Origin of the sequence: Capnocytophaga cynodegmi DSM 19736, from assembly GCF_000379185.1 — a bacterium.
Classification (GTDB): Bacteria; Bacteroidota; Bacteroidia; order Flavobacteriales; family Flavobacteriaceae; genus Capnocytophaga; species Capnocytophaga cynodegmi.
This window is the reverse complement of record NZ_KB900737.1, coordinates 57,672-115,342: the sequence shown is the minus strand read 5'-3', so window position 1 is coordinate 115,342 and position 57,671 is coordinate 57,672. Positions and strand designations below refer to the sequence as shown.

The 57,671-nt window shown below is 34.7% G+C and carries 50 protein-coding genes and 2 pseudogenes (2 of these 52 cut by a window edge); 28 read left to right on the top strand and 24 right to left on the bottom strand.

Going from position 1 to position 57,671, the window contains the following annotated elements:
• The 5 genes from YW9_RS0111060 to YW9_RS13740 all read right to left on the bottom strand — a co-directional run.
• On the bottom strand, positions 1-1,005 hold the 5' portion of the coding sequence (locus tag YW9_RS0111060; RefSeq protein ID WP_026194000.1) for a TolC family protein. 282 nt of this gene lie to the left of the window's left edge; the window shows 1,005 of its 1,287 coding nt (coding positions 1-1,005); its start codon is at positions 1,003-1,005; the stop codon falls past the left edge of the window.
• Between the two features lie 51 nt (positions 1,006-1,056).
• Positions 1,057-1,689 (bottom strand): TetR/AcrR family transcriptional regulator, encoded by a 633-nt coding sequence (locus YW9_RS0111055; protein WP_018280235.1) that lies wholly within the window; start codon positions 1,687-1,689, stop codon positions 1,057-1,059.
• A gap of 118 nt (positions 1,690-1,807) precedes the next feature.
• The gene (locus YW9_RS13750; RefSeq protein WP_394356348.1) at positions 1,808-2,212 is read right to left on the bottom strand and encodes a tyrosine-type recombinase/integrase; all 405 of its coding nucleotides are present in this window, start codon (positions 2,210-2,212) and stop codon (positions 1,808-1,810) included.
• 163 nt (positions 2,213-2,375) lie between these two features.
• Complete coding sequence (locus YW9_RS13745) at positions 2,376-2,714, bottom strand: phage integrase SAM-like domain-containing protein (RefSeq protein WP_026193998.1); 339 nt, start codon at positions 2,712-2,714, stop codon at positions 2,376-2,378.
• Between the two features lie 18 nt (positions 2,715-2,732).
• Positions 2,733-2,897 (bottom strand): Arm DNA-binding domain-containing protein, encoded by a 165-nt coding sequence (locus YW9_RS13740; protein ID WP_231555514.1) that lies wholly within the window; start codon positions 2,895-2,897, stop codon positions 2,733-2,735.
• A 298-nt stretch (positions 2,898-3,195) separates the two neighbouring features.
• Between YW9_RS13740 and YW9_RS0111035 the strand changes: the two genes are divergently transcribed.
• A complete protein-coding gene (locus YW9_RS0111035) occupies positions 3,196-3,501 on the top strand; it encodes a hypothetical protein (protein WP_018280234.1) in 306 nt (101 codons plus the stop codon).
• A 150-nt stretch (positions 3,502-3,651) separates the two neighbouring features.
• Here YW9_RS0111035 and YW9_RS12850 read toward each other — a convergent pair whose 3' ends face one another.
• The 3 genes and pseudogenes from YW9_RS12850 to YW9_RS13850 all read right to left on the bottom strand — a co-directional run.
• A complete protein-coding gene (locus tag YW9_RS12850; protein ID WP_018280233.1) occupies positions 3,652-3,948 on the bottom strand; it encodes a hypothetical protein in 297 nt (98 codons plus the stop codon).
• A gap of 29 nt (positions 3,949-3,977) precedes the next feature.
• Positions 3,978-4,034, bottom strand: a pseudogene (locus YW9_RS13900) (hypothetical protein); the annotation flags it as partial.
• Positions 4,035-4,294: 260 nt separating this feature from the next.
• Positions 4,295-4,625 (bottom strand): annotated as a pseudogene (locus YW9_RS13850) (plasmid mobilization protein); the annotation flags it as partial.
• Between the two features lie 364 nt (positions 4,626-4,989).
• On the opposite strand from YW9_RS13850, the gene YW9_RS13915 reads away from it, so the two are divergent.
• From YW9_RS13915 to YW9_RS0110985, 8 genes are all read left to right on the top strand, one after another.
• Positions 4,990-5,739 carry a phage integrase SAM-like domain-containing protein gene (locus YW9_RS13915; RefSeq protein WP_231555494.1) on the top strand — a complete coding sequence of 250 codons (750 nt, stop codon included), beginning with the start codon at positions 4,990-4,992 and terminating at the stop codon, positions 5,737-5,739.
• Positions 5,637-6,248: a site-specific integrase gene (locus tag YW9_RS13910; protein ID WP_316929445.1), complete on the top strand. Its 612-nt coding sequence runs from the start codon at positions 5,637-5,639 to the stop codon at positions 6,246-6,248. Before YW9_RS13915 ends, YW9_RS13910 begins: the two co-directional genes overlap by 103 nt.
• Positions 6,249-6,506: 258 nt before the next feature.
• Positions 6,507-7,907, top strand: coding sequence for an arylsulfatase (locus tag YW9_RS0111015; RefSeq protein ID WP_018280230.1), 1,401 nt, complete (start codon positions 6,507-6,509; stop codon positions 7,905-7,907).
• A gap of 49 nt (positions 7,908-7,956) precedes the next feature.
• Positions 7,957-8,406: a FixH family protein gene (locus YW9_RS0111010; protein ID WP_018280229.1), complete on the top strand. Its 450-nt coding sequence runs from the start codon at positions 7,957-7,959 to the stop codon at positions 8,404-8,406.
• The gene (locus YW9_RS0111005; protein ID WP_018280228.1) at positions 8,406-9,122 is read left to right on the top strand and encodes a sulfite exporter TauE/SafE family protein; all 717 of its coding nucleotides are present in this window, start codon (positions 8,406-8,408) and stop codon (positions 9,120-9,122) included. The genes YW9_RS0111010 and YW9_RS0111005 overlap by 1 nt, the downstream gene beginning before the upstream one ends.
• 150 nt (positions 9,123-9,272) lie before the next feature.
• Positions 9,273-12,002 (top strand): PD-(D/E)XK nuclease family protein, encoded by a 2,730-nt coding sequence (locus YW9_RS0111000; protein ID WP_018280227.1) that lies wholly within the window; start codon positions 9,273-9,275, stop codon positions 12,000-12,002.
• 72 nt (positions 12,003-12,074) lie between these two features.
• Entirely contained in the window at positions 12,075-12,725 is a 651-nt protein-coding gene (locus tag YW9_RS0110995; RefSeq protein ID WP_018280226.1) for a DUF4294 domain-containing protein, read from the top strand.
• Positions 12,726-12,885: 160 nt separating this feature from the next.
• On the top strand, positions 12,886-16,278 hold the full coding sequence (locus tag YW9_RS0110985; RefSeq protein ID WP_018280224.1) for a T9SS type B sorting domain-containing protein: 3,393 nt from the start codon (positions 12,886-12,888) through the stop codon (positions 16,276-16,278).
• Positions 16,279-16,325: 47 nt separating this feature from the next.
• Here YW9_RS0110985 and map read toward each other — a convergent pair whose 3' ends face one another.
• The 13 genes from map to atpB form a co-directional block, all read right to left on the bottom strand.
• The gene (map, locus tag YW9_RS0110980; RefSeq protein ID WP_018280223.1) at positions 16,326-17,126 is read right to left on the bottom strand and encodes a type I methionyl aminopeptidase; all 801 of its coding nucleotides are present in this window, start codon (positions 17,124-17,126) and stop codon (positions 16,326-16,328) included.
• A gap of 15 nt (positions 17,127-17,141) precedes the next feature.
• Positions 17,142-17,828, bottom strand: coding sequence for a DNA alkylation repair protein (locus YW9_RS0110975; RefSeq protein ID WP_231555636.1), 687 nt, complete (start codon positions 17,826-17,828; stop codon positions 17,142-17,144).
• A gap of 33 nt (positions 17,829-17,861) precedes the next feature.
• Entirely contained in the window at positions 17,862-19,484 is a 1,623-nt protein-coding gene (gene pgi, locus YW9_RS0110970; protein ID WP_018280221.1) for a glucose-6-phosphate isomerase, read from the bottom strand.
• A 132-nt stretch (positions 19,485-19,616) separates the two neighbouring features.
• Positions 19,617-20,951: a M23 family metallopeptidase gene (locus YW9_RS0110965; RefSeq protein ID WP_018280220.1), complete on the bottom strand. Its 1,335-nt coding sequence runs from the start codon at positions 20,949-20,951 to the stop codon at positions 19,617-19,619.
• A gap of 167 nt (positions 20,952-21,118) precedes the next feature.
• Positions 21,119-21,889, bottom strand: coding sequence for a DUF3108 domain-containing protein (locus tag YW9_RS0110960; protein WP_026193997.1), 771 nt, complete (start codon positions 21,887-21,889; stop codon positions 21,119-21,121).
• 405 nt (positions 21,890-22,294) lie between these two features.
• Entirely contained in the window at positions 22,295-25,960 is a 3,666-nt protein-coding gene (purL, locus tag YW9_RS0110955; RefSeq protein WP_018280218.1) for a phosphoribosylformylglycinamidine synthase, read from the bottom strand.
• A 198-nt stretch (positions 25,961-26,158) separates the two neighbouring features.
• Positions 26,159-27,016 (bottom strand): ATP synthase F1 subunit gamma, encoded by an 858-nt coding sequence (gene atpG, locus YW9_RS0110945; protein WP_018280216.1) that lies wholly within the window; start codon positions 27,014-27,016, stop codon positions 26,159-26,161.
• Positions 27,017-27,055: 39 nt separating this feature from the next.
• Positions 27,056-27,460 (bottom strand): hypothetical protein, encoded by a 405-nt coding sequence (locus YW9_RS12835; protein WP_018280215.1) that lies wholly within the window; start codon positions 27,458-27,460, stop codon positions 27,056-27,058.
• 88 nt (positions 27,461-27,548) lie between these two features.
• Complete coding sequence (atpA, locus tag YW9_RS0110935; protein WP_018280214.1) at positions 27,549-29,129, bottom strand: F0F1 ATP synthase subunit alpha; 1,581 nt, start codon at positions 29,127-29,129, stop codon at positions 27,549-27,551.
• A gap of 63 nt (positions 29,130-29,192) precedes the next feature.
• Entirely contained in the window at positions 29,193-29,741 is a 549-nt protein-coding gene (gene atpH, locus YW9_RS0110930) for an ATP synthase F1 subunit delta (protein WP_018280213.1), read from the bottom strand.
• Between the two features lie 6 nt (positions 29,742-29,747).
• Positions 29,748-30,239: a F0F1 ATP synthase subunit B gene (locus YW9_RS0110925; RefSeq protein WP_018280212.1), complete on the bottom strand. Its 492-nt coding sequence runs from the start codon at positions 30,237-30,239 to the stop codon at positions 29,748-29,750.
• Between the two features lie 90 nt (positions 30,240-30,329).
• Complete coding sequence (gene atpE / locus YW9_RS0110920; RefSeq protein ID WP_018280211.1) at positions 30,330-30,536, bottom strand: ATP synthase F0 subunit C; 207 nt, start codon at positions 30,534-30,536, stop codon at positions 30,330-30,332.
• 54 nt (positions 30,537-30,590) lie between these two features.
• A complete protein-coding gene (atpB, locus tag YW9_RS0110915; RefSeq protein WP_018280210.1) occupies positions 30,591-31,661 on the bottom strand; it encodes a F0F1 ATP synthase subunit A in 1,071 nt (356 codons plus the stop codon).
• A gap of 371 nt (positions 31,662-32,032) precedes the next feature.
• Here atpB and YW9_RS0110910 point away from each other — a divergent pair, with 371 nt between their 5' ends.
• From YW9_RS0110910 to YW9_RS0110890, 6 genes are all read left to right on the top strand, one after another.
• Positions 32,033-33,700, top strand: a complete 1,668-nt coding sequence (locus tag YW9_RS0110910) for a C10 family peptidase (protein WP_018280209.1) — start codon at positions 32,033-32,035, stop codon at positions 33,698-33,700.
• A gap of 9 nt (positions 33,701-33,709) precedes the next feature.
• Positions 33,710-34,183 carry a hypothetical protein gene (locus tag YW9_RS0110905; RefSeq protein ID WP_026193996.1) on the top strand — a complete coding sequence of 158 codons (474 nt, stop codon included), beginning with the start codon at positions 33,710-33,712 and terminating at the stop codon, positions 34,181-34,183.
• A 74-nt stretch (positions 34,184-34,257) separates the two neighbouring features.
• Entirely contained in the window at positions 34,258-34,599 is a 342-nt protein-coding gene (locus YW9_RS12830) for a hypothetical protein (RefSeq protein ID WP_018280207.1), read from the top strand.
• 143 nt (positions 34,600-34,742) lie between these two features.
• Positions 34,743-35,549, top strand: coding sequence for a clostripain-related cysteine peptidase (locus YW9_RS12825; protein ID WP_018280206.1), 807 nt, complete (start codon positions 34,743-34,745; stop codon positions 35,547-35,549).
• Positions 35,503-35,904, top strand: coding sequence for a hypothetical protein (locus tag YW9_RS13720; protein WP_231555495.1), 402 nt, complete (start codon positions 35,503-35,505; stop codon positions 35,902-35,904). Before YW9_RS12825 ends, YW9_RS13720 begins: the two co-directional genes overlap by 47 nt.
• Positions 35,894-36,205: a hypothetical protein gene (locus YW9_RS0110890; RefSeq protein WP_018280204.1), complete on the top strand. Its 312-nt coding sequence runs from the start codon at positions 35,894-35,896 to the stop codon at positions 36,203-36,205. Before YW9_RS13720 ends, YW9_RS0110890 begins: the two co-directional genes overlap by 11 nt.
• Before the next feature lie 19 nt (positions 36,206-36,224).
• Here YW9_RS0110890 and pdxA read toward each other — a convergent pair whose 3' ends face one another.
• Positions 36,225-37,274, bottom strand: a complete 1,050-nt coding sequence (gene pdxA, locus YW9_RS0110885; protein ID WP_018280203.1) for a 4-hydroxythreonine-4-phosphate dehydrogenase PdxA — start codon at positions 37,272-37,274, stop codon at positions 36,225-36,227.
• A gap of 193 nt (positions 37,275-37,467) precedes the next feature.
• On the opposite strand from pdxA, the gene YW9_RS0110880 reads away from it, so the two are divergent.
• A complete protein-coding gene (locus YW9_RS0110880) occupies positions 37,468-38,367 on the top strand; it encodes a GYDIA family GHMP kinase (RefSeq protein WP_018280202.1) in 900 nt (299 codons plus the stop codon).
• A 63-nt stretch (positions 38,368-38,430) separates the two neighbouring features.
• Here YW9_RS0110880 and YW9_RS0110875 read toward each other — a convergent pair whose 3' ends face one another.
• Positions 38,431-39,000, bottom strand: coding sequence for a hypothetical protein (locus YW9_RS0110875; protein WP_018280201.1), 570 nt, complete (start codon positions 38,998-39,000; stop codon positions 38,431-38,433).
• Positions 39,001-39,204: 204 nt separating this feature from the next.
• Here YW9_RS0110875 and YW9_RS0110870 point away from each other — a divergent pair, with 204 nt between their 5' ends.
• The 12 genes from YW9_RS0110870 to YW9_RS0110815 all read left to right on the top strand — a co-directional run bounded on the left by YW9_RS0110870 (position 39,205) and on the right by YW9_RS0110815 (position 56,856).
• Positions 39,205-42,051 (top strand): helix-turn-helix and ligand-binding sensor domain-containing protein, encoded by a 2,847-nt coding sequence (locus YW9_RS0110870; protein ID WP_231555647.1) that lies wholly within the window; start codon positions 39,205-39,207, stop codon positions 42,049-42,051.
• A 196-nt stretch (positions 42,052-42,247) separates the two neighbouring features.
• Positions 42,248-45,265, top strand: a complete 3,018-nt coding sequence (locus tag YW9_RS0110865; protein ID WP_018280199.1) for a SusC/RagA family TonB-linked outer membrane protein — start codon at positions 42,248-42,250, stop codon at positions 45,263-45,265.
• A 10-nt stretch (positions 45,266-45,275) separates the two neighbouring features.
• Positions 45,276-46,802: a RagB/SusD family nutrient uptake outer membrane protein gene (locus tag YW9_RS0110860; protein ID WP_026193995.1), complete on the top strand. Its 1,527-nt coding sequence runs from the start codon at positions 45,276-45,278 to the stop codon at positions 46,800-46,802.
• 19 nt (positions 46,803-46,821) lie between these two features.
• Positions 46,822-47,652 (top strand): LamG domain-containing protein, encoded by an 831-nt coding sequence (locus YW9_RS0110855; RefSeq protein ID WP_026193994.1) that lies wholly within the window; start codon positions 46,822-46,824, stop codon positions 47,650-47,652.
• 8 nt (positions 47,653-47,660) lie between these two features.
• The gene (locus YW9_RS0110850; protein WP_026193993.1) at positions 47,661-48,440 is read left to right on the top strand and encodes a carboxylesterase family protein; all 780 of its coding nucleotides are present in this window, start codon (positions 47,661-47,663) and stop codon (positions 48,438-48,440) included.
• A 4-nt stretch (positions 48,441-48,444) separates the two neighbouring features.
• Positions 48,445-49,827 (top strand): glucoamylase family protein, encoded by a 1,383-nt coding sequence (locus YW9_RS0110845; RefSeq protein ID WP_018280195.1) that lies wholly within the window; start codon positions 48,445-48,447, stop codon positions 49,825-49,827.
• A 48-nt stretch (positions 49,828-49,875) separates the two neighbouring features.
• The gene (locus YW9_RS0110840) at positions 49,876-52,155 is read left to right on the top strand and encodes a glycoside hydrolase family 3 N-terminal domain-containing protein (RefSeq protein WP_018280194.1); all 2,280 of its coding nucleotides are present in this window, start codon (positions 49,876-49,878) and stop codon (positions 52,153-52,155) included.
• A gap of 53 nt (positions 52,156-52,208) precedes the next feature.
• Complete coding sequence (locus YW9_RS0110835) at positions 52,209-53,015, top strand: SDR family oxidoreductase (RefSeq protein ID WP_040354165.1); 807 nt, start codon at positions 52,209-52,211, stop codon at positions 53,013-53,015.
• A 390-nt stretch (positions 53,016-53,405) separates the two neighbouring features.
• Positions 53,406-54,059, top strand: a complete 654-nt coding sequence (fsa, locus tag YW9_RS0110830) for a fructose-6-phosphate aldolase (protein WP_018280192.1) — start codon at positions 53,406-53,408, stop codon at positions 54,057-54,059.
• 77 nt (positions 54,060-54,136) lie between these two features.
• On the top strand, positions 54,137-54,970 hold the full coding sequence (locus YW9_RS0110825) for a 1,4-dihydroxy-2-naphthoyl-CoA synthase (protein ID WP_018280191.1): 834 nt from the start codon (positions 54,137-54,139) through the stop codon (positions 54,968-54,970).
• Positions 54,971-55,002: 32 nt separating this feature from the next.
• On the top strand, positions 55,003-55,860 hold the full coding sequence (locus YW9_RS0110820) for a hypothetical protein (protein ID WP_026193991.1): 858 nt from the start codon (positions 55,003-55,005) through the stop codon (positions 55,858-55,860).
• Positions 55,861-56,856: a DNA adenine methylase gene (locus YW9_RS0110815; RefSeq protein ID WP_018280189.1), complete on the top strand. Its 996-nt coding sequence runs from the start codon at positions 55,861-55,863 to the stop codon at positions 56,854-56,856.
• Between the two features lie 338 nt (positions 56,857-57,194).
• Here the strand turns inward: YW9_RS0110815 and YW9_RS0110810 are convergent, their stop codons facing one another.
• Positions 57,195-57,671, bottom strand: the end of a protein-coding gene (locus YW9_RS0110810) for an AI-2E family transporter (protein WP_018280188.1). It continues 711 nt past the right edge of the window; the window shows 477 of its 1,188 coding nt (coding positions 712-1,188); its start codon lies beyond the right edge, outside the window; it ends in the stop codon at positions 57,195-57,197.

Below are 57,671 nucleotides of genomic sequence, written 5' to 3'. Positions count from 1 at the left end.
GTCTATGAAACTCTGATTGAGTGCAAGCGTTTTCTTTTCGTTTTTATAGGTGTAGAAACCTGTAATGTTCCAAATCAAACGCAAGCCACCGATATAATAACCTTTAAGGTCATTGTCTAACATATTCAATGCAGGTCTGCCCAAACCGCCCTGAAAAAACACACTGACACGAGGCATATTTTTATTGGTAATTAACTTTTTCTGTACGTCAAAGGATTTTTTCTGCAAGTCAAATAATCTTAGCTCTGGTCGGTTGATTGTGTTGGTAAGCATTTGTCGATGTGGTTTTTCAAGTACCGTATTTTCATCAATAGGATTTCCTATGAACAATGCCAACATATCTGCATAGCCTTTGCGTGTGACTTTCAGTTCAATGGTGCGTTGGTCGACTTTCAGTAATTCCGCTTTCAGATTATCGGCTGTGCTTTTCAACGCCACTCCGTTGGCAATGGCTACGTTGGTTTTTTCGATACCGTTTTGAATATCTTTTTTAAGTAGTTCGGTTTGCTTAATCTGTGCATCAATCAACAATATTCCAAAGTAGAGGTTGTTAATGCGTTCCCTTAGCTTGTACAGTTCTATCTCTGTTTTTTGCGTTTCTATTTCCGATTTGTTATTGATAAATTCCTTTTGGTCTTTTATTACGGTAAACAGGTCTGTAATAGACTGCGATACCTCGCCATATAACCTGTACTGGTCTTTGCTCATTGTCGGAATATCCATGTTGGGCAATGATATTGGCACTCGTGTTACGTCCGATTGGTAAGTTGCCTGTCCTGCTACATTGAACTGCGGTAGATACCCTTTTTGAGCTTTGGCAATAGAAAATTCCTTTGTTTTTTCTATCAGTGTGTACTGCTTTATCAAAGGGTAATTCTGTTTTGCCTTTTCAAGGCAATTGTCAAGGGTCAATGAGTTGTTTTGCTGTGCTATTGCCCAATGGCTGCACATTAGCAATACGCCAATGAGCCATTTTGATTTTTGTTTATTTATTACTTTAATCATTTTATTTATTTTTTTGTTTTAATCATTTGATTAAGTTTATTGTAAAAAAATTTACTTCGCTTTCATCATTGCTTTTATCCAAACAGGTATCAGCTTTTTACGCTCCTGCATCAGCTTGTTAAACTGTGTTTCATTCAGTCCACTAATCCCTTGTAACAAGGGTTGCCCGATAAAAGGAAAAACAACCAAACTCAATAAGTTCATCAAAAAATGTAATGGGTTGGGTTCTGTAATTTTTCCTTTTGCAACAGCTTCCTGATGTTGCCTGAAAAATACAGAGTTCATTACTAATTGTTTGATTGGCAATTTTTCTAACAGCCCGCCCGAATTGTTGCGGATTTCGCTCAACATAAAAATCGGGATATTCGGCTCTTTGGTAATAAAGTCTATGTAGTGGGAAGCAACCAACTCAACTTTCTTTTCCAAATTGCTGTTCTCGTTGTTCAGTATCGTTGCCATTGTGTGCATAAAACCTGTTACGATTTCAAGCATTATCATATCAAACAACTTTTCTTTACTTCGGAAATAATAATTGAGCAAAGCAAGGTTAATACCTGCTTCCTCTGCAATGTCTCTTGTCCGTGTAGCTGCATAGCCTTTTTTATAAAACACCACTCTGGCAGCTTCCTTTATCTTTTCTTCCGTTGTGGTGTCTAATGTTTTTACTTCTTTATTTTTCGCCATTTTGCATTAAAATTCGTTTTGGGGACAAATGTAGAAATAAATTTTTATTTAACCAAACATTTTAATCGTTTGATTAAATAAAAGTACAAAAAAGTTCAACCGATTGAAAGAGTAGGTTTTAGTTTATATACTGCTCTACTGCTTTATCCAATTCTTCACTGATTACTTTTGCGTAAATCTGTGTAATATCAATGTCTGAATGGTCTAACAGCTTTAAAACATATTCTATCCACATACCATTATTAAGGGCATTTGTAGCGAATGTATAACGGCTTAAATGGAATGATAACGTAAACGGTAACTCCATATCCTTACGCAATCTAAGCAACTTCTGACCGCATAGAATATTTTTTACATTGATGATATACGCCTGATAATCGGTATCGGCATCAAACCTTTCTACATCTTCCAATATCGGGAAAACAAAATCACTTGGTTGGGATATGCCTGTTTTGTATTGGCTCAGAATATCTATTGCTGTCTGCCCGTTTTTAAAATTGTGGGGTCTTCCTGTTTTGCGAATGGTCTTTATAATGCGTTGTTCTTTCTCATTATTAGTTTTTCCATTTCAAGCTCACAACATCACTAAAACGCAAGCCACCTGCATACACTGAAAAAATAAACATATCCCTAAATACTTCGTCCTTTCCTGTGTATTTGATTTTAAAATTGCATGGCTTTTCTACTTACTCTTTGTTCAGAAATAAACGTTTGTCTTTATCCCTTTTTACTCTCACTTTTGAGAATGGGTAAATATACTCGCCTATAATTGCATCACGAAACATTACGGACAAAATCAGCAAAGAATAATGTACGGTAGTTGCTCCGTTCTTCAAATTGTTGGACATATGATTGATGTAATCTTTCAGCATCGTAACGGTAATATCATCAAAATATACTTCCCTGTGCCCGATAAATTTTTCAAACTTCTGAACGTACTGTTTGTAGCTCCTGTAAGTGGCGACCGATACTGTTCCTTTGATACGCTCGCAACGGTTGTAAGCATATTCAAAGAAGTTTGCCATATTCTTACCTTTTATTGCTTATTTGAGTTTTCGGGCTGATACGGATTTTCTTTTGTGTTCGTGGTCTGCAACTGCCCCCTCTGCATCGGCAATTTTTTGAGCAAGAAAGGCGTTCATTCTCGCACTATTGGCGTGATTCTTCTTTATTTTCTGCTTATCATCGTCCCATTCATAGCGTTTCAACTTTACTCCTATTGCTACAAATTTGGCTTTTCTATCCTTATGTATAAAGGGCTATGACCTGTTTTGTCTTCCTGATTTATCCGAAGTACTAATTTTATTGAAGCCATAAAATAAAGTATTATATTTGTTGCACTAAAAAAACAATCGAGTGTAAACCAATGAAACCCTTTATAAATCAGCTATTTCAAAGCGGTGCAACCTGGTACAAAGATACAACATTTGGTACAACAAACCTAACTTTTCATTGCTTTTTTCTGCATTGTTTTGTTCTCACATAGCTTGTAACTTATTGATAATTATGCATTTGAATACAAAATACAACATACGATTTAATACTTTTAATAACAAGGTATTGGCAGAGTGTTTGGTCAGTAATGGATTAGGAAATGTTGTTTATGAATGTATACAACGGATCGTTCCCATACCAAAATCAAGTAGTCAATATACCGCAGAAACGAGAAATTCGGTACAAACCCATTTACAAAGTTTAAAGGTTGAATCAATGATGATTGCAGAACCTACTCTTATCATCATTGACGATGTATTGACCTTGGGACGTACGACAATGGCTTGTGCTATCACTCAAAGAAATCTACCCAAATAAAGAAATTAAAATATTTTGTCCTTTTAGAACAAGAAGTTTTGAAGACAAAAATATTTTAGTCGACGTTCGTTGTGGTTCTACCATAACTTTATCTTCAAACGACAGGGTGATTCTACCTGATTAAGTAACCTATAAACAACAGAATTCATCTCACACAAACTCCTCAATATCAAAATCACTTTCTTTTTGGAGAGTTTGTGGTAAAAATTCGTCTAAAAGTCGGGCTGCTTTTAATGAGGCCTCAGGTAGCGCTTTTTCGATTGCTTCCAATAGATTGGTACCCACAACTTTTTGTGCTAGTTCTCTGTTTTCAGTGGTGGAAGATGCATTTTGGCTTAGAAAATCAGCTACTTTTTTCAAATCCTCAAAAGAAAGTCCTGTGGCAAAATCATTGTCTTGCTCAGGAGTTCGCATCGCTCGTTGTCCACGATGTCTTTTTCCGCCCATTCGGTATCTTTTACCAATCCCACAAGGTTGTCTACATAGGTAGCGTGATGCTTTCCGTAGTGATAATCAAAAGTTTCCTCTGTAATAATCTAATTTAAAGCATTTTTGTCACACGGAAGCTCTGGAAGTGTGTGATTAATTTTCATTTTACTTACAATTAAATTAGTTAGTTTATTGGTTTTTAGTTATTTAATATTATTATCTTTTTATTGGGTTTAGATTAGCAAAAATAATAATTTGGACTTGTCTAAAAAAATAAATCAATAATTTTTTTGTTTATTTTTATAATGTACTTTTTAATAAATTGTAAATCAAATGTATAAAATGAAGTTTGATGTTTTACACGTTATTTATTTTTTGTTTTTTCAGTGATATGCTGTTCTATTTTTTGCGAAAGAGTCATAATTTCTTTACAGATAGCCACCATTTGAGCAGTTTGTTTTTCAAGTTTGAATAGATATGTGGCAACTTTCTTTTTCAGAAAAATTGCGATACAAAATCTTTACAATCAGATTGTAATTCACTCCCACTACCCGAAATTACCCATAGAGTTCGGTGAGTTTGATATAAAAATCCTTTACCGATTTATCGATTTTTACACTTTTGATTTCTTTGGAAAATAATACCGAAGTAATAAAATAGATTTTGATTTTCATTCCCGATGGTTCAAATAGAGATTCTCATTGATGGACAAGATTATACATCAATATGCCTTACCTCTTACAATCTTAAATTTGGATGCAATTAGACAATAAATTTCCTTACTAGCCAACAGTAAATATTATCAACTTAATATTTTCTTTATAACTGGTTCTCTAACTTCAATTTTTTTCATATATTTGCGACATTGTTGTATTTTTAAATCTTAAAGTACACTGAAAATAAGATTAAGCTCTCAAAATGCAGACGCACAATCGCTTTCTTATAACAGGTCTATTTTATTCAGTTACATACACAAAAAAATACATAACTGGTTCTCTATGAGTTTTAGAAAAGTACTAACTGAAAAATAAATCTCTATAAATAAAACTGCCTTTTAAAATGATAAAGTACCATTCTCAGTTTCTCTTAGACAAAGAAAAAGATAAACCAGATGCTCGTCTTCGTTATCGAATAAAGTGGAGCGGAAATATTGTTGCCTTTAACCTTGGATTTCGTATAGAGATTGAAAAATGGAGTATAGAAACACAGCGATGCAAAGCAAACACAACTCACGGAAAGAAAAAAACTCCTGCAAGTATCATTAACAGAAATATTCAGAAATTTGAACAAGCCTGTGAAGAAACTTTCAAATTTTTTGAAGTTCAAAAACAAATACCAACAAGAGAAGAATTTCAGTATTCCTTTAATAAACAAATAGATAGAGTTGAGAAAATAGTACTCGAAAAAAGCTTTTTTGAATACTATAATGATTTTATTAAAGAAGAGGCTTCTGTTAATCAGTGGACAATAGGCACAAAACAAAAACTTAATACTGTTAAAAATCATCTCCAGAACTTTGATTCAGAACTTTCTTTTGAAAGCTTCACAGAAGAGAAATTTGTTGAATATGTAAGTTATCTACAAAAAGAGTTGAAATTTAAAAACACCACAGTTATGAAGAATATCTCCTTCGTAAAATGGTTTTTAAAATGGAGTGTCAGAAAAAATTATAATAAACATACTTTTTTTGAAAATTTCAGACCCAAATTCAAAAACACTCAAAAAAAAGTAATATTCTTACGCCCTCCGAGTTTAAGCAGTTTAGAGAATACAACATACCTCCAGCTAAAAAGTATCTTGAACGGGTAAGAGATGTTTTCTTATTTCAATGCTTTACGGGACTACGATTTTCCGATGTTGAAAACCTTAAAAAAAGTGATATAAAAGACAATTTTATAGAAATCACTACGTTAAAAACAAATGATAGTCTTAAGATAGAACTTAACGAACATAGTAAAAAAATTTTAAAAAAATATGAGAACTATATTGGCTTAAAAAACAAAGCCTTACCAGTAGTTAGCAATCAGCGTATGAACGATTATTTAAAAGAACTAGGAGAATTAGCAGGAATTAATGAACCTATCAGAGAGACCTACTACATAGGAAACGAACGGTTTGATGAAGTAACACCAAAATATGCACTTTTAGGAACTCACACAGGAAGAAGAACTTTTATTTGTAACGCTCTTTCTTTAGGTATTCCTCCACAAGTGGTTATGAAATGGACTGGACATAGTGATTACAAAGCGATGAAACCCTACATAGATATTGCCGATGAAACCAAAGCAAACGCTATGGAAAAATTCAATCTTTTGTAATCTAAAATTAGTCCCTACTAATAAAATCAGGGACTAAATCAAGTAAACTTTACTACACTTCGTTAGACTTTATTAAACTTTAAATTTATTCAAAATGCTCAATATTAATATTTTTAAACTTTATTGGACTTTGTTGGACTATAAGTTACACTCCCATCTTCTCCACAAAAGGGATTTTTTGGAATACGTATTCGGTTTCAGCTGGATACGTATTTATGTTAAAAACATATTTCTTTCTAACGATTAAACTACCTTAAAATGAAGCGTATTTTCACCTGTTTTCTATTTTTATTAAGTGGATTCTTACTTGCTCAAGACACACAAAAGCCCAACATTATTTTTATTTTGGCAGATGATATGGGTTATGGCGATACTGAGCCTTATGGGCAAAAAATAATTAAAACTCCCAATATCAGTAAGCTTGCTAATGAGGGTATGACTTTTACCGATTTTTATGCCGGAAGCACAGTTTGTGCTCCATCAAGAGCTTCTCTTTTAACAGGGCAACATACTGGACAAACAAAAGTTAGAGGAAATGGTGAATTTCCGTTGGAAAAGAACAAAAAGATTTTTCCTGAACTCCTAAAAGAAGCTGGCTATCAAAACGCCATTTTTGGGAAATGGGGAATGGGCTTAGAAAAAGGAAAAACAACACCTGAAAAGCGTGGTTTTGACGCATTTGCAGGTTTTTTACACCATATGTCAGCACACTTTCAAACACCTGATTCACTTGATTTCATTGAAAATGGTAAAATCGTTCAAAAACCCATAACAAAAGGAACCTATGTTAATGATATTTTTGTAGATAAAACTCTGAATTTCATCAAAGATAATGCGAATAGAAATCCGTTTTTCATTTATCTGTCGTTAACCGTTCCACACGCTGAATTATCTGTACCTGAACGTTATATGGTAAAGCAATTAGATGAAAACCAAAATAGCATTCACCCAAATGAAAAAGATTTTAAAGGAGGTTATTACGGGGCTCAAAAGTTTCCAAAAGCGGCATACGCGGCAATGGTAAACGGAATTGATGATTATGTGGGACAAATCTCTTCCTTAGTAGAAAAATTAGGTATCGAAAAAAATACAATAATCATTTTTGCCAGTGATAATGGCACTCACATTGAAGGAGGACGAACGATGGATGATGTTGTTTATTTCCAAAGCAGTGGGATTTACAGAGGTGTAAAACGTGATTTGTACGAAGGAGGAATACGTGAACCTTTCATCGTACAATGGAAAGGAACGGTACCAGCCAATACTAAAAGTAATTTTCAAGGTGGTTTTTGGGATATTTATCCTACTTTTGCTGAGGTTGCAGGAATTGATATTCCAAAAAATGACCCTATCAACGGAATTTCATTCGTAAATACATTAAAGGGAAATAAAAAACAGAAAAAACATAAGTTTTTGTACTGGGAATTTTATGAGTTTGGCGGGAAACAAGCTCTTCGATATAAGAACTGGAAAGCTGTTAAAGTAAATGTTGACAAAGATAAAAATGCACCCATTGAACTTTATGATTTAAGTAAAGACCCTTCTGAGAAAAACAACATAGCTAACAAATTTCCTAAAATAGTGAAACGAGTAGAGAAATTTATGAAACAAGCTCGTAGCCAATCTGATATTTTTAAATATTCTTGGGAAAAAGAATAATTTTCTCAATTTTATAAACATTTTATTTCACTAAAAAACTAAACACACTATGAAAATAAGTTGGGGAACGGGAATTGTGATTGCTTTTGTGGCTTTCATTGCATTTATAATGTACTTTGTTGTTAATATGACAATTAACAAGAAATATGATCACGATTTTGTCACTGATGATTACTACAAAAAAGAATTCTCGTATCAAAATATGATGGTTAAAGCACAAAAAACAGAAAAAGAACAAATGACGGTTCAGATACAATCATCTTTAGAGGGAGTTACATTAATTTTCCCAAGTAAGATAACTGATGAAAATGTTGTAGGAAGTGTTTCTTTTTATCGCCCTTCCGACCGAAAAAGAGACTTCAAAATTCCTTTACAATTGAAAAATAAAAAAATGTTAGTTCCAATAAATGTTTTATCTGAAGGACGTTGGAACGTAGAAGTGAATTATACTTTTAACAACAACGATTATATTTCTATCAAAAATATTACCATAAAATAATGTTTTACACTGCCTTCATATTAGGGCTGTTAGGAAGCTTTCATTGCGTAGGAATGTGTGGTCCTCTGACTTTAATACTTCCGCTTGAACATCGAAAACCTATCAAAAAAGCCTTTCAAATTACTTCTTATCACGTAGGGAAAGCTATGGCTTATGTGTCTTTAGGCTTAGTGTTCGGACTACTTGGGAAAGGGCTTTTCATCAGAGAATATCAGCAAATCTTTTCAATAATTGTAGGTTCATTAATGATTTTAGTCGTACTACTTTCTTTTATAAATGTAAAAATGAACCTTTTAACCAAACCAATTTATTTTTTGATAGGAAAAGTAAAATACGCTCTTTCACAACAACTTAAACGTAAGAATTCTTTATCAATTTTTTTTATTGGTTTTTTTAACGGATTTCTCCCCTGCGGATTGGTATATATGGCTTTGTTCGGAGCTTTAGCTCAGACCGAATTGAGCCATTCAGCGATTTATATGTTTGCTTTTGCGTTAGGAACTGTTCCATTGATGACTGCTACCATTTATTTGGGAAATTTTTTAAGCCAAAAAACAAAAAAATATATCCAAAAAGCAATCCCTTTTGTCATCATTATCATTGGTGGATTATTTATACTTCGCGGACTTGCTTTAGGAATTCCGTACATTTCTCCATCAAATATGAATTTGATAATTAAAGCAGATGCAGATTGCATTGTACCCACTCCTAAATAAAATTCTGAGAACTTTTTTCCCTTCTCTGAAGATAAATTTGTTTCCATATTTTTCTCTCATTTTTTAAAATAATTATATTTTTGTAAAAATCAATCTGCTTCCTTCTTTTGAAACTTTTATTTCTGACAAACAAATTAGTAGCCTTTACGAATGAATTATTTAAAAAATGTAGTCGTTGATGTGTTGGAGAATTTTTCCGACGAAATTGAAAATCTAATTTTTGTAACCTCAGGAAAACGCCCTGCCCTTTTCCTGAAGAAGTATTTTGCAGAACTCAATCGCAAAACAAGCATTGCCCCCGAATTTGTTGGTATTTCTGAGCTTTTTAGCAGAATTTCAGGTGTTGAAAATATTGGAGAATTGCCTCTTTTATTTGAATTTTACGACACTTACAAATCTACTTGCAAAAAAGAACCAGATGATTTTGAAACATTTATTGGCTGGGGGCAAACACTTTTGAAAGATTTTAGTGAAATTGACCAATATTTGGTTCAACCTGAGAAGATTTTTCCTTACATACACGCCCTCAAAGAAGCTGAGCATTGGTCGGGAGCTGATGAATTAACCGAAATGCAGAAAAAGCATCTCGAATTTTGGAATACATTAGGTGATTATTATTTTGCTCTTAACGAGAAACTTACATCATTAAATAAGGGATATTCTGGATTCATTGCCAAAAAAGCAGTTGAAAAGCTGCCTCATTATATTCAAAATAATGGAAACAAAATTCATATTTTCGTGGGATTCAATGCTTTATCAAAAGCAGAGCAAAAGATAATCCATTCTATATTAATGGACTCAAAATCAGAAATTTATTGGGATATTGATGAGTACTTTATAAAAGCGAAAGAACACGATGCAGGTTATTTTATCAGAAAATACATAAAAAACTGGAAATACTACGAAACGAACAAACCCAAATGGCTGGAAAATAATTATTTACAAGAGAAAGAAATTTACATCACAGGAGTTCCAAAAAGCATCAATCAAGCCCACACAGTTGCTGAATTACTCAAAAATACGCCCAATAACGAACTGGAAAAAACAGCTTTAATCATTGCCGATGAAAATTTGTTAATCCCTATGTTACAATCTGTTAAGCCCAATACATCAGCTAACATAACGATGGGATATCCTTTGCAACAAACTCCTCTTAACGACCTTTTTACAAGTTATTTTAGATTACATCTATCAAAAAACTTCTACTATAAAGATATTTTAAACCTCATTTCACAGCCTTTTTTACAAAGTATTTTTACAGAAGAGGCTATAAATGAGATTTCAAACTTCATAAAAGAACGCAACTTAAACTACTTAACTCGAGAAAAAATTCTGGAAGCAACTCCTGACTCTCAAAAAGATTTTATTCAGATTCTATTTCCAGAAAAAGACAAAAATACAATCAATAAACTGATTGACAATGCTTTATTCCTAATTTATTGTATAAAACAGAAAACTGACAACGAAGATGGAAAACATACTCTAACATTGGAGTTCTTATATCGTTTCTACCTGTTATTCAACCAATTAAAACAACTTCAAAATAAATTCGGATACATTGATTCTGTAAAGTCTTTGTACCATTTCTATATAGACGTTTTGCAAAAAAGTTCGCTGAATTTTGTTGGAGAACCACTTGAAGGACTGCAAGTTATGGGAGTTTTGGAAAGCCGAAGTTTGGATTTTGAAAACGTTATTATAACCTCAGTTAATGAAGGCGTTCTTCCTTTAGGAAAAAGTGGTAATTCATTTATTCCGTATGATGTAAAATATTTTTTAGAGCTACCTACTCACAAGGAAAAAGATGCCGTTTATAGCTATAATTTCTATCGTATGTTACAGCGTTCCAGAAAGATACATTTGATTTACGATACAGAAATGAGCGGACTAAAAAGCAAAGAAAAAAGTCGCTTTATTTTGCAGTTATTAGCTGAGAGAATTCCTGCACACCGAATCACGCATCAAGTTAAAGCCCCTGAAGTGTATCCTGCTGCGGTTCCAAAAATTGTTATATCGAAAACGGATGCTATTTTAGAACGTCTCAAAGAACTTTCGAAAAAAGGCATATCTCCTTCTTCTTTAACAAATTACATTTTAAATCCGATTACTTTCTATCAGCAAAATATTCTTCAAATTTACGAAGAAAGAGATGTTGAAGAAACGGTGGAGGCACGTACCTTTGGAGATATTGTTCACGGAACTTTAGAGGATTTATACAAACCATATCTCAAGGAAATTTTAACGGAAAATCATTTCAAAGTAATGCGTCCTAAAATACGTCCGTTAATTGAAAAACATTTTCTGGAAAAATATAAAAATTCAGAATTCAGAAATGGTAAAAACTTATTGATTTTCAATGTTATTTATGAATATATAAATCGATTTCTTGACCTTGAAATTACTGAAATCCGCAAAGGAACTGAAATCATAGTTCAACATTTAGAACAGCGACTAAGAGTTCCTTTTGAAAGTAAAAAGTTACCTTTCCCTGTTTATCTTAAAGGAATTATCGACCGTGTTGATTTGCGAAATGGCGTTTTACACATTATTGATTACAAAACGGGAAAAGTAAACCAAAACGATGTTAGCATTTCCGATTGGGATTCTCTCATTACTGACTTTAAATATAGTAAAGCCTTTCAATTGCTTACGTATGCTTACATATTCAAACAAAATTCTCAAAATCAGGAAAATATCATTGCTGGGAATTTCTCATTCAAAAATCTTAATCAAGGATTAATAAAATTTCATACCAAGCAAGACAAAATAATAGAATATGAAATAACATCACAAATTATTGAAATTTACAAGGAATACACCGAAAAATTATTGTTAGAGATTTTCAATGTGGATATTCCTTTTTCTGAAAAAAGTAGGTAGCCAACTTGTTGTTTTCTTGTTTTCTCATATTTTAGTTTGTACTTTTGTTTTTCTGAAAAATTAAATTTTTGAATGAAATCATTTTTTTTAACTCTTTTTGCAATCATTTGCTGTTCATTTGTTTCCGCACAAACTGATACACTTCATCAGGATTCAAATCTCCAATTTATTGACACAATTCGGCTTCCTGAAGTTGTTGTTTTTGGAAAAGAACGCAAGTTTATTAGTGAAGAAGCTCGTAAACAATATTTGATTTTACGCAACCGAGTTAAGAAAGTGTATCCGTATGCCAAACTTGCTGCTGACCGCTTGGAAATTATGCAACAAACAATGGATACTATGCGTAATAAACGAGTCAAAAAGCTGTATACCAAACGAATGCAGAAATATATTGAAGACCGATTTACAGACGAACTCAAAAAGCTTTCGCGTTCGCAAGGTAGAATTTTGGTAAAACTCATACACAGACAAACGGGAAAAACTGCCTTTCAGTTAGTTAAAGATTTACGTAATGGTTGGAGTGCTTTTATGTATAATAGCACAGCTTGGCTGTACGACATTTCTCTGAAAACGGAATACAATCCCACTGAAAATAATGAGGATTTGTTAATAGAAGAAATCCTACTTCGTGCCTTTGCTAACGATGAACTGGAATACCAAGCACCTGCTTTTGAAATAGATTTCGGTAAAATCCTTGATGAAAGAAGAAAAAACAGAAAATAAAAATTCTTCTGAAACAAAATATTTTAAACTTCCCACAAAAGAGATTCTAAAACCTCTATTTTTATTTAAATTTCTTATTAACAAAGCCTCTCTTTTTATTATATTAGCAATATTCTCTATCTTTGCGAAACTTGCTTAAAACAATCATATAATACTTCAAATGAAAAAATTAATACTTTTCTCTTTTCTACTTTTTTCCTATTTAGGGATTTATTCACAAGTGTATGTTCCATTCCAGATTCGAAAACAAGAGAATTTAAAAGGTGGATTAAAAATGATTGGAAATCAAATCCTTAACAGCAATCCAGCTAACAATGATTATAACAATGATTGGGGCATAAACGATGAACTAATGATGAGGTATGTCGACATTGATAATGACGATAATACTTTTAGTTCGAGTGCCGCTACACTAACTTTTGATAATCCAACGTGTTCCAAAATAAGATATGCTGGTTTGTATTGGGGAGGTACAAACCTACGGAACGACCCTCAACGAGGAAATATCAAAATAAAAATTCCTTCTCGAACTAATTATATTGATATAGAAGCTGATACATTCATTTATGATGGGCATATTTCAAATCCACAATATGGCAGAGAAGCCTACATTTGTTATAAAGATATTACAAAATTGCTCTCTGATACAAATCCAACTGGTGAATATATCATAGCAAATGTAAGAGCAACCCGAACGAGAGATGCTTATGAAGTTAATGGTGGTGTATCGGCTGGTTGGTCGTTAGTTATCATCTATGAAGACCCTGATAAGAGCAGTAAAAATATCAGTACTTTTGATGGTTACGCAAGTATTTCAAAAGAACAAGAAGTTGATTTTTCTTTTTCAGGATTTAAAACTCTACCCGCACCACTGCCCGTAAATGCACGTTTTGGAGTGATGGCTCTTGAAGGAGATAAAGCCATTTCTGGAGATAAACTATCTATTTTGAAACCCGATGGCACGTATGAAGGTCTATTCAATTCTGTAAATCCAATCGACAATTTCTTCAATAGTTCAATAAGTGAAAACGAGAATTTGATAACGAATAGACGTCCCGCATCAACAAATACTTTGGGCTGGGATATTGATTTATTCTCCGTTCCAAACAAAAATAATTCGGTTGTGGAAAACGACCAAGAAACAGCTTCTTTTAAGGCACATTCTACCAAAGACCTATACAACATTTTTTTCAGTGCTTTTGAGGTAGAAGTTATCGAACCGAAAATGAATTTGTTAAAAACCGTCGAAGATGCAGCAGGAAATATTCTGAATAACAAAACTGTTCCTCTTGGGTCGACAATTTACTACGGACTCGAATTTCAAAATGTAGGAAATGATGACGCTATTGATTACCAAATCAAAGACCTTCTCCCAAAAAATGTTACTTTGGACACAAACATTCCCGTTGAAATTCCTACAGGAAGTGGCATTACATATTCTGTCAATGGAGGTGAAATTACCTTCAGAATTCCCAACAACTTAGTGAAAAAAGGTGGAAACAAATACAAAGTACGATTTGCCATAAAGTTAAGTCCTAATTGTTCTGATTTTATTGCTCCTTGTTCTGAAAAAATTCTAAACAAAGCAAAATCCATATACAAAGGAACTCTTAATCAATCTATTATCAATGATAACGGGAGCTTTTCCTCAATCGATAATTGTAATATTGGTGTTTTAGACGACACTATTTTTTACGCTGACTTAAGCCTCTGTACAATTACTGAAAATATTGAGCTACTTTGCGGAGAAAATATAACACTAACAGCTCCTTCTAATTTTGATGAATATGAATGGCAAGATAGTTCTGGAAACATAATTGGTTCAAATAAAGATGTAATTATAAATAAATCAGGAAGATACACTCTTATAAAACGAACCAATAATTGTATTGACAGAAAAGAAATTTATATCATTTCAACAATACAACGTCAGGAAGTAAATCCTCTTATCCCTTACGCAAACGTTACTTTTACTTGTTCAAAAACGCAAAAGACTTTCCCTCAAATATTTTTGTGCGGTTTAAACAACTCCAAATCAATTGATTTGAGTTCTATCGCAAATATCGCTTCAGTTCGTCTGGAAAAATATACTGGAACAAAAAAACTTGCGTTGAACGAAACTTGCCCACCCGATGACAATCAATGGCAAAACATATCAAATTCAAAAATATTTTCATTAACGGAGGAAGGAATTTATAGATTAAGTCTGGCTTTCCAAAATAATTGTGAAGCAACATATTATTTCCGTGTACACACATCACCCATTAATCCTACTATTTCAAAAGAAGATATTTACTGCAAAAATGGGAGAATTTCTGTTGAAAATTCAACTTCAGATTATGAGTACGCCATTGTACAAGAAAACTCAACTACCCAACCAACTTTTCAGGAATCACCTAATTTTCAAGTAAATGAAGCTGGAAATTATTCGATATTAATCCGAAAGAAAATAAGATTGGAGCAAGACTGCGTAATCAAAATTGACAATATTAATATCAAAAAGTTCGAGCAACAACTTCAAATCATTCAAATTCAGAACGAAAATTGCGAAAATCAAAATGATGGAAGTATTCGTTTCAAAATTTTTGATGGAAAAGCTTTCTATAAGGCCACATTAAAAAATAACCAAACCAACAAAATTGAAACATTAAGCAATATTGATGAAAATATTGAGATTTCTTTTACAAATCTTTCCCCAGCTGAATATACTCTAACTATAAATGATTCAGGAACTTGTGAAAATGTGTACAACTTCTCGATAAAAAAAGCTATTTCTTTAAAATTTAACACATCAAATGAGCTTTTATGTATCAATAATGTATCAACATCACAACTCACGATAGCTTTTGAAGATGATAACTTAAATCTTTCACAAGTTCGTTATAGTTTCAATAACGAAACGGCTAAGCTTCCTTTTGATAAAATTCAAGGGAAAATGGCTTTACTTTATCCTAAAAATTTACCTAATGGAAGTAATCGAATTTCAGTTTTTTACGGAGATTGTTCTTTCACACAAACAATTGATTTTCAAAACATAAATCCGATAAAAATTTCGCAAATCAAAAGTAATTCTTTACCTTCTGCCATTAAAATTTCAGTGAGTGGAGGTAGTGGCAACTATTACTTTTACTTCAATGATATCTATCAATCCTCTGACACATATTACCTTCGTTCATTTGATGATGGTTACATAAATAGTGATGGTCAGGAAATTAAAAAAGTTCGAGTACGTGTTGAAGACTCTTTGGGTTGCGTCGTTGAAACGGTTTTGGAAGAAGTTTTTCACGATATAAAAATTCCGAATTACTTCACTCCTGATGGAGATGGCATTAACGATTCTTGGCATATCAAAAATGCACAAGGTTATTCACGTATGATAATTGATATTTACGACCGAACAGGAAGAAAACTTAAAACATTAACCTCCAAAGATTCTTGGGACGGAACACTAAACGGGAAAAACCTGCCAAGTGGTGACTATTGGTATCATCTGCAATTTAATGAGGCTAAGGACAGACGCACATACACAGGGCATTTTACCCTTTACAGATAAAAGTTCAATAAAAAAACGCAAAATGAAATTCATTTTGCGTTTTTTTATTACTGGAATTCAACTTCTTCATCACTTTCAATGCCCAAGGCTTCGTATATATATCGAAATGTGGAAAGTAATTTAGGTTTTCCGTTTACGATAGCCACATCGTGTTCAAAATGAGCTGAAGGTTTCCCATCGGCAGTGAGTATTGTCCAACCATCTTTCAACTGCTTGATTCTGTGGGTTCCCATATTAATCATCGGCTCAATGGCAACTACCATTCCTTCTTTAAATTTCTTTCCACTTCCTTTTTTTCCATAATTAGGCATTTCAGGGTCTTCGTGCATTTTCCTTCCAAGACCGTGTCCTACCAATTCACGAACTACTCCATATCCGTGGCTCTCACAATAATTCTGAATCGCATACCCTACATCTCCCACACGATTTCCTATTTTGAATTCACGAATGCCCAAATAAAGCGATTCCTTTGTTACTTGAAGTAGCTTTTTTATTTCAGAAGACACTTCCCCTACCTCAAAAGTATAGGCGTGGTCACCATAAAATCCGTTTTTCAAAGCCCCACAATCCACGGAAACTATATCCCCTTCTTGCAATGGTATATTATTAGGAATTCCGTGAACTACCTGAGCATTTGGACTCACACACAAGGTATTAGGAAATTTATACAATCCTAAAAAGCCTGGTATAGCATCTTGGCTTCGAATGTATTCCTCTGCAATTTTATCCAACTGCAAAGTAGTTATTCCAGGTTTAATTTCCTTAGCAAGAATACCCAACGTTCGTGAAACAACTTGGGCAGATTCTTTCATTATTTCAATTTCTTCAAGTGTTTTTAGATGTATCATAAATGAAAATCAATATTATTTGAGATATTTACTTGCCTCCTTAATACTTAACGAAGCCATTTTAAATTCATATTTTTGGATAAATTTCTTAACCCATTCAGGATTTGTTTTGCTGTAATCACGTAATGCCCAACCGATAGCTTTATTAATAAAAAATTCATTTTGCGAAAGATTATTTACCAGAATTTTTTCAAGTAAATCCGTGTTTGTCTGCTCTTTACGAAGCAATTGATGGTCAATAGCAATACGGCGTAACCATTTATTAGGACTTAAACTCCATTTTAGCAATGTCTCATTAACCTCTGTAAAACGAAGTGCGATATTTCCAATAATTCTGTCAAGGCAGTCAATGGAATCCCACCACGATTTTTGTTCGGCAAGATTTTTTAATTTGGGAACATCAATTGGAGTTAAAATTCGTTTTTTTAAAACGAGATAATCCAATGCAACATATTGCATTTCACGATAATTACATAACCAACATTGATGGATAAATTCCCAATCAACTGAATTTTCTTTCTTAGCTTCTGCAAAAAAAGACTGTGTTAATTTTTTTCGTAATGGTGATTGAATTCCGAAGAACAAAAAATTATTCTTCATATAAGCACTCATCATCAATGCTTTATGTTCATCTTTGTTCTTTTCTAATATTTTAAAGATAGCATCGAAATTCATTTGGCACATTAAATCACGTAAGGGCAAATTGTTTTGCCCTTACATCATGATTTATTAAAGTTAGGATTTTTTGAACGCTTCTAAAAGCTGATTTGTTGAAGTATCGTGCTTTGAAACTTCAGCAGACTCAATATCTTTTAAAATAGTGTTTGCCAATTGTTTACCAAGTTCTACTCCCCATTGGTCGTAACTAAAAATATTCCAAATTACACCTTCTACAAAAATTTTATGTTCATACATCGCAATTAAAGCTCCTAAACTTTCAGGCGTAAGCTTATCAATCAAAAAAGTAGTTGTTGGTCGATTCCCTTCAAAAACTTTAAACGGAACTAAAGCTTCATTCACATTTTCTCCCATTTCCGCTCGAACTTCAGCTTCTGTTTTCCCTTTCAAAAGTGCCTCTGTTTGAGCAAAAAAGTTAGCCATTAATTTATTATGATGGTCAGTGTTTCCATACAAAGAATGCTTATAACCAATGAAATCCGTTGGAATTAATTTTGTTCCCTGATGAATTAGTTGAAAGAAAGCGTGTTGCGAATTTGTTCCGGGTTCACCCCAAATGATAGTTCCTGTTTGATAACCAACAGGCTTTCCATTACGGTCAATTTGTTTACCATTGCTTTCCATAATACCTTGTTGCAGATATGCAGAAAGACGGTGCAAGTACTGAGTATAAGGTATAATAGCCTGACTTTCTGCTCCGTAGAAATTATTATACCAAACACTTAACAAGGCTATAACAACAGGAATGTTATTTTTAAATTCAGATGTTCGGAAATGCTTATCCATTTGGTTGGCGCCTTTCAAAAGCTTATCAAAATTATCATAACCTACTGATAAAGCGATGGATAAACCAACAGCACTCCATAGTGAGAAACGACCACCAACCCAGTCCCACATTGGGAATACATTTTCTGAGTCAATGCCAAATTCATCAATTTTTTTCAAATTGGTTGAAACCGCCACAAAATGCTTGGCAATGTCCTTCTCAGTAGCTGACTTTAAAAACCAATCCTTGATAGTCAACGCATTAGTGAGTGTTTCCTGTGTAGTAAAAGTTTTAGAAACAATTACAAATAAAGTAGTTTCAGGATTTAAGTGCTTAATTGTTTCCATAACGTGGTCACCATCAACATTACTTACAAAATGAATGTTGAGATGATTTTTATAGAATTTCAAAGCCTCTGTAACCATTGCTGGTCCCAAGTCCGAACCTCCAATTCCTACATTTACCACATCTGTAAAAGGTTTACCTGTGAAACCTTTTCGTTTTCCTGAAATAACTTCTTCCGAAAATAATTTGATTTTCTGTTTAACCTCCTTAATTTCAGGAAGAACATTTTTCCCCTCAACAAAAATTGTACTACTTTCATCGGCACGAAGGGCAGTATGCAACACGGCTCTATTTTCTGTAGCATTGATAAGGTCGCCAGTGAAATATTTTTCAATAGCGTCTTTTAACTGACTTTCCTCCGCCAATTGTAGCAGCAAATTCATTGTTTTCTCATCAATTCTATTTTTAGAATAATCTACAAAAAAATCATTCCATTTGATTGAAAACTTTTCGGCACGTTCAGGGTCTTTTTCAAAAAGTGTTTGTGTATGTACATTCTTTACACTTTCAAAATGCTCTTTTAATTCCGCCCAAACTTTTGTTTCTGTGGGATTTATATTTTTTAACATATATCAATAAATTTTAGTCGTCAGTTTTTAATAACTCAAAATAACAGAAAAACCTTGCTAAAGCATAAAGCCTCAACAAAGTTCATTATTTACAATTCCTTATTTTTCAATATTTTGAATATAATTCAGTTTCTACAACTGCGAAAGTACTTGTTCTTCTACTTTCAGATTTGCTTCATTATCTTGATTTTCTTCCTCTACTGGAACGGCTTTCAGGGCGTCCAGTTGTTGTTTTACCAAAGCAATATCTTGTAAGTATCTTTCCTTTAATTTCTCATCAATTGGAATGGACTCAGGCATTTTCTCTTTTAATGGGTCTACTTGTTTGCCATTCTTCCAGAAACGATAACAAACGTGAGGACCCGTCGCAAGTCCAGTGCTTCCAACTTTGCCAATTATATGTCCTTGTGGAACGTGCTGACCTTTCTTAACCAGAATTTTGGACATATGCAAATATTGTGTCGTATACGTTGCATTATGTTTGATTTTCACATAATTACCATTTCCACCATTGTATCCGGCCTCGATAACTGTTCCTGCAGCTGTAGCACGAATAGGCGTCCCGTGAGGAGCTGCGTAATCCGTTCCAAAATGATTCTTCATACGATGCAACACAGGATGATAACGCATTCCAAAACGAGAAGTTATTCGGAATATTTCCAAAGGAGCTTTCAAGAACATTCGCTTCATTGTATTTCCTTTTTCATCATAGAACCCCTTCTTACCTGATATAGAATCCGTTACATAGTTAAAAGCATAATATGGTTTTCCTTTATGTTCAAAATAGGCTGCCTTCACATTAGCAACTCCTGCATATATGGTGTCATCTACATAGCGTTCTTCGTATATAATTTTAAAATTATCGCCTTCTTGCAGATGAAAGAAATCAATTGTGTAATCGAAAATCTGAGAAAGATTAAATGCCACATTGTAGCTCATCCCTACATCTAATGCCGACTCAATCAAGCTATTTTTAATAAAACCCGCTTTCTCTCGTTCAACGATACTAATTTTTCGTTGTTCACTATAAGCATAAATGGAGTCGGACATCTTTACAACGACATACTCTGTTAATGAAGGCTGATACACAAAACTATGGGGTTTTGATGGATCTTTCTTATCGAAAAGTAAGGCGTATGTTTTACCAGCTCTGAGTGCTCTGGAATCAAGAACCTCTTTCATTTTGGTTGATATTTCGTGTATCTTGGAAGCTCCTACATTATTCGAAGCTAATATTTTACCAAAAGTATCTCCTGACTTTACTGTGTCCTTAACTATATTGTATTCATCTAAATTAAAGCCAAACTCAAAAACAGGCTCTTTTTGAGGCTCTTCAACAATAACCTCTTTTTTTTTCTCTTCTTTTTTCTCTCCCTTTAGCTTTGTTGTTAATCCATCACAACTCCAAAGAATGGGTGATGCTAAAAGTAAAAAAATACCTTTTTTAAAATCTTCTCTCAATAACATTTTTTTCAATATTTTAATTCTGTAAGTAATCTATACTTTTCTATAAAATCACTTACCACTATGATTCAATTCTAAAACTTGTCAAAAGTCGGAATAAAAAATGATAAAATCAAGTGTTTTAATACATTTATGTATTTTTACACTTGATTTTAAACCACTTAACTAAATTATTTTTTAAGTTCTGTTGGATACTTCAAACCATTGAATGCATCTAAATCGGCGACTAATGAACCCACCCGAAGACTTGCTTTTACCCTTACAGGAATTTTATTTTGATCGTCTGTTATCCAAAGAGTTAGACTTTCTTGCTCTTTAAAAACACGTCCATCTTGTACCAAAGGTCTAAAAATCATCGTGTTAACAGAACCAAATTTAGTTTTTATTTTTTCTTTTCCTAAATATCTCAATTTAAACTTAAATATTTCGTCATCATCAAAAATCATATCCATTTCTACTTCTTGCCCTTCTTTAATGCTGTCTATTTCAGGATGTTGACGAAGAGAATAAAACCCAGAAATCACATCTTGAATTCCGATAGGTACAGTAATTTCTACAGAGCCACCTGTTTCAATATTATCAATCTTCGCTCTTTGAGTAACGTGATTGAAGTACATTTTCAAATGTTTGGTATAACCTCCCTCATAAATATCTCTCACAAAATAGCGGGGAGTACCATCTTCCACCCCAAAATAACTTTCATAAGTATCATCTACTCTAAAAAATACTCTGGCCAATCCTGTTGTAGAACCTTTTCCCACCGCGTGAAACACTTTTTCTCCTTCATAATTTACTTCTTTCAAGTGTAAAGTGGCTTCACTAGTGTTAAATATTCCATATTTCACTTTGAATTTCAGCCATTCACCTCCTTTAAAAGGTAATTCTTGTCCCTGAATTTTTGCAAAAGCTAAAAGAAAGAAAAAAATCATTATTCGCTTCATATACTTTTCAATTTATTACTTATCAGATTAATAAAATTTATTCTTGCTAACACCGTACAAGCATTATGCCAATTTTAAATAAAAATAAAAAAAGCCCGATAAAACTATCGGACTTTTCCATTAACCAACCAAAACTTTAAATTATGAAAACTATTATTTGAAGTTTTACAATGAGCTACCACCCTCATTGCTCTGCAAAGGTACGAATAATTTTCATAATACAATAGCTTATCTTCACTTTAACAAAAAATTATTATGTAATTGGCATTTTCAGTGGCTTTTTTGCATAGAATTAAGGAATTTAAACTACAAATTTTAACGAATATTTTCAATAAGTTATCTGTTAAAATATTAATATTTATGCACTCAAACAATAAAATAGCTTTTAAATTATTGATTTTTTAACTATTTTCCTTGTTTTTCCTCGATCCACTTTCGTGCATTTACAAAAGCCTCTAACCAAGGTGAAACCTCATCGTGTCGATTTTCGGGGTAATGTGCCCAATTCCATTGGAAAATAGAGCGTTCGATATGTGGCATCATTACTAAATGACGTCCAGTTTTATCACAAAGCATTGCCGTATTATAATCTGAACCATTAGGATTCGCAGGATAACCCTCATAGGCATATTTTGCTACAATATTATACTCATTTTCAGCCATTGGCAAGGAGAATTTTCCTTCTCCGTGCGAAATCCAAACGCCTAATGTTGTCCCTTCCAACGAAGAAAGCATCACGGAATTATTTTTCTGAACGGTTACTGAAGTAAATCCACTTTCGTGTTTTCCACTATCGTTGTGAATCATCTTTCCGTGTGTTTTGTGCTCAGGATTGATAACCTCTAATTCCATAAATAACTGACAACCATTACAAATTCCTACCGAAAGCGTATCTTCTCTTTTGAAGAAATTTTCCAAAGCCGTTTTTGCTTTTTCGTTATAGAGAAAAGCTCCTGCCCAACCTTTGGCACTTCCCAACACGTCCGAATTTGAAAATCCGCCCACAGCTCCGATGAATTGCACATCTTCCAACGTTTCTCTTCCTGAAATAAGGTCTGTCATATGTACATCTTTCACATCAAAACCTGCCAAATACATTGCATTTGCCATTTCACGTTCAGAGTTACTTCCTTTTTCACGGATTACAGCCGCTTTTGGTCGTTTCCCACTCGAAAACTTAGGTTTTTCTCCTGTAAAATGCTTCGGAAATACAAAATTTAGCGGTTGCTCCGAGTAATTTTGATATCTTTCTGTTGCTTTATCGTTTTTAGTTTGTTTTTTATCTAACAAATAAGATGTTAAAAACCAAATATCACGGAATTCTGAAATATTAAACGATAATTCTGTATCAAAATTTGTAACATTCAGAATATCAGAATTTGTTACTGTTCCAATTTTGAAAACTTCAATCCCTTCTGATTTCAGATAATTTTCTGCTTCTGTATTTGCCTGAAAAACAAGACCAATATTTTCATTAAATAATAATTTTGCTGTGTCTTCTTCTTTAAAAACTGAAAAATCAAAATCAGCTCCCAAATCATTTTCTGCAAAACACATTTCTAACAGAGTAGTGATGAGACCACCGCTTCCTATATCGTGTCCTGCTTGTATTTCACCTTGATTTACAAGATATTGAATAGCACTGAACGCCTTTTTGAAATATTCAGCATCCTTAATAGTAGGAGTTTCTTTTCCAATTTTATTTAAAATTTGAGCAAATGAAGAACCTCCTAATTTGAATTTATCTTGTGAGAGATTGATATAATAAATCGCTCCACCATTTCGCTTTAAAACAGGCTCTACTACTTTGGTAATATCCGTGCAATTCGCAACAGATGAAATGATTACCGTACCAGGAGCAATCACGTCTCCATTAGAATATTTTTGCTTCATTGAGAGTGAATCTTTTCCTGTTGGAATATTGATTCCCAATTCAATAGCAAAATCCGAACAGCCCTTTACAGCTTCGTACAGACGAGCATCTTCTCCCTTATTTTTACAAGCCCACATCCAATTAGCTGAAAGCGAGACTCCTTTAATTCCATTTTTAAGCGGAGCCCACACAATATTAGACAGAGCTTCTGCAACTGCATTTCGGCTTCCTGCCACAGGGTCAATCAATGCTGTAAGAGGCGAATGCCCTATGGTTGTCGCAATTCCCTCTTTGCCTTGATAATCAAGAGCCATAACTCCCACATTATTAAGTGGTAACTGTAAAGCCCCTACACATTGTTGCTTCGCTACACGCCCACCCACGCATCGGTCAACTTTATTAGTAAGCCAATCTTTACAAGCAACAGCTTCAAGTTGTAAAACTTGTTCTAAATATGACTTTATATTACTTTGATAGTACACTAAATCTTCATATTCTGTTTTGACAGAAGTGTCCTCCATTATGGTTTTTGGAGAACTACCAAACATATCCGACAGATGGAAATCCAAAGGTTTCGTGTTTTTCTTTTTAGAAGTTATTGAAAAACGCTTATCAGAAGTTACCTCTCCTACCTCATACATTGGGCTTCGTTCACGTTCAGCTATGGTTTTTAATTTTTCAATATGTTTGTTTCCAATAACCAATCCCATACGTTCCTGAGATTCATTTCCGATGATTTCCTTATCAGAAAGCGTTGGGTCACCTACAGGAAGTTTGTCCAAATCAATTTTCCCGCCTGTTTCTTCAATAAGCTCAGAAAGGCAATTCAGATGTCCACCTGCCCCGTGGTCGTGAATGGAAACTATCGGATTTTCATCAGCCTCTACCATTGCTCGGATGGCGTTGGCTGCTCGTTTTTGCATTTCAGGATTGGAACGCTGAATTGCATTCAGTTCAATTCCAGAACCAAACGCTCCTGTATCAGCACTTGAAACAGCAGCCCCTCCCATACCAATGCGATAATTTTCTCCACCCAAAATTACGATTTTATCTCCTTCTTTTGGCTGATGTTTTATAGCTTGTGATTTCTTTCCATATCCTACACCACCAGCTAACATAATTACCTTATCGAATCCCAACTTCTTTGCATCTTCCTCGTGTTCAAAGGTTAAGAGCGAACCTGCGATGAGTGGCTGTCCGAATTTATTTCCAAAATCAGAAGCTCCGTTCGAAGCTTTGATAAGAATATCCATCGGAGTTTGATACAACCATTTGCGTTCATCCATCGCCTTTTCCCACGGGCGATTTTCTTCCAATCGAGAATACGAAGTCATATACACTGCCGTCCCTGCAAGTGGCAATGAGCCTTGTCCTCCTGCCAAGCGGTCGCGAATTTCCCCACCAGAACCTGTCGCAGCTCCATTAAATGGTTCGACAGTTGTTGGAAAATTATGTGTTTCTGCTTTGAGCGAAATAACAGACTCAAATTTTTTAGTTTCAAAAAAGTCAGGTTTATCAGCAGTTTTGGGAGCAAATTGCTCTACCACAGGACCTTGAATGAAAGCAACATTATCTTTGTAAGCGGAAACAATTTCGTTGGGATTTGTTTCAGAAGTTTTCTTAATTAGCTTGAAAAGAGAACTTGGTTTTTCTTCTCCATCAATGATAAAAGTTCCGTTAAAAATCTTATGACGACAATGTTCCGAATTAATTTGAGAAAATCCAAAAGCTTCAGAATCAGTAAGTTTTCTACCTAATTTCTTTGATAAATTGTTAAGATATTCTACTTCCTCGACGCTTAATGATAAGCCTTCTTTTTGATTATATTCCTCAATATCATCAATTTCTAAAACAGGTTCGGGTGTAATATTTATGGTAAAAATATCTTGATACAGCCCATTGTATTTCTGAAATAACATTGGGTCAAAATCAGTAAAATCCTCCAATACTTCGCTAAATTCTTCTATACGAATAATTCCTTGGATATCCATATTTTGGGTAATTTCGACAGCGTTTGTACTCCAAGGGGTAATCATTGCTGCACGGGGTCCTACAAAAAATCCTTTAAGAACTTCCTGCTCAATTTTCTGAGCTCCACCAAAAAGCCAATTTAGTTTAGAAATGTTTTGCTCAGATAAGTTTTCGGTAGTTTGCACCGCATATAAATTCTGCTTCGGATTTTTAAAGAAATGTATCATTTGATTTATGGATTTAAACGACAAATTTATATAAAAAAAGTGAAAAAGGAAAGAGAAATTGAATGCTATAACAATGTTCAGTAATTACCATTTTACAAATGGCAAGATTTTTAGTAATCGTTATAAGATTTTATACAAAAAGGGAATATTTTTTAAAATACTCCCCTTTCTTACTATAAATTTCAAATAGAATACACTTTAGTTCAAGGCTTCAGCACCACCTACAATTTCCAAAATTTCACCTGTGATGGCTGCCTGCCGAGCCTTATTATAAGTCAACTTAAGCTGATTTTTAAGCTCGTTAGCGTTGTCTGTTGCCTTATGCATCGCCGTCATCCGAGCTCCGTGTTCTGAGGCTACCGAATCACGTAAAGCTTTGAAAATCTGTACTTTCAACGACTTTGGAATTAACTCTTTTACAATTTCTTCTTTTGAAGGCTCGTAAATGTAATCAATTGTTGTGTTCTCCTGTTTTTCTGTGACAGTTTGAATTGGTAAGAAAGTTTCTTCCATTACAATTTGAGTTGCTGCATTTTTGAAACTATTGTAAACCAGTACAATTTTATCAAACTGACCACTGGTGTATAGCTCCATCAGTTCTGAAGCTAACTCGGAAGCTCCTGCAAAATTCAGATTATCAAAGATATGTGTTTCGTGTCTGAAAACTTTATCCGTTTTCTTTAAAACATCATTTCCCTTTTTACCTATGGTATAAAACTTGACATTCAAATTTTTATATTTCTGAGCTTCAAGCTCTAATGCTTTTTTTGAAATATTGGAATTAAAAGCTCCACACAAACCTCTATTTGAAGTAATTGGAACAATTAAAACATTGGCAACCCCCTCAGGACGTTCATTGTACACATTATCACTTCCTAAAGCGGAACTCAATTGCTCCAACAATTGTTTTAGTTTATAAGCATAGGGTTTCATCGCCAAAATAGCATCTTGGGCTTTTTTGAGTTTTGCTGCCGATACCATTTTCATCGCTCCCGTAATCTGCATCGTGGAACTTACCGATGAAATCCTGCTTCGTATTTCTTTTAAATTTGCCATTTTTCTATTCTCTGAAAATGCTGTAATTTATTTTCTATTTCAATGTTTAACAGAAGTAACATCATACCGAAAAATAGGTTTTCCTCCTTCACAATCTACCGATTTAGGTCGTGCAGGAATAGAGCAATCGCTTCCTATTCCCCATTTTTGATTAAATTCTCTTTGTTTTTGTGTGTATTTCGCTACTTTCTTTAAAAACGCCTCTACATCAATGTTTTTAGGATATGCTATATATCCCATTGGACCTCCACAAGCCTTGCTTCCTATAGGAGCAAAATCCCATTGAGAACCATCTTCACAACTTTCATTTGAAACTATCCGTGTAATTTCAAGAAACAAGTTATTAATAATTTGTTCCTCTTGTTCCTGTGTAATATCTTTATTTCCCACACAAGCCAATAAAAATAATACTCCAAATCCGAAAAAACAGAAAAAACTTTTCATAACTTAAAATTTAGATTACACAAAAGAACTTCTCAATTTTTTGTCAAAATTTTACACTTTTGACAAAGAATTGAATCTTAATTTAGGATTATTTCACGTATTTCTCAGTAAGCTCCTTCGCTACTTTCTCCAAAGTTTCGGTGATTTTGTCATTGAATTGACCCGCTTTCAATTCATCTAGAACATCACGATGTTGCAAGTTCAAGAAATCCAGATATTCTTTTTCAAATTCTTTCACTTTATTTACAGGCACTTGACGCAACAAGTTTTTAGAACCTACATAGATAATCGCAATTTGATTTTCAACCGTGTATGGGTCGTTCTGGGATTGTTTTAGAATTTCTACGTTACGTTTACCTTTTTCGATAACGTTCATTGTAGCTGCGTCCAAATCCGAACCGAACTTAGCAAATGCTTCTAACTCACGGTATTGGGCTTGGTCAAGTTTCAGTGTTCCCGCAACTTTTTTCATTGATTTAATCTGAGCCGAACCTCCCACACGCGATACCGAAATACCTACGTTAATCGCTGGACGTACCCCAGAGTTAAACAAATCAGACTCCAAGAAAATCTGTCCGTCAGTAATTGAAATTACGTTCGTTGGAATATATGCCGAAACGTCACCTGCCTGAGTTTCAATGATTGGCAAAGCAGTAAGCGACCCTCCTCCTTTTACCAAATGTTTAATACTCTCTGGCAAGTCGTTCATTCCTTGTGCAATTTTGTCGTCAGCAATTACCTTAGCAGCTCTTTCCAACAAACGAGAATGCAAATAGAAAACGTCCCCGGGGTAAGCCTCACGTCCTGGTGGTCTTCTAAGCAACAATGACACCTCACGGTATGCTACCGCTTGTTTTGACAAATCATCATAAATAATCAATGCTGGACGACCTGTGTCACGGAAATACTCCCCAATAGCTGCTCCTGCAAAGGGTGCATACACCTGCATTGGTGCTGGGTCAGAAGCATTTGCAGCTACAATCGTGGTATAAGCCAACGCTCCGTGATCTTCCAATGTTTTGGTAATAGCAGCCACTGTCGAAGCTTTTTGTCCGATAGCTACATATATACAATATACAGGTTTTCCTGCATCGTAAAATTCTTTTTGATTCAAAATGGTATCGATACAAACCGTAGTTTTCCCTGTTTGGCGGTCACCAATAACCAACTCACGCTGTCCTCTTCCGATAGGAATCATCGCATCCACCGATTTGATACCTGTTTGCAATGGCTCATTTACTGGCTGACGGAAGATAACCCCAGGTGCTTTACGCTCCAAAGGCATTTCGTACAATTGCCCTGTGATTGGTCCTTTTCCATCTATTGGATTTCCAAGCGTGTCCACTACACGACCTACAATGCCATCACCTACCTTAATAGAAGCGATAAGCCCAGTTCTTTTCACTGTATCGCCTTCTTTAATATCTGTTGAAGGACCTAATAAAGTAATACCAACGTTGTCCTCCTCAAGGTTTAATACAATTCCTTTCAGTCCGTTATCAAACTTTACCAACTCTCCATATTGTGCATTTGACAATCCGAAGATTCTGGCAATACCATCTCCTACTTGCAACACCGTACCTACCTCTTCCAAAGAAGCAGTTGCATCAAAATTAGCTAATTGTTCTTTTAAAATTGCTGAAATTTCAGCGGCTTTAATTTCTGCCATTTCTTAAAGTTATATCTTTTAATAGTAAAAAATCATTTTTAGTGATACAATCACAGAATAAAACTAAACAAATAATTTCTCTTGAAAATCTTGTTTTAGTTTGTTTAATTTGTAAGCGACACTTGCATTGTATTGAATGTCCCCAATACGAAGAATAAATCCTCCAATAATACTTTCATCTACCTTGTTTTCGATAGTGATATTTGCGTTTTGCGTCAGACTCTCAATTTTACGAAGCACCTCTACTCTCATATTATCAGTAAGAGGAATTGCTGTTGTTACAATTGCTGTTTGATTATTCTTATACTCATTATACTGAACTACAAACTTTTGAGCAATTTGATTCAAAATAGGCAAACGTCTATTCTCTATCAACAACTTGAACAATCTGTGTACTTCAGGAGAAATATCTACAAAAACTTTCTCCAAAACGTTTTTCTTTACAATAGTCTTCACAATAGGCGAATCCAAAAGGTTACCTAACTCCTTATTTGAACTTATCGTACTGTGAATCAACTCCATATCCTGAAAAACCCTCTCAACAGAATTCTGCTGTAAGGCATATTCCAGAAGTGCTTTCGCATACCTGTTAGCTGCTCTAAATCCGTACATAACCCATTAATTTAAAGTAGCTCCTTTTAAATACTCATCAATCAGGGCTGTTTGCTTTTTCTCGTCAGAAAGCTCAGCTTTCATTACTTTTTCAGCAATTTCAATAGATAGAGAGGCCACTTGGCTCTTCAGTTGAGCTACAGCTACTTTCTTCTCAGCTTCAATAGTTTGCTTAGCCTGTTCGATTAATTTTTGTCCCTCTCTATGAGCTTCGTCTTTTGCCTCAGAGACAATTTTATCTTTCAATTCCTTTGCTTCTTTAAGCATTGCATCTCTTTCGGCACGTGCCTCAGCCAATAAGCGTTCGTTATCAGCTTTCAAGTTAGCCATTTGTTTTCGTGCCTCTTCTGCAGCATCTAATGCATTATTAATAGAATCCTCACGTTGCTTCACTGCAGAAAGAATTGGTTTCCAAGCAAATTTTGACAACAAGAAGAGCAAAATGATAAAAATCAAAGTTGCCCAAAACAAAAGACTTTCAGGATGTGTAAAGTTCATTATAAAAATATATTTATTTAGTAATTAGATTTCTTTTTTACATAAAAATCACCTTGCAACCAACCGTTGCAAGATGATTTTCAATTTTAACTACTTTGCGATTAATGCAACTACCACAGCAAAAAGGGCAACACCCTCGATAAGAGCGGCAGCAATAATCATAGCTGTTTGAATTTTTGAAGCTGCTTCTGGCTGACGAGCAATACCTTCCATAGCAGCTGCTCCAATTTTACCAATACCAAAACCTGCTGCCAAAGCTGCAATAGCAGCCCCAATTCCTCCTAAAGCTAAAGTCATAATAAAAAAATTAAGTGTTAATAAAAAATATAATATAAAATTATTTTCCGAAAATTAGTGATGTTCTTCCTCAACTGCCTGACCTATAAATAAAGCTGACAACAAAGTGAACACATAAGCCTGTAAAACCGCTACCAATAACTCTAAAACATTAATAAATAACGCAAACGCAACAGATACAGGTGACACCGCGAGTGTCTTGAATATAAAAATCAAAGATACTAAACTCAAGATAATGATGTGTCCTGCCGTGATATTAGCAAACAAACGCACCATTAAGGCGAATGGCTTTGTAAACATTCCCAAAATTTCAACAGGAATCATTATAGGTAGTAACCAAAATGGAACACCTGGCGTAGCAAAAATATGTTTCCAGTAATTCTTATTGCTACTGAACAATGTCACTAAAAATGTCACAACAGCTAAAAAGCCAGTAAACAAGATATCATTTGTCAATGTTCCAGCGAATGGGAAAAATGGAATTAATCCGAAAAGATTTCCAAACCAAATAAGGAAGAAAATAGTAAGCAAATATGGCATATACCTAGCATAATTCTTCTCTCCTATCTGTGGGATGGCAATATCGTCACGCACAAAAAGAACTATAGGTTCCAGAAAAGCAGTAATTCCTTTCGGAGCTCTTTGATTTTTTCTGTAAGACCTTGCCATAGGAACAAAAACTGCCAACAACAACAACGAAACAATAATTAGCGAAAGTACGTTTTTCGTAATTGAAAAATTCCACGGACGACTATTAGTTACGTGACCTGTTCCATCAAAATTAAGCGTTCCGTCAGCATTTGTATAAAAAATCTCCTCGTGAAAACGAGCAAACTTCATTCCGTTACGTTCTACCACCACTTTACCTTCATTGTCGTGATGAAATTCACTTGACATAAAAGTCACCAAACCATTTTCCGTCCAGAGAATCACTGGAAGTGGCAATGAAACAGAGGATTCTCCTTCTCCATAAATGTGAAATTCGTGCGAATCGCCAATATGGTGCATAATCATTCCCACAGGGTCAAAAGTTTCTCCTTCCTTTGTTTCGGCAGAAAAAACTTGAAAAGGTAAAAAAAGTAATAAAGATAAAATGAAATGTTGAATTATGTTCCTAGTTATCATTATAGTTTTATAAAAATGCGATACAATATTTTTCTTAATTCGGCAAATTTACATTTTCAAATGGAATTAAGAAAATTTTTAGAATATTTTTTTAAATCTAAATTACTTTTTTTTATAACACACTGATTATAAATGTTTTTCAAGCCATTCTTAGAATCATTTTTTTCAAGATTTCTATACCAAACGCAGAAAACCTCATTAACCACTTACCTAAAAAAACAAAACCACCTCATTAACCAATTAGAAAAGGAAAGCAACTTTTCCGAAATGTTAAAATTTATATTTTATTTGTTTTTGATTATTTTTAGATATAGACTTGTAATCTAATCTTTTACAAGAAATTCGTGAATATTAATTAAAACCCCAAATTTATGAAAAGAAAAATTCTATCTTTCGTTTTAGCAACAGGGATTTTCGTTTCTTGTCAACAAGAAGAAAGTATCACATCTTTTACAAATGAAACTACCACTACGGTACTACCTACCGAAACAAGTGAAACTGTAAACTCAGATGCGTTGGCACTAGTTGCCCTGACAGGACAGACACACATTTCGGCAAAAGAAGCACAAGAAACCGCCTTGTTTACCGCCACCCAAATGCGTGAAGTAGAAGGTATTGTCACCAAATCACCTTTGCAAATTGCATCAACAGAAGTGGTTACAGCAGACTCACGTAAGCCTTATGTGCCTACTAAATCAAGTGAGCAAGAACAAGCTGATGTGTACGTGATTAATTTTACTAACAATCAAGGTTATGTGGTTACTTCTGCCGACAGACGCGTTCCAGGTGTGCTTGTCTACAACTCACACGGCACGTTGGGCAATGCACCAAAAAATCCTGGTCAGGCAATTCTTTTTGAATACATTGAAGACTACATAAACCAAGAACGTGAAATTTTTGAGAAAAATAAAGAAAACTTAAAAGCCCAAGCCGAAGAACTTATCTTTAAACAACTTCCAAAGGAAAAACAAGAGAAACTTGTTGAACAAGGGTATTTCGACAAAAACGGCAAACGCATAAAAACAAAATCCTCTTCGGAAGGAATGAATTTCAATTCTCACGAAGAATACAGAGAATGGTTTTGTTCTGTTTATGGGGTTGATATAGCTTTTACAAGCTGGCATCCGCAGATGAATGATTATAGGAGGGAATTAGAAAATGGATATAACAAATATGGAGAGTGGAGAATTGTAAAGAAAGTTTCTCCCTTGCTAAAAACTCTTTGGGGACAAGGTGGAGAATACGACAATATGGTTTCTTTAAAATGTGGTATAAATGAGCAAGCTCCAGTTGGTTGTGTAGCTACCGCTGTAGGGCAACTGATGGCGTACCATAAAAAACCAGCTGTTTTCAAAGGACGAACAATGCACTGGAATGAAATGACAAAGATAGATAGCGGAGATATGTTTTCTAATATTTATAGTTTCGGAGTTAGCAACAATCCTACCGCGAAGGAAGATATACAATATTTATTGGCAAAATTAGGAGATGGGGATCTGTTAGATATGAACTACGGTTGTGATGGCAGTGGAGCATCTACTAATAACGCCGAAGATACTTTTAAAAAGTTAGGATATACAAATGTCTATCAAGTGTCTTATGACGGAAGAAAGGTGGTTAATGAAATCACAAATAACAGACCCATTTACATAGATGGATGTGCACAGAAAATCAACCATCGGTTTTTAGGTATCCGATATAACACAACCTATGAAAGTTGCCACGCTTGGGTAATTGATGGCTACGTTGAAATGGTACAGCCTATTACAACTTTTAGAGTAATGAGTTGCTATAATGACGCACTCACTTCCTATGAAACAACCTCAAGGAATACGCTTGAACTTGTCCATCAGAATTTTGGATGGGGAGGAAGTTTGTTAGGTAATGCGACAAGAATAGCGGGATATGACGGCTCTGGTTGGTATCGCCTTGATGTTTTTAATTCAAGAACTGGCAGAAAAAATGCTTCTAACACTTACAAATCTGACTCACAAGGAAATTATAAATACCATAATGACATATTAATTAACATAAAATAAATTGACAAAATGAAACATTTTTTACTCCTAATAACATCATTGTGTGCCTTTGCAAATTGTGTTAGAGAAGACAGCATAAATTGTGAAAATCAGCCACCAGGATTGGCAATTATCATTGTAAAAAATAATGTGGAACGACGTGATTTATTTCCTAATGATATGCAAGAATATAAAAAAGAGGCTGTTTTACATAAACTATCTGAAAATAAAATAGTTAAAATTCAAGATTTAAACGTTTATAACGGAAATGTTTTTGTTGTACCAGAAGATTTAAAAACATTTTATACGGGCAATTTAGACACTTTTTATGTAAAATATCAACAAAAAACCGATACCTTACAAGTACGAGGAAATTACTACAAAACAGAAAGATGCGGTGATCGATCTGCCTTGATTGAACTTTATTTTAATGGCAAAAAAATAGAGCAAAATAAAGTTACCATAGAGACACACACTTATAGAATAGACGTTAATCAAGAATAAAACCAACAATTACAGCTTTTTACAGCTTTATGAGTAATTAAGGACGTACATTTTGTTCATTAAATAATATCGCCATGAAAAATTTTTTACTTCTATTGTTTATTGTTACAACACTATTGGGTTGTGAAGATAGAGGGCAGGATTGTTATCCCCCTCCTCCTGTGCTTAGTTTACTTATTAATAAGGAATCAGAAATTTACAAAGAATTTGTAGATCCAGTAGGAAATCTCAACAAAGATAATGTTAAAATATATAAAGAGGATAAAATCTATCCCTTTATATTTGATAATACTTACAGAAAAGACTATTTAATAATACGCATTAATTTGAATTTTGAGAATGACGTTTATACAGGAAAAACCGAAACACTTTATCTACAAAATCCTGTAAAAACATATAAAATAGAGGTAAACTGATATATGCAAAGCGAGGGTTGTGGCCCCGTTGCACATACAAATGAAATCCGTGTTGATGGCGTTAAAATTGAAGGCAATTATTTAGCAAAATAATACACTCTGGCAGTAAACAAATTACTGCCAAAGTTCTTAAACCAAGCCCTATGCGTTTTTATATTTCACTTGCCCTAACCTTCTTGTTTTCTTGCCAAAAAGAAAATTTAACAAAGGAACAACATCAAAACCAAGAAATTACACTGGTGTATATGATTGCTGATAATGACCTTGCTCCCTACGCCTTAAAAGACATCAATGAGATGGAAAAAGCTTTCACTCCCAACGGAAAAGACAAGTGGTTGGTTTATATCGACACGTATGCTTCAGTGGGACTACCGCAACATCCTGTACTTTTAGAAATTACACCTGACTCCTCTGATGAGATAAAATCAAAAATTATCTACTCCTATCCTGAACAGAATTCTGCCGATAAGCACATTTTTCAAAACGTTTTGAAAGATGCTTTTTCAGTGTATCAAGGCGTAAACCGCCCCAAAGGGTTAATTTTATGGTCACACGGAAATACGTGGCTTCCAAGTGATTACTACATTGAAAACAACCGAAAAACAGCAAAAAATAGCACAACACCTTTCTTCAAATCATTCGGAAAAGACAATGTGCCTACTGATTCGGCTATGGAAATCGCAGAACTTGCTGAAAGTTTACAACCATATCATTTTGATTACATTTTGTTCGATGCGTGTTTTATGGCTTCTGTTGAAGTGCTATATGAACTGCGTTACTCGGCAGACTTTTTCATCGCCTCACCTGCCGAAATTTTAGCTGAGGGTTTTCCTTACGAGCGAATTGTTCCACAACTCAATAGCTTAGAACTTGAAAAAGTCGTTGAAACCTATTACGAACATTATGCTTCACAAAGGGGAGCCTATCAGTCTGCTACCAACGCTGATTGATAGTCGTTTTTTGGAACATTTGGCTCAAATTTGTAGAAGAATAGTTGCTGATATGAAAGAATTCACTAAATTGCAACTTTCTTATTTACAGCAATATAGTCGAAATAACGAAAAGTTATTATTCGACCTAAAACAAATTTTGGACACTCAATCTAATGCTATTTCCGAAATAAACGACTGCTGGAAAAAGCTCTGCAAAACGGAAAAGCACACCGCCAAAATGGCTAATTTATCACTTGATAATTGCAACGGAATCAGTACGTATTTGTTTAACCAAAATACATCATTAAATGAAATTTACAAAAAATCATCTTGGTACAAAACCACTAATTTGGCTTCTTTTTTTGGCTATTAGTTCGTTCTGGGGCATTTTTTCTTGTTCAAAAACAACTTATGAACCCGAAAAATACGAAATTAAAGTACATAATAATTATTTCGAGAATGTTTCGGTTTCTATTGATAGGTATTTTTTGGAAAATCTGCCCAAAGAAACTATCTCAAATACTTTTTTTCTTCCAAAAGGAACATATCTTGTTACTTGTATATCACAATCTCGCTTAAAGATGGAAAGTTCAATCACTTTGCAAGGCAACCAAGAACGAATAATTATTGAAATTAGTCCGAAAGGAGTTATTATTATACAAAAAGCAAAATAGCTTTATGCTTCAAACCTTCCTATTTCTCTGCTTCCAAAGCTTTTGTTTTGAGAGGATTTTCCAATAATAATTCGTATTCAAGTCGATTTCTAAAAATATCTATCGCCATAAACACAGCCTGACGAAAAGAATTAGCATCAGCAATTCCTTTACCAGCAATTTCGTAAGCCGTTCCGTGATCAGGAGAAGTACGTACTTTACTAAGCCCAGCGGTATAATTCCCTCCATTTCCGAAAGATAGGGTTTTGAAAGGAATTAAACCTTGATCGTGATAAGGTGCTATCACTGCATCGTAATTGAGGTAATTCTGTGTAGCGAAAAAGCTATCCGCAGAAAATGGTCCAAAAACTAAAACACCTTCCTCAAATAATTTTCTTAATGCAGGACGGATAACCTCATCATCTTCAGAACCAATCACTCCCCCATCACCACAGTGCGGATTAAGCCCCAAAACAGCAATTTTAGGACGTTGCAAACAAAAATCTTTCTTCAAAGATTCATTCATCAATCGTATTTTGCTGAAAATAAGCTCTTCAGTAATATGTAAACTTACATCTTTCAGTGGAACGTGGTCAGTAAAAAGCCCCACTCGGAGTTCTTCACTCACCATAAACATCAAACTTTGTCCCTCAAGCTCCTTAGCCAAATAATCTGTATGCCCTGGAAAGTTAAATTCCTCTGACTGAATATTATTCTTATTGATGGGAGCCGTAACAAGCACGTCAATTTCTCCAGATTTAAGTGCTTCTGTAGCTTTTTTAAGAGAAATAAAAGCATATTTCCCTCCTTCTTCCGTTACTTTTCCAAAAGTTACATTCGGCGATTCTTTCCAGCAATTCAATACATTAAGTTTTCCCGATATAGCATTTTCAATTTTCTCAATTCCTTGAAAATTTGTATTTATATCGAAATATTTACGTTGATAGGAAACCGTTTTGTTTGAAGCAAAAATGATTGGTGTACACAACTCCAACATTTTTGAATCTTCAAAAGTTTTGAGAATTATTTCCAAACCCACTCCATTCATATCACCGATGGAGATTCCTACTTTTATCAAATTATCTTTCATAAAAAACACATTTTATCACATCTTTCTTAATTAATAATCAAAATATTGCGTAGAAAAATGTAGAATAAATAACACAAAAAGGCACTATATTCCGCGTATTTTATATATTTGTGGAATACAAGGGAACAAAAATACAAAAAAATCCTAATTTTAAAAGGTTTAGAAACTTCAAATAAACAAAATTTTCTAACATATGGAAACATATCGCAGTAACGGAAAACTTTTACTTACAGGTGAGTATGCTGTTTTAGATGGTGCTTTAAGCCTCGCCTTGCCCACAAAACAAGGACAGACATTAAATATCACTTCACAAACAAATGGATTTACTTGGAGAAGTTACGACATTCATAACAAAATTTGGTTCGAAGCTCAAAACTTAGAAATAAACAACCCCGAATTTGCTCCAATTGCCAACACCCTAAAGAAAATCTTGAGCGTTGCTAGTGAAATGAATCCTTCTTTTACAGAAAAAATGAATAACTGCTTGGTTGAAACACATCTGGAATTTGAGCGAGATTGGGGATTGGGTTCTTCTTCAACACTGATTAACAATATCGCTCAGTGGGCAGACGTTTGTCCGTTCGAGCTGTTATTCAGAAGTTTCGGAGGTAGCGGATACGATATCGCTTGTGCTAAGCATAATACTCCCATTTTATACAAATTGGAATCAGGAAAACCCAAAACTTATCCCATAAACTTCAATCTTCCTTTTAATGATAAGCTATTTTTCATCCACTTAAACAGAAAACAAAATAGCAAAGAAGGTATTGCACACTACAAGATTATCAAAAAAGGAAAAGCCAAACTTTGTTCACAACTTACTGAAATTACTGAAGAACTTTTACGTTTTCCTTCTGAAAAAGATTTTTGTTCTCTATTAGAACAACACGAAGAAATTTTAGCCAATTTTCTCGACATTCCAACAATTAAAAGCCTAGAATTTCCCTATTTCAAAGGAACTATAAAAAGCTTGGGAGCTTGGGGAGGTGATTTTGTTCTGGCAGTAGGCGAAGCATCATACGTAAAGGAATACTTTTCAGCTAAGGGCTTCTCAACAATTATCCCATACAATGAAATGATTTTAACTTCATAAAAAAATCCAGCCCGATTATTTTAATCGAACTGGATTTTATTTTTTACAAAGTTACGTTAACTACTAGTTATCGTTCAAAGCAGCTTTAACTTTTGATGTAGGAAGGAAAATTTGGAAACCAATTACAAATCCTAAATCCCCTTGACCACTTGTATTTCCTCCACCAACAACAGAATTGAATTTAAGAGCAGCATCCAAACTTACATTACGAGTGATGAAATATGCATAACCAGCACCTACACCTAAATCAACACCATTTGTTGTACTTCCTGAGCTTGAATTTCTTCCTCCAAAACCAAAGCTTCCTTCAGCAAAGAAACGTCCGTTTTTCAACAAATTCACATAGTCTTTACCTACATAGTAACGACCAAAAGCACCCAAATTCCAGTTTGTTTGTGTATCACTTGAACCTTTCGCTTTGAAAACTCCCAAACCTAGAAGCCCTCCTACGGCAAAATTGTCAGCTACGAAATATCCCGCTTGAGGATAAAGATTGATATTCAACCCATTAGTGAATTTCATATCAGCAACCTGACCTCCTACCATCCAGTTTCCTTTTTGGATTTGTGCATTTATGTTACTAAAAACAACTGCTCCTAAAACTAGAGCAACACCTAAAATAAATTTCTTCATTTGTTAATAATTTTAATTGTTTACATTGGCAAAGATATACATTTTTTTGAAAAAACCAAAATTTATTCAAAAAAATACGCTTTTTAGTTAACTTCTTTCATATAATATTTATCAAATGATATTTTTTATTCAGTAAATTCTTTCATCAATCTTTACAGAATATTTTCATATTTTTGTGGAGTCTAAGAATGTATAAAATAAGAAATGATGAAGTGGTATTTACTAGCCCTATTGCTTTTTTTACTCTTAGTAAATTCGGTTGTCTTTGCACAAGAGGACCATCTTCCTTTTATCTCTCCCGTACATAATTTCTCACAGAAAGAATATAATGCAGGAACACAAAACTGGGGAATTTCCCAAGATAAATATGGAATCATATATATAGCTAACAATCAAGGACTTTTAACCTTTGACGGCAACTTATGGGAATTACATTTATTACCGAATAAAAGAATCGTTCGGTCAGTTTTTATAGATGATAATCGGATTTATGTAGGGTCATTCGAAGAATTTGGATATTTTCAAAGAAGTGAAAAAAATGAACTGATTTACAAATCTTTAAAAAACAAAATCCCCAATTATGAGTTTCAAAATGATGAAATATGGCGAATCTTTAAACACCAAAACAACATTTATTTTCAAACATTTTCTTCATATTTTGTTTTTGATGGGCAAAATGTAAAAAATTTCAATCCCAAACCCGCCCCTTTTGGGTTATATTCTTCTGAAAAAAACGTCTATATGCAAGGAATTGACGATGATTTTTACCAACTGACCAACAAGAATGAATTAATTCCTATAATAAGACGAACTTCTATCAATAACGACCTGATAATTAATACTATTCCGCATAAAGAAAACCTCATTTTAGTTACTATCCAAAGTGGTTTATTCATTTATAATTTAGAAAATAAAACTATCGAACCTTTCAAAACAGACTTCGATTCAAAATTAAAAAAAAGTTCACTAAACAGAGCTTTAAAAACTGATAACTCACTAATTTTAGGAAGTTTAAATGACGGAGTTTTTGCCATAGATATTGAAAATGGTAAAGGATTGTGGCACATGAACAAATCGAACGGACTTCAGAACAACACGATTTTAGGTTTGTTTGAAGATAAACAGAAGAATATCTGGATTGCTTTAGATAATGGAATTTCATATATAGATACTCAATCCAAGCTATCTTATTTCAATTTGAAATCGGATATTGATTTGGTGGAAGATATGACCTCCTTTCAGGGAAATTTCTATATGGCTTCAAACAAAGGCATTTACTTCATTAAGGATAACGAAGTAAAAAAAATACCCAATTTTGACGAACAAGTTTGGTTTGTAAAAAATATTGACAATCAACTTTTTATAGGACACAACAAAGGAAGTGCGAACATTACAAACAACACAATACAACCTATTGAAAATGTTGGAGTTGGAGGTACTGACCTAAAAAAAGGAATCATACACGGAAAGGAAGTTTTGATTGGGTCTTCCTACACTTTTCTTTCAGTTTACAAAAAAAATCCTGAAGGAAAATGGCTTTTTTCTCATAACATTGAAGATTTCTCAGACCTCATACAAAGCATCGAAATAGATTATGCTGGTAACATTTGGGCAAACCACACATACAAAGGAATTTATAAAATTGAATTAAACGAAGACCTGACGAAAATAAAAAGCAAAAAACTTTATAAAAATCTGGGAAATAATAAAAACCATCAAACACTTAAATTACTAAAATTCAGAGGAAAACCCATTTTTACAGATACACAACAATTTTACCAATACAACGAGGAAAGCCAAGAAATGATTCCTTATAATTCGTTAAACGAAAATCTACCAAATTTAACAAAAACTCAAAAAATAATCCCCATAAACGACAATCTTTTTTGGTTTATCACAAATAAAAATTATTTTTTAGTTTCTTACAAATCAACACATTATAAAATAGAAGACAAAATTAGCTTTAAAAATATTATAAATCCTTCCAATGAAGAACGAGCAACTATTTTTATAAATAAGCAAGGTGAATCTTTTTTTTGCCTGAATGAAAGTATTGCAAAGTATTCATCAAAAAACACAAAAATGAACTATCCTTACAAACTATCCCTAAAATCTTTAAGCAATTACAACAGAAAATCTGATGACTTTTCTTTGGAAAACATTGGTGAGAATTTATCTATTGATTATCAAAGGAATAATCTAATTTTCGATTTTCAATTTCCAAATTTCTCAAAAGAAACTCTAAAATTAGTGTATCGATTGGAAAATTATGACAAACGATGGAACTTAGCCACCCCAAACTTTACCATTGATTATCAAAATCTCCCACAAGGAGAATACGTTTTAAACGCCAAAATTATAAATGAATTGGGAAATGATATAAGTCATCTAAAAGTTCCCTTCAAAATCACAACGCCTTGGTATAAATCTGTTTTGGCTTTCATTATCTATTTTTGCCTAAGTATAGGACTCATCGTTTATATAATTTTTCTGTATTTCAAATTCAAATTGAGGAAACGAGAGCGACTATTTATAAGAGAAAAAGCAAAAAAAGAACAGATTTTAAAACAGCAAGAACAAGAAATAACTCAACTACGCAATGAAAAATTAGAAGCCGAGCTAATACATAAGAGTAAAATTATTGCTGGAACTACAATGATGAACATCAAGCACGACAACTTTCTGGAGAATCTGATTGTGGATTTGAATGAATTTATGAAAAAACATAAGATTTCTCCATCACAAAGCCGTCCTATTATGCAACATATCCGTGAAAATATTTCCACTGAAGGTAATTGGCAAATATTTCAAGAAAATTTCGATATGATTCACAAAAATTTCTTCAAAAACCTGAAGAAAAAATATCCGAATTTAACTTCATCAGATTTAAAACTTTGCGTACTAATACGTTTAAATTATTCCACGAAGGAAATAGCTGCCATACAAGGAATTTCAATACGAGGAATAGAAACAGCTCGTTATCGTCTGCGTAAAAAGTTAAATTTGTCGGAAGAAGATAGCTTAACTAATTTTCTTATTACTTTTGAATAATTAAAACTAATATCCTTTCAGCTTCTTCAAATAAATTATTGTAAATCATAAAATTAAATAAAAATGTAGTACTTTTGACGTAATACAAAAAAAGAAGACTTTCAAATGAAGTAGTTAAAAAGAGGTGAATATTTTTGGACTCTTTATTTTTATAGTGAACTTTGTTGTGCAGTTAACTTCATTTAAACATAACTTTATGGAATCAAAAACATTTTTTCTGATGCTTTCGTTTTGGTTCTCCCTCTTACCTATCTTCGCTCAAGAACGGATAACAGTAAGTGGTGTTGTTCGTGAGAAACAAACGAATCTGCCCATACTAGGGGCTAATGTCGTTGTTAAAGGTACCAGTAAAGGTATAACAACTGACTTTGAAGGAAACTACGTTCTGAGCAATGTTCCTCGTAATGGAGTTTTGATATTCAGTTACATAGGAATGCAAACACAAGAAATTGCCATTAATGGTCGTTCGCAAATTGATGTGCTACTTGTTGAAGACATTGAACAACTTAAGGAGGTGATTGTCATTGGGTACGGAACAGCTCAAAAACGAGATTTAACAGGTTCAATTGTAAGTATTAAAGCTGATGAAATTGCAGACAGACCCTCTACCAATCCATTAGCTTCTGTACAAGGAAAAATAGCTGGTGTACAAGTTGTTAATACAGGACGTGCGGGACAAGACCCAGAGATTCGCATACGAGGAACAAACTCTATCAACGGCTACACTCCGCTTTATGTTGTAGATGGATTATTTACAGATAATATCAACTATCTTAATCCATCTGATATTGAATCTATGGAAGTCTTGAAAGACCCTTCTTCATTAGCTATTTTTGGGGTTCGAGGGGCTAATGGTGTTATTATCATCACAACCAAAAAAGCTAAAAAAGGACAGACTGTGGTGAATATCAACTCTTCACTGGGGTTGAAAACTATCAATGATTATATCCAAATGGTAGATGGTGCAGAATTCAAGGAATTATATGCTGAACAATTACTTAACCAAAAAGCTGCTCCATTTGATTTTTCTCGTTGGTCTGCGAACACCAACTGGCAGGACGAAATCTTTCAAAAGGCTTGGATTTCAAATCACAATTTCAGCATTTCAGGCTCTAGTGAAAGGAATAAATTTTACTTAGGAGCTGGTTATTTGAAAGAAGAAGGCTCTATAAAATATGAAGAACTTTCACGTATCACACTCAATCTGAATAGCGAATACAATCTCACAGATTTTCTTCGAGTAGGTTTTCATATAAATGGAGCTAAAAGCCTTCCGCCTGATGCAAAAGGAGTTTCTGGAGCCCTAAGAGCTGCCCCTATTGCTCCTGTGTATGATACTTCGAGTGGGCTTTTACATACATTACCCGACTTTCAACGAGCTCAAGTGTGGAACCCTTTAATTGATGTCAAAACCAAAGCAAACCACAACAAAGCTGTAAATCATAGAGTTGCTGGAAATATATACGGAGAGGTGGACTTTCTGAAAAATTTTTCATTCAAAACAACTTTGTCGATGGACTATCGAGTTGGTGAAAATAGATTTTTTAATCCTATTATCTGGGTATATAATCCTGATATTTCGGATAAAGAACGTCTTTCGGATTATGAATCTATCTCACAATCCAAAGCAACCACGACAACAGCTCAATCCGATTATATTCTAACTTACAAGAAACAATCAAAAGAACATAACCTTACAGCAATTGCGGGAGTAACTACAAATTACATCGAACATTCTTCTCTTTCTGGTGAACGTAGTCAGCATTTTAATGACATTATCTTCTCAATTCCTGATAATGAAAATAAATGGTGGATATCATCAATAGATAAAACTCGTTCTGAAAACGGTTCTTCTCAATACAAACGCTTCACAATGTCGTACTTGTTCCGAGCTTTGTATAGTTATGATAATCGTTATTTACTGAATGCTTCTTTCCGCCATGATGGAGCTTCTGTTTTCCGAAAATCAGGGAATACTTGGGATAATTTCTATTCGGTAGGAGCTGGTTGGGTGATTAGTCAAGAAAATTTTATGAAAAACCAAAAAGTAATTGATTATCTTAAAGTTAAAGGCTCTTGGGGTGTATTAGGAAGTCAAAACACAGGAGGTTACAACTATCCTACTCATCCGATACTTATCAACTCAGGAAGTGCTGTTTTTGGCGATAGAATCATCACAGGATATGCTCCAAAATACTTAGTTCAAAATTTAGGGTGGGAGAAAACACGCGCTTGGGAAGTTGGGTTAGAAATACGTTTACTAAACAACCAGCTCACGTTAGAACCTACTTACTACAACAAAAACACTAAGGATCTAATTGTACTTTTATCGGGAATTGCTGGAGCAAACAACGCTTTGGAAAATCTGGGTGAAGTACAGAACAAGGGTTGGGAAATTTCAGCAACTTGGAGCAGAAAAAAAGAAAATTCTGACTTTACCTACTCTATTTCAGGAAACTTTACAACTATTGACAATAAAGTAATCTCTTTAGGAAGAGGTCCTGATGATGCCATCTATGCGGGGTCTTATGACGTAGCTCGTTCCTTAGAGGGATACCCTATTGGGCATTTCTTCGGATACAAAGTTGCAGGGGTTTATCAAAATTATCAGGATATTGCAACCTCACCTGTAAACAAACTTCAAACTGTAGCTCCTGGGGATTTAAAATTTGTTGACACCAATAGCGATGGAGAAATCACTCCTGCAGACCGTGAAATGATTGGAAATCCAACTCCTGACTTCACATACGGAATTAATTTGAATGTAGAATACAAAAATTTCGATTTCGGTATGGAGTTTATGGGAGTTTACGGAAATGAAATCTATCGGGGTTGGGGTGAAGTTGGCTATGCAACTTTGAACTATATGAGCAAACGTATGGGAAGATGGCGTGGTGAAGGCACTTCAAATTGGGAACCTATCATAGACCCATCCAGAGCCATCAACCGAATGAATTCAAATTACTTCATTGAAGATGGAAGTTTTTTTAGAATCCGAAATATACAGTTAGGATACACCCTTCCTACTCAATATTCGGAACGCTTTAAACTGAAAAAATTCCGCATTTTTGCGAATATTCAAAACCTAAAAACGTGGAGTAAAAATACAGGATACACCCCCGAAATAGGAGGTTCGGCATTGGCTTTTGGCATTGACACAGGCACATATCCAATGCCAATGATTATGACTTACGGAATCAACATAACTTTCTAAAAACAAAAAAATGAAAAGATATATTTCATCAATAACAGTAATGCTTTTGGCAGCAATTCTATCTATTGGATGTTCCAATCTGCTAGATCAAGAACCTCAGGGAGAATGGATTGATGGAGATCAAAAAGCAGGTTCGTACGAAGCTGACATCTTCACAATTTATGGAAAATTGCGAGGATACAACCTTACAGCGGGATTACCTCCTTTGGCAATACACGGCTTTCGTTCAGAAGATGCTGAAAAAGGTTCAACAGCTTCTGATGGTGCCGAACAAGCAAGAATGTTTGACGATTTTGAATATGTAGCAACTAACGGAATGATTTCAAGTTATTATACAGCAAATTACGAAGTTATACACCTAACAAATACAGTAATTGATAAAATCAAAAATGCTAATCAATCATCTCTCACCGATGGAGATAAAATCAATAAAGCTGAAGCCCATTTTTTCCGAGCCTTTGCCTATTTTAACTTGGTACGTGCTTTTGGTGAAGTTCCTCTGATTGATTTTGCCGTAAAAAACGCAGAAGAGGCAAACAAACCCAAAGCTAAAATTTCTGACATTTACAAACTAATTGACACTGATTTAACAATCGCAGAAGAATTTTTACCTAAAAATTGGGCGTCCGTATACATAGGAAGACTCACTTGGGGAGCTGCACGTGCTCTTCACGCTAAAACGTATTTGATGCGTAATGACTGGCAAAATACGTACACTGCTGCTTCGGATATTATCAATTCAGGAATTTATAATTTAAATACTGCTTACAATCAGATTTTCAGGGAAGAAGGAGAAAATAACAGCGGTTCCATTTTTGAAATTCAATGTACAGCCAACGCTACACATCCTGGCTCCAACGAAGTTGGAAGCCAATTTGCTCAAGTGCAAGGAGTTCGTGGAGCTGGTGAATGGAATTTGGGATGGGGTTGGCACACTCCTACACAACTATTAGCAGATGCTTTTGAAGCAGAAGACCCACGAAAGAATGAAACATTGCTCTACTTCACCAAAACAGGAGAAAATCAAAATGACATACCTGCAAATAGCCCTTACAATGAAAAACCCATTGCCAATGCTGCAGTAGTAAACAAATATTATAACAAAAAAGCCTACACAAATCCTTCTCTAAGAGCTCAGTATACTAAAAGTGGTTTTTGGTATAATATCCGACTGATTCGTTATGCCGATGTGGTTCTTATGGCAGCTGAATCTGCAAATGAATTAGGAAATTCAGGACAAGCTGTCATTTATCTAGAACAAATAAGAGCAAGGGCAAGAGCTGGAAATAATTCTATCCTACCTGAGATAACAACCACCAATCAAGTGGAATTACGCAATGCCATTCGGCACGAACGTCGTGTGGAACTCGGTATGGAATTTGACAGATTTTATGACTTGGTGCGCTGGGGCGTTGCCCAAGAAGTACTTCACGCTGCTGGAAAAACGAACTATCAACCTAAACACGAGTATCTGCCTCTGCCTCAGAAAGAAGTTGACCGTTCCAACGGTGTTCTAATTCAGAATCCTAATTACTAATCTACAAAAATAAAAAGAAATGAAAACGTTTACATATCTCATTGTTTTTATAGTTACCTTAGCAATGCAATCCTGCTTTCAGGATTTAGAGCAAAACCCTGAATTCAATTATCCACAGCAACCACCTCCTCCTGCTTATAGCTCTCAAAAATTAGCTCTCTCCTTTGAGAATGAAGCAAAAGATGGAAGTAATTATAAAATACAAACGCAAGTAATGGGTAAAGGAACTTTTACCGATGGAAAAAAAGGAAAAGCTTTTCAGGGAGCTGACGATGCCTATATCCTTATAACTCCCAATCCTGCTGCATATCCTGGAGATATAAGTGTACGCGACACAATTGCTAATCTGAGAAACTTTACGGTCGCTTTTTGGATGAAAACCAATCAACCTGAAGCTGCTACTGGAATTTTTTCCATTTCAAACACAAAAAAATTCTGGGGAAACTTAGATATCTTTATGGAAAAATCGAAGGAAGATGAGGCTTTTTTTAAAATGCATCTTTACAATGGAGCTGTAGAGAAATGGGTTGGAAATGCAAAAATAGCTGGTGCTGTAGGTGATTGGGTACATTTAGCATTTCGTTATGACGCTAAAAAAGAATCTCTTGAAATTTTCAAAAACGGAGAAATGGTTATTAATCAAGACTTTTCAAACTTTGGAGAAATCGTGTTCGACGATATGGGGCAATTAGTTATCGGTACCTTACAATTTCAAACTAACCCTAGTTTAACCTCTGCCACCGAATCACAAAGCTGGGCAAGAAATTACTTAGGTTTATTAGATGAATTTCATTTCTATAATAAAGCTATTTCTGATACCGAAATTAAAAAATTGGCTAACGAAAAATAATCGTTTTTATGAAATTCTATATATCAATCTTACTTTTAATGTTCTCTTCAAAATCATTCTTCGCACAAAATGATAGCTTTTCCAAAGAGATTTTTGTCAGCAAAACAAAAGATTCTCTGAAGTATAGGTTATCAACACCTGAAAAAGTAGAAAAAGGGAAAAAATATCCATTGGTGTTGTTTTTGCACGGAGCGGGAGAGCGAGGAACGGATAATGAAAGTCAACTTCGTAATGGAGGAACACTCTTCTCCAATCCTTCGAATCGGGAAAAATTCCCTTCGTTTGTGTTGTTTCCTCAATGTCCTCCTGATTTTTACTGGCCTATTGACAAACGACCTGCTCAAGGATTTATGGATAAAAACCCTTTCGAAAAAAATGCTCCCATATCAACTCAATTGAAATTGGTAGATGAATTACTCACAAATTTCATAAAAAACAACCCGATAGATGAAAATCGTATTTATATTATGGGGCTTTCTATGGGAGGTATGGGTACATTTGATTTTGTGTGTCGTTTTCCCAATCGTTTTGCAGCTGCAATTCCCATCTGCGGCGGTGTAAACACATCGTGGCTTAAGGAATTTAGAGGGAAAACGAAATTTCGAATTTATCACGGAGATATAGACTCTGTGGTTTCGGTTGAATTTTCTCGCGAAGCTTACAAAGCTCTAAAAGAAAGTGGCAATGATGTAGAATACATTGAGTTTTATGGTGTTGGACACAATAGCTGGCATCCTGCTTTCAATATGCCTGATTTCTTACCTTGGCTATATCAAATAAAAAAATAAGCATATGAATTTCAAAAAATATATGTTGATTGGTGGGTGTTTCCTTTTGGGAATTGTGGGTTGTAACGATAAAAAAAATAATCCTTCTAACACAATCAATTCCTCTCAAAGTGAAAAAAACCGACCTATGGAGTTTGCCTCTGACGAAGCCTTTCTTGATTTCATACAAAAAGCTCATTTTAACTATATGTGGGAAGGAGCGGAAGAAAATTCGGGATTGGCTTGTGAACGTATCCATATTGATGGCAACTATCCTATGAGCGACCAACACATCATTACCACAGGAGGTAGCGGATTTGGCATTGCAGGACTTGTGGTAGGGATGGAACGAGGATTTATCACTCGTGAAGATGGATTAAAACGTCTTACAAAAATTGTTTCTTTTTTAGAAAAGGCTGATAGATTTCACGGCGTTTGGTCTCATTGGATTGATGGAAGAACTGGAAAAACTAAACCTTTTGGCACGAAAGATAATGGCGGTGATTTAGTAGAAAGCGCTTTTCTGATACAAGGATTACTTTGTGTAAGGCAATACTTTAAAGATGGTAATGAACCTGAAAAACAATTAGCTCACCGAATTGATAAGCTCTGGAGAGAAATGAACTGGACGTGGTATTTAAACGGAAAAGATGTTTTGTACTGGCATTGGAGTCCACAATATGAATGGCAAATGAATTTCCCTCTTGAAGGGTACAACGAATGTTTAATAACTTATATATTAGCAGCTTCGTCTCCCACTCATTCTATTCCTGCTTCAGCTTACCATAATGGCTGGGCACGAGGAGGAAACATCAAAACGGATAAAACTGCCTACAATCTTCCTCTAATCCTTAAACACAATGGAGCAGAAAACTACGGAGGACCTCTTTTCTGGGCTCACTATTCCTATATCGGATTGAATCCCAAAGGGCTAATCGATGATTATGCAAATTATTGGGAATTAAATAAAAATCATTCACTGATTAATTACAATTATTGTGTAGAAAATCCTAAAGGCTACAAAGGCTATGGAAAGAATTGCTGGGGACTTACAGCAAGTTACTCTGTTGACGGATATGCTGGTCACACTCCAATGACTAATGACAAAGCAGTAATCACACCAACAGCAGCCCTATCAAGTTTTCCGTATACTCCCAACGAATCTATGTCGGCTTTAAAACATTTCTATTTTGGCTTAGGAGATAAAATATGGGGCAAATATGGCTTCTATGATGCCTTTAGTGAACAACACAACTGGTATCCGCAACGTTATCTGGCTATTGACCAACTAACAATTGCTCCAATGATTGAAAATTATCGTACAGGACTTTTATGGAAGTTATTTATGAGTTGCCCTGAAGTACAAGAAGGATTAAAGAAACTAGGTTTCAGAGTTTCCTCAATATAATTTTCATACCTTTGCTCTTGTTTTCTTTTTAAAAAATACAATGTAATTATGGCAAAATTGAAATTCATAAGTATTATCGCTTTAGCTTTAAGTTTATTTAAATGTGGCAGAACACCATCATCGAGCTCAAATTGGAATAGTTTCAGTGGAGACAAAAACATTGAACGTAAGGTTGATTCAGTCCTAAATTTGATGACTTTAGAAGAAAAAATTGGACAAATGTCGCAATTTTCGGCTAACTGGTCGGTTACTGGTCCTGTGATGCCCGATGATTTTCAACCTTATTTAGAAAAAGGATTAGTCGGAAGTATTTTCAATGCTGTCACAGTTGAGGGAATTCGGAAAATGCAAGAAATTGCTGTTGAAAAAACACGTTTGGGCATTCCTATCTTATTTGCTTATGACGTCATTCACGGATACAAAACTATCTTCCCTATGCCAATGGGAGAAGCCTGTTCTTGGAATCTGGAATTAATAAAAAGAACTGCTCAAATCGCCGCAGAAGAAGCTGCTTCCGATGGTTTGCACTGGACGTTTGCTCCAATGGTAGACATTAGTCGCGATCCTCGCTGGGGACGTGTAATGGAAGGTGCTGGTGAAGACCCTTTCTTAGGAAGTGCCATTGCCAAAGCTCGTGTTGAAGGTTTCCAAGGCGGAACTGACTGGCGTTCACTCAAGGAGACCAACACTGTACTAGCGTGTGCAAAGCATTTTGCAGCTTATGGTGCAGCCGAATCAGGGAGGGATTATAACACTGCTGAACTCTCCGAGCATACGTTACGCAACATCTATTTACCTCCGTATGAAGCAGCTAAAGAAGCTAATGTAGTAACTTATATGGCTTCATTCAATGATGTGAATGGAATACCAGCAACTGCCAACAAATGGCTGATGAGCGACATACTACGTGGAGAGTGGAATTTCAAAGGTTTTGTAGTCTCTGATTACACAGGAATTAATGAACTTGTACCACACGGAGTTGCTGAAAATGACAAACACGCTGCCCAGTTAGCAGTCAATGCAGGTACTGAAATGGATATGACGGGCTCTACTTACATAAAATATCTCAAGCAATTGGTAGAAGAAGAAAAAGTTTCTGAAAAAACCATTGATGACGCCACTCGAAGAATTCTGGAGATGAAATTTTTGCTCGGATTGTTTGAAGACCCATACCGATATTTAGATGAAAATCGAGCTAAAAATACTATTCAAAAACCTGAATTTATGGAAACTGCTCGGAAGGCAGTAGCTGAGTCGGCAGTACTACTAAAAAATGACAATAATTTGCTTCCCATCAGAAAAGATTCCCCTAAAAAAGTAGCTCTCATTGGTGCTATGATGAAGGACTCCATCAATCTCAATGGAGAATGGCAAGGTAGAGGCGACAGAAATCAATCCGTATCTCTTTTTAAAGGTCTTCAGGAGGTGTTTCGGAATAGTTCTGTGCAATTTTCTTATGCACAAGGCTGTACACTTACCGAAGCCACCTCAAAAAGTGTGAATGAGGCAGTAACTACTGCTAAAAATTCAGACTTAATTTTAGTAGCTTTAGGTGAAGATTTCAATTGGTCGGGAGAAGCTGCTTCGCTGACTGACATACGATTACATACCGCACAAAGGGAATTACTAAAGGCTCTAAAACAGGTTGGAAAACCCATAGCTTTGGTTATTTTTAGCGGTCGTCCGCTCGATTTGAGCTGGGAAAACGAAAACATTGATGCTATCTTACAGGCTTGGTTCCCAGGAACACAAGGCGGATACGGAATTGCAGATGTTATCGCGGGAGACTACAATCCATCAGGGCGACTGGTTATGTCTTTCCCACGAAACGTAGGGCAAATCCCTGTCTATTACAACCAAAAAAACACAGGACGACCTGTAAACTTTGACAATCCTCAGGGAGATTACCGCTCTAAATACGAGGACTCACCTATTACCGCTCTGTATCCATTCGGTTATGGACTTAGTTACACAACTTTCTCTATTTCAGATGTAAAATTAGATAAAACAGTTATGGAACGTGGCGGAAAAATTACAATAACAGCTAAAATCAGCAATACAGGAAACACTGACGGAGAGCTGGTTACTCAATTGTATGTCCGAGATTTAGTGGGAAGCGTAACACGACCTGTGAAGGAACTGAAAGGCTTTCAGAAAACAGCTCTAAAAGCAAGAGAATCCAAACAAATTCAATTTAGCCTCACTGAAAAAGACTTGAAATTCTACGGGATTGATATGACAAGAAAAGCCGAAAGTGGGAAATTTAAATTGTGGGTAGCTCAACATTCAGCTGACAATGCTAATGAATTGGAGTTTGAACTAAAATAAAACTTTTCATTCTCCCCTTAATATTCATATCTTTGTCGCAAAAAGAAATTTTGATGAATCGTTCAAAAATTGTCCTAATTACAGGAGCTACCTCAGGGATTGGGAAGGAAACCGCTTTGTTACTTACTCAAAAGGGGTTTGTAGTTTATGGCACAGCCCGAAATGTCGAAGGCAAAAATCTGCCCTTCAAGTTGTTTCCAATGGATGTACGTAGCCAAGAAAGCATCTCACAAACGGTAAAAGCCATTCTTGCAGAAACTGGAAAGATAGATATTCTTATTAACAACGCAGGTGTGGGCATTACGGGGGCTGTGGAAGAAATCCCAATGGAAGAGCTTCAGAATGTTTTTGCCACCAATTTTTATGGAGCCATTGCACTGATGCAATCCGTCCTGCCATCAATGCGGGAACAAAAAGGCGGACTTATCATCAATATTACGTCCATTGCGGGATATATGGGATTGCCTTTTCGAGGTGCATACTCCGCAAGTAAGGGTGCTTTAATGCTAATGTCAGAAGCCTTGCGAATGGAAGTGAAAAACTTTGGAATTGAGGTAACTACCATTGCTCCAGGCGACTATGCCACCGATATCGCTTCACGCAGATATCACGCTCCTGTAAAGGAAAATTCAGCGTATGCGGAAAACTATCAAAAGTCATTGGATTTGATGAATCAGCACGTAGATTCGGGAGGTAATCCTACTGAAATGGCGGAGAAAATCTTTCAAATCATCAATACCCCAAAACCCAGCGTACATTACAAACAGGGAAGTTTTCTACAGAAATTCTCAATCGTTCTGAAGCGAATATTACCAAGCAAAGTATACGAAAAAATGTTGATGAATCACTACAAATTATAGATTATTTCTGAAGGTTTTTAGTAAAAATCAGTAATAACAAGTATCTGAAAGTCAATAATTCATTTTAAATAGTATGAATTTATTGACTTTTCTTATGTTTCTACTCCAATATCAACAAGATAATCAGCCAAGTAACGTAATTCCTTTTTAAAATCTTCCTACATTAACTTTACGTACAAACCAAATGAATATTTTAGAAATGATTTTCTTTTTTCTCACCAAAAGAAATATATTTGCAGAACTATTCATCATTTGAATAGAATTTTTAAATAATTCGAATATTTGTAAAATTCAATGCATTGGCTAAGTGAAGTTTTTATATACCAAAAAGTTGTTTTATTTCCACTTACCGATGCACTTAGTTATGTATCACTTAATTAGTATTTTATTATGAAATTTTTTATTGACACAGCTAACCTAAACCAAATCCGTGAAGCACAAGATTTAGGAGTTCTGGACGGAGTAACTACCAATCCGTCACTTATGGCAAAAGAAGGAATTACTGGTACGAATAACATCTTAAAACACTATGTAGATATTTGCAACATTGTGGACGGAGATGTTTCTGCCGAAGTAATTGCTACAGAATTTGACGGCATTGTAAAAGAAGGTGAGATGTTAGCCTCATTACACGAACAAATTGTAGTGAAAGTCCCGATGATAAAAGATGGAATAAAAGCCATTAAGTATTTCTCGGACAAAGGCATACGAACCAATTGTACGCTGGTATTTTCCGCAGGTCAGGCACTATTAGCAGCCAAGGCTGGAGCTACATATGTTTCGCCTTTCATCGGAAGATTGGACGATATTTCAACCGATGGACTGACTCTGATTGAAGATATCCGATCGATTTATGATAACTATAGTTTTGAAACTGAAATTTTAGCTGCTTCTGTTCGCCATACAATGCATATTATGCAATGTGCCAAAATAGGTGCGGATGTGATTACAGCTCCTCTATCAGCTATCTTAGGCTTACTCAAACATCCTTTGACCGACAGTGGCTTAGCTCAATTTTTAGCAGATTATAAAAAAGGAAATTAACTAACAATGAACAATTTTAAGAGTTATACTATATAAAATTGTTCATTAAATTAATTGTAAATTATTAATTATAACATATGAATTGGCAAACTGTAAAAGAATACGAAGATATTACTTATAAAAAATGTAACGGCGTGGCAAGAATCGCCTTTAACCGACCAGAAGTACGTAATGCTTTCCGCCCAAAAACCACCTCTGAGCTTTACGACGCTTTCTATCACGTGTACGAAGATGCGAGTGTAGGCGTGGTAATCCTCACGGGGGAGGGACCCAGCCCCAAAGATGGCGGACACGCTTTTTGTAGCGGTGGCGACCAAAAGGCTCGTGGGCATCAAGGTTATGTGGGTGAAGACGGCAGACACCGACTCAACATATTAGAAGTACAGCGACTTATCCGATTTATGCCCAAAGTGGTCATCGCGGCGGTAAACGGATGGGCAGTAGGTGGCGGACACTCGCTTCACGTAGTGTGCGACCTTACCTTAGCCAGTAAAGAACACGCCATTTTCAAACAAACCGATGCCGATGTTACCAGCTTCGATGGAGGCTATGGCTCGGCGTATTTGGCAAAAATGGTAGGACAGAAAAAAGCTCGTGAAATTTTCTTTTTAGGGCGAAATTACTCCGCACAAGAGGCTTTTGAAATGGGAATGGTCAATAAAGTAGTGCCTCACACTCGTTTGGAAGAAGAGGCGTATGAATGGGCTCAAGAAATCCTTGCCAAGTCGCCAACCTCAATTCGTATGCTCAAATTTGCGATGAACCTTACCGATGACGGAATGGTCGGGCAACAAGTTTTCGCTGGCGAAGCTACTCGCCTTGCCTATATGACCGACGAAGCCAAAGAAGGACGCAACGCCTTTTTAGAAAAACGAAAACCTGACTTCGGGGAGAATCAGTGGATTAGTTAAAGGTAATAATACTAACTTTATAAAAAATGATTATGAACGATATACGCGACATAAAAAGAACTATTAACCAAGAGATTATCAAAAAGATTTTTAGCAATAAAGATAGTGCTATTGAGTTTTTAACTCTTTATGAGCTTAAGGAAAAAGATTTGAGAAAGAAAAAATCTACTGAACTTTTTAATGAAATCGTAAAAGTTTGGAACTATGATGATGCTAAAGATAAAATTCGAGAGATTTTTAAGAAAAAAACTAAATTTATCAATGGACTGAATGGAGAACAAACTATAAAAATTCTCATAGATGAATGGAATAAAATGAATTTAGGAGCTATCTCTTGGCCTTTTTCACAAGGGCAATTTGATAATTTTGTACAACATCTTAATTCGGAACATAGCTCGCGAGATGTAAAAGATAAGAAAGTAAAATTAGCTGCCGTTAAATATCGTAGAATAAAAGAAATAAACACGGAAAGAAATGATTTTTTAGAAACCTTAGTCTTTTTGAAAAATGAAAATATCATTCCTACTTTGTCTCACAATAGAGGAGTGGATTTTTTTATCGATGGCGTGAGCTATGACCAAAAAGTAGCACGAAGTGTTACCAATCAGTTTAAAAGAGATTTTGGTGAAAATTGGAGAGATACAGCAATATCTCAACCTGAAAAAGTAGCCGAATATCTTTACAAATATCAAGATGAAGGTAGATTTGGTGCTTCCCCCAGATTATTTATCGTTTATTTAGATGAAAATATTTCTCCAATAAAAGTTCGAGAAATTATTGAGCAAACAAGTCTAGACAAACCATTGGAAATCACCTTTGATTTTGAACACAAAAACGGAGGAAGTAAAACTTACAAAACGCAAGCATTTGTAATTTTATTAAGGAACTAAATGAATTACATAGGCTCAAAATACAAACTTTCGGAATTTATCAAACAAGGAGTGTATTCAGTTGTTGGAAAAGATTTATCCAATAAGGTTTTTTGTGACTTGTTCGCTGGAACTGGTATTGTGGGGCGAGTTTTCAAAAAAGAAGTAAAACAAGTTATTAGCAACGATATAGAATATTATAGTTATGTTTTAAATAAAAATTATATTGAAAATCATAAGCCATTAGATTTTTTATCTCACATCTTTGAATTGAATTATTTAAAGGGAATAGAAGGTTTTATTTTTGAAGAATATTCTGAAAACGGAAGAGCAAATCGACAATATTTCAAATCTGAAAACGGAAAAAGAATAGACGCAATCCGACAAAAAATAGAAAGTTGGAAAAATAATAATGAAATTTCTAATGAATTGTATTTTTTCCTTTTAGCCTCTCTTTTGGAAAGTGCTGATAAGGTAGCGAATACGGCTTCTGTCTATGGTGCATTTCTAAAACACATCAAAAAATCGGCACAAAAAGATTTACATATTGAACCTGCGATTTTTATAGAAAATGAAAATGAACATCTTGTATTTAATAAAAATGCAAATATTCTCATAAAAGAAATTGAGGGAGACATTTTGTACCTTGACCCTCCTTATAATACTCGGGAATATGGGGCTAATTATCATTTGTTGAATACAATTGCAAAATATGATTGTTTTCAGCCAAAAGGTAAAACGGGACTTAGAGATTATCAAAAATCAAGTTTTTGTAAAAAGAATGAAGTGGTACAAGCTTTCGAGAACTTAATAAAAAATGCCCATTTTAAATATATTTTCCTGAGTTATAATAATGAAGGGTTAATGCCTCCTGATGTTGTTAGAGAGATTATGAAAAAATATGGAAGATATGATTTATTTTCTACCGATTACCAAAGATTTAGAGCTGATAAAGAAGAAAATAGAAACCATAAATCCGATAAAACCACCGAGTACTTACATATTTTAGAAAAATAAATTTGTAATCATAATCAGAAAACAAACTATTACAATTAGAAACTAACCAGCAATCAACAGAAATGAACCAACAACCTCAAAAAACGAATCAACAAGTCACAGAAATGAATTATCAACCTTGCTAAGTCATTTCTGTAACTTGATTTATGATTTCTGACACTTGACAACTCATTTCTGAAGCCAGATATATCATTTCTACACCTTGCTAATCGAAAAAATAGAGTAGATATACAAAAAATAAAATAGTACTAACCATAAAAACTAAAAGACGAGTTACTTAACTCGTCTTTTATATTAATTTTCAATTGTAATATATATATTTCTTAAACCCAACCTTTTTATTTTTCTTCAGATGGAGTAACACTCTCTGAAGTAGGTTTTTCTTGAGTAAGATTTTCTATTTTATTGGCTTTCTTTTCTTCTGCAATGGTTTTCAAATGCTTCACTTTCTTATACCACTGAGGAATTTTAGGCAAATCATCACCCAGCAAATATCCCCAAGGATTGAGTGAGGGAACATTATCAAAAATAACTTTAAGAATAGCTATAATAGGAATTGCTAAAAACATACCCCCTATTCCTGCGAGGCTTCCTCCCACTAAAATTCCAATAATGGAAGCAAAAGCATTGATTTCAACCTTTGAACTCACCACTAAAGGCACCAAAATATTATTATCAATAATCTGAACTACCACCGAAACGATAACTACTCCAAGTATTAAACTCAAATCAGGTGAGCCAGAAAGTGTTGCCAAAATGGTGATTGCACAAGCCAACAAATTACCCAGATATGGGATAAGCCCCAAAATACCTGT

Excerpts from the sequence above, each read along its gene's own strand:
- YW9_RS0110820 (WP_026193991.1), top strand. The coding sequence starts at position 55,003 with ATGAACGATATACGCGACATAAAAAGAACTATTAACCAAGAGATTATC.
- YW9_RS0110870 (WP_231555647.1), top strand. The coding sequence starts at position 39,205 with ATGATGAAGTGGTATTTACTAGCCCTATTGCTTTTTTTACTCTTAGTA.
- YW9_RS12850 (WP_018280233.1), bottom strand. The coding sequence starts at position 3,948 with ATGGGCGGAAAAAGACATCGTGGACAACGAGCGATGCGAACTCCTGAG.
- YW9_RS0110880 (WP_018280202.1), top strand. The coding sequence starts at position 37,468 with ATGGAAACATATCGCAGTAACGGAAAACTTTTACTTACAGGTGAGTAT.
- pdxA (WP_018280203.1), bottom strand. The coding sequence starts at position 37,274 with ATGAAAGATAATTTGATAAAAGTAGGAATCTCCATCGGTGATATGAAT.
- YW9_RS0110995 (WP_018280226.1), top strand. The coding sequence starts at position 12,075 with ATGAAATCATTTTTTTTAACTCTTTTTGCAATCATTTGCTGTTCATTT.
- atpH (WP_018280213.1), bottom strand. The coding sequence starts at position 29,741 with ATGTACGGATTTAGAGCAGCTAACAGGTATGCGAAAGCACTTCTGGAA.
- YW9_RS12830 (WP_018280207.1), top strand. The coding sequence starts at position 34,258 with ATGAAAAATTTTTTACTTCTATTGTTTATTGTTACAACACTATTGGGT.
- fsa (WP_018280192.1), top strand. The coding sequence starts at position 53,406 with ATGAAATTTTTTATTGACACAGCTAACCTAAACCAAATCCGTGAAGCA.
- YW9_RS0110815 (WP_018280189.1), top strand. The coding sequence starts at position 55,861 with ATGAATTACATAGGCTCAAAATACAAACTTTCGGAATTTATCAAACAA.
- YW9_RS0110925 (WP_018280212.1), bottom strand. The coding sequence starts at position 30,239 with ATGAACTTTACACATCCTGAAAGTCTTTTGTTTTGGGCAACTTTGATT.
- YW9_RS0111015 (WP_018280230.1), top strand. The coding sequence starts at position 6,507 with ATGAAGCGTATTTTCACCTGTTTTCTATTTTTATTAAGTGGATTCTTA.
- atpA (WP_018280214.1), bottom strand. The coding sequence starts at position 29,129 with ATGGCAGAAATTAAAGCCGCTGAAATTTCAGCAATTTTAAAAGAACAA.
- YW9_RS12835 (WP_018280215.1), bottom strand. The coding sequence starts at position 27,460 with ATGAAAAGTTTTTTCTGTTTTTTCGGATTTGGAGTATTATTTTTATTG.
- YW9_RS0111005 (WP_018280228.1), top strand. The coding sequence starts at position 8,406 with ATGTTTTACACTGCCTTCATATTAGGGCTGTTAGGAAGCTTTCATTGC.
- YW9_RS12825 (WP_018280206.1), top strand. The coding sequence starts at position 34,743 with ATGCGTTTTTATATTTCACTTGCCCTAACCTTCTTGTTTTCTTGCCAA.
- YW9_RS0110850 (WP_026193993.1), top strand. The coding sequence starts at position 47,661 with ATGAAATTCTATATATCAATCTTACTTTTAATGTTCTCTTCAAAATCA.
- YW9_RS0111055 (WP_018280235.1), bottom strand. The coding sequence starts at position 1,689 with ATGGCGAAAAATAAAGAAGTAAAAACATTAGACACCACAACGGAAGAA.
- YW9_RS0110985 (WP_018280224.1), top strand. The coding sequence starts at position 12,886 with ATGAAAAAATTAATACTTTTCTCTTTTCTACTTTTTTCCTATTTAGGG.
- YW9_RS0110960 (WP_026193997.1), bottom strand. The coding sequence starts at position 21,889 with ATGAAGCGAATAATGATTTTTTTCTTTCTTTTAGCTTTTGCAAAAATT.
- YW9_RS0111035 (WP_018280234.1), top strand. The coding sequence starts at position 3,196 with ATGCATTTGAATACAAAATACAACATACGATTTAATACTTTTAATAAC.
- YW9_RS0110865 (WP_018280199.1), top strand. The coding sequence starts at position 42,248 with ATGGAATCAAAAACATTTTTTCTGATGCTTTCGTTTTGGTTCTCCCTC.
- YW9_RS13915 (WP_231555494.1), top strand. The coding sequence starts at position 4,990 with ATGATAAAGTACCATTCTCAGTTTCTCTTAGACAAAGAAAAAGATAAA.
- YW9_RS0111000 (WP_018280227.1), top strand. The coding sequence starts at position 9,273 with ATGAATTATTTAAAAAATGTAGTCGTTGATGTGTTGGAGAATTTTTCC.
- atpB (WP_018280210.1), bottom strand. The coding sequence starts at position 31,661 with ATGATAACTAGGAACATAATTCAACATTTCATTTTATCTTTATTACTT.
- map (WP_018280223.1), bottom strand. The coding sequence starts at position 17,126 with ATGATACATCTAAAAACACTTGAAGAAATTGAAATAATGAAAGAATCT.
- purL (WP_018280218.1), bottom strand. The coding sequence starts at position 25,960 with ATGATACATTTCTTTAAAAATCCGAAGCAGAATTTATATGCGGTGCAA.
- atpE (WP_018280211.1), bottom strand. The coding sequence starts at position 30,536 with ATGACTTTAGCTTTAGGAGGAATTGGGGCTGCTATTGCAGCTTTGGCA.
- YW9_RS0110875 (WP_018280201.1), bottom strand. The coding sequence starts at position 39,000 with ATGAAGAAATTTATTTTAGGTGTTGCTCTAGTTTTAGGAGCAGTTGTT.
- YW9_RS0110860 (WP_026193995.1), top strand. The coding sequence starts at position 45,276 with ATGAAAAGATATATTTCATCAATAACAGTAATGCTTTTGGCAGCAATT.
- YW9_RS0110845 (WP_018280195.1), top strand. The coding sequence starts at position 48,445 with ATGAATTTCAAAAAATATATGTTGATTGGTGGGTGTTTCCTTTTGGGA.
- YW9_RS0110965 (WP_018280220.1), bottom strand. The coding sequence starts at position 20,951 with ATGTTATTGAGAGAAGATTTTAAAAAAGGTATTTTTTTACTTTTAGCA.
- YW9_RS0110835 (WP_040354165.1), top strand. The coding sequence starts at position 52,209 with ATGAATCGTTCAAAAATTGTCCTAATTACAGGAGCTACCTCAGGGATT.
- YW9_RS0110905 (WP_026193996.1), top strand. The coding sequence starts at position 33,710 with ATGAAACATTTTTTACTCCTAATAACATCATTGTGTGCCTTTGCAAAT.
- atpG (WP_018280216.1), bottom strand. The coding sequence starts at position 27,016 with ATGGCAAATTTAAAAGAAATACGAAGCAGGATTTCATCGGTAAGTTCC.
- pgi (WP_018280221.1), bottom strand. The coding sequence starts at position 19,484 with ATGTTAAAAAATATAAATCCCACAGAAACAAAAGTTTGGGCGGAATTA.
- YW9_RS13720 (WP_231555495.1), top strand. The coding sequence starts at position 35,503 with ATGCTTCACAAAGGGGAGCCTATCAGTCTGCTACCAACGCTGATTGAT.
- YW9_RS13745 (WP_026193998.1), bottom strand. The coding sequence starts at position 2,714 with ATGGCAAACTTCTTTGAATATGCTTACAACCGTTGCGAGCGTATCAAA.
- YW9_RS0110910 (WP_018280209.1), top strand. The coding sequence starts at position 32,033 with ATGAAAAGAAAAATTCTATCTTTCGTTTTAGCAACAGGGATTTTCGTT.
- YW9_RS0110855 (WP_026193994.1), top strand. The coding sequence starts at position 46,822 with ATGAAAACGTTTACATATCTCATTGTTTTTATAGTTACCTTAGCAATG.
- YW9_RS0111010 (WP_018280229.1), top strand. The coding sequence starts at position 7,957 with ATGAAAATAAGTTGGGGAACGGGAATTGTGATTGCTTTTGTGGCTTTC.
- YW9_RS0110825 (WP_018280191.1), top strand. The coding sequence starts at position 54,137 with ATGAATTGGCAAACTGTAAAAGAATACGAAGATATTACTTATAAAAAA.
- YW9_RS0110840 (WP_018280194.1), top strand. The coding sequence starts at position 49,876 with ATGGCAAAATTGAAATTCATAAGTATTATCGCTTTAGCTTTAAGTTTA.